We start from the raw sequence: 56,083 nt of genomic DNA, 5'->3' as shown, positions 1-56,083 counted from the left end.
GGAAGAGGCGGGCGATGGCGATCATCCGCAGGTACTCGAAGAGGGTCGCCTGGGTGCGGCCCTTCAGGTGGTTGTTCTCGGGCTGGTAGGTGTACGGGATGAACGCGCGGAAGCCGCCCGTGCGGTCCTGTACGTCCCGGATCATCCGCAGGTGCTCGATCCGCTCGGCGTTGGTCTCGCCGGTGCCCATCAGCATGGTGGAGGTGGACTCGACGCCCAGCCGGTGCGCGGTCTCCATGATCTCCAGCCAGCGCTCACCGCTCTCCTTCAGGGGCGCGATGGCCTTGCGGGGGCGCTCGGGGAGCAGTTCCGCGCCGGCACCGGCGAAGGAGTCCAGGCCGGCCTCGTGGATACGGGTGATGGCCTCTTCGACCGAGACCCCGCTGATCCGGGCCATGTGCTCGACCTCGGACGCGCCCAGGGAGTGGATGACGAGCTGCGGGAAGGCCTCCTTGATGGCCCGGAAGTGCTTCTCGTAGTACTCGACGCCGTAGTCCGGGTGGTGGCCGCCCTGGAACATGATCTGGGTGCCGCCGAGCTCGACGGTCTCGGCGCAGCGGCGCAGGATGTCGTCCAGGTCCCGCGTCCAGCCCTTCTCCTTGTCCTTGGGGGCCGCGTAGAAGGCGCAGAACTTGCACGCCGTGACGCACACGTTCGTGTAGTTGATGTTCCGCTCGATGATGTACGTGGCGATGTGCTCGATGCCCGCGTACTTGCGGCGGCGCACCGCGTCGGCTGCTGCGCCCAGGGCGTGCAGGGGGGCGTCGCGGTAGAGGACGAGCGCCTCTTCCGGGGTGATCCGCCCACCGGCAGCGGCACGGTCGAGGACAGACGTGAGGTCGGCCTTCTCGGTCACCAGGGTGTCCCTTTCGTCAAGGGTTGTGGACGGACTGAGTCAGCCTACGCCAGCCCTTTCGGCCGCCCGCGCTCAGGCCGCGTACGCGCCGATCAGCACTCCGGTGAGCGCGCCGGCGAGGAGGAACGGGCCGAACGGCACGGCCGTCTTCCGGCCCGCCCGCCGGGCCAGGACGAGCGCGCCGCCGTAGAGCGCGCCGAGCAGGAACCCGGCGAACGTGCCGAGCAGCACGGTGGGCCAGCCGTACCAGCCGAGTACGGCGCCCGCGCCCACGGCCAGCTTGACGTCACCGAAGCCCATGCCGCCCGGGTTGACGCGGTACAGCACGTAGTAGCCGGCGCCCAGCGCGAGGGCGCCGTAGAGGGCGGTGCGCCAGTGGCCGGCGTGTTCGGGGAGCAGGGCGGCGAGGCCGAGCAGGGCGAGGGCGGTGGCGGCGAGCGGGAGGGTCAGCGGGTCGGGCAGCCGCTGCACCCGGAAGTCGACGGCGGCGAGCAGCACGCCGACGGGCGCGAGCAGCAGCCACACCGCCAGCTCCGGCCGGGTGCCGGTGGCGGCGGCGAGGGCGGCGCAGACGAGGGCGGTTGCGGTGGCGAGGAGGGGCGCGGAGGGGGCGTACGGCTGGTACGACGTGACGGGCACGCGCCCCTCGGCTCCCCCGCGTTCACCCACGCGCGCGCAGTCCGCGCACCGGGCCCCGCCCAGCCACCCCCGGACGGGATGGTGGCCGCCGGCGCAGCGGTCGCGCCACGGCTCGCCGGACGGTACGGCGAAGCGGTAGGCGGCGCGGGGCAGCAGCGCCCCCGCCGACGCGCCCCACAGCAGGGCGCCGAGCACCAGCACCCCCGTGGTCACCCCGCCCACGCTTCCCCCCTCGGTCGGCCCGCCCCGGGTTCCTACCCCGTTCAGGGCTGGAGCAGTTCCACCTTCACGTCGGCCGGGAAGCCGGTCGTCGGGCCGACCCGGCGGGCGAACTCGGTGACGGCCTCCAGCTGCGGTGCGCCGAAGCTGAAGTCGAGGGTGGTGAAGTACTGCTCCAGGGTGGCCTCGTCGAAATCCTCCCACCGGGCGGCCTGTTCGGCGACCTTGTGCACCTCTTCCAGGGAGAGGTTGCGGGAGGCGAGGAAGGCCTCGTGGACCTTGCGGGTGATGAACGGCTCGCGTTCCAGGTAGTCCCGGCGGGCCGCCCACACCGCGAAGACGAACGGCAGGCCGGTCCACTCCTTCCACAGCGCGCCGAGGTCGTGCACCTGGAGGCCGAAGCGGGGGCCGTCGAGGAGGTTGGCGCGCAGGGCGGCGTCGCCGATGAGGACGGCGGCCTCCGCCTCCTGCATCATCAGGCTGAGGTCGGGCGGGCAGGTGTAGTAGTCGGGCTGGACGCCGTACCGCTCGGCGAGCAGCAGCTGGGCGAGCCGGACCGAGGTGCGCGAGGTCGAGCCGAGGGCGACCCGGGCGCCGTCGAGCCGGTCCAGCGGGACCTGCGAGACGATCACGCAGGACATCACCGGGCCGTCGCAGCCGACGGCGATGTCGGGGAAGGCCACGAGGTCGTCGGCGTTGCGCAGGAACTCGACCAGGGTGACGGGGCCGATGTCGAGGTCGCCGCGCACGAGCCGCTCGCTGAGCTTCTCCGGGGTGTCCTTGGTGAGCTCGAGGTCGAGGAGCGTGCCGGTTCTCGCGAGCCCCCAGTAGAGGGGCAGGCAGTTCAGGAACTGGATGTGGCCGACGCGCGGCCGGGTGCGAGAATTGTCCACATCGCGAGACTAGACCCCGTCGGGTACGGTGCTGGGACCGGCCCCACCCTCAAACGGCCTAGCGGGCGTTCAAACATCTGGGTGACGTGATCTTGATCCCTATTGCTTTCGGCTGCCCGGATGCTAGGCTTGCCGCAAGTTGCAGTTTGGTTTCCCTTGCAGTACAGAGCCTGCGGAGCATGTAACCGCAGGCTCTCGTCGTTTTCAGAAGTATGCAGTTGTGCAGCACCGCATCACACTTGCAGGTTCTGGAGCAGGGCAACCCTTTGTGAGCCCAAGGAGGGCTTATGGCTACCGGAACCGTTAAGTGGTTCAACGCCGAAAAGGGCTTTGGCTTCATTGCCCAGGAGGGCGGCGGCCCCGACGTCTTCGTTCACTACTCCGCGATCAACGCCACGGGTTTCCGTTCCCTCGAAGAGAACCAGCAGGTGAGCTTCGACGTGACCCAGGGTCCGAAGGGCCCGCAGGCGGAGAACGTCACCCCGGTCTGATCGACCTGGGAGAACTGATCGCAGCCTAGCGCAGTACCCAAGGAGCCCCGCGCCATCCGGCGACGGGGCTCCTGCCTTTTCCCGTTCACTTTCCGTTCACGGACACTCAGATGTGCTGCATGACCAGCACGAACTTGGTACCGGCCGAAATCGCCTCGTACGAGTGGGATACGTCACCCCGGTACGACATGTAGTCCCCCGGCCCCAGTTCCACGGCCTCTCCGCGCGGCCCCGCCTTCACCGTGCCCTCGCTCACCACGATGTGTTCCACGGTGCCCGGAATGTGCGGTTCGGAATCCCGCACGGTCCCCGGCTCCAGCCAGACGAAATAGAGATCCCGGCGGGCGCCCGGCGGGCAGGCCGAGAGCAGCGAGGCCAGGTAGCTGGACTGGTCGGAGTGGACCGTGGGCCCCTGTCCCGCCCGGATCACCTGGACCGCCGGCGCGGGCGGCTCGACCAGCGCGCTGAACGGCACGCCGAGCGCCACCGCGAGCGCCCAGATGGTCTCCATGCTCGGGTTCCCGCTCGCTGCCTCCAGCTGGGACAGCGTGGACTTGGCGATCCCGGCGCGTTTGGCCAGCTCGGACAGGGACAGACCGGCACGGCCGCGCTCCCGCTTCAGGGACGCGGCGATCCACTCCAGGGGGAGCCGGGCGGGCACCTCGGACATGTGCGTTCGCTCCATCGGTACGATCGTTCGCCTTGACGGACAAGGCGCTCACTGTCCATCGTAGAGAACATGCGTTCGCCACAACGAACACCGCCCGATCGGGACACGGACCGCTCCCTCCTCCGTGACAGCTCGCTCGTCTGGCTGGCCAGCGGCATCGTCGGCGTCTCGTTCGGCGCCGTCTCCGTCGCCGGCGGGCTGCCGCTGTGGGTGCCGGTGCTGATGTCGCTGGTGGTCTACGCGGGCTCGGCCCAGTTCAGCGCGGTGGGCGTGCTGCTCGCCGGGGGCGGCCCCGTCGCCGCCGTGGCCACCGGGCTGCTGCTCAACACCCGCACGGCGGCCTTCAGCCTGGCCGTCGCCGAGATCATCGGCACGGGCCGCGCGGCCCGCTTCCTCGGCGCCCACCTGGTCACCGACGAGACGGTCGCCTTCGCCCTCGCCCAGTCCGACCCGGTACGGCAGCGCCGGGCGTTCTGGATGTCCGGGCTCGGCCTGTTCGCCGTGTGGAACACCGGCGTCCTGGCCGGCGCGCTCGCGGGCAGCGCCCTCGGCGACACCGCCCGCTACGGCCTGGACGCCGCGTTCCCCGCCGTCCTCGTCGCCCTGGTCCTGCCCGCCCTCCGCGCGGACGCGACGGTACGGCGGTGCGCCCTGCTCGGCGCCGTCCTGGCCCTGGCGGCCACGCCCGCCGTCCCGGCCGGGGTCCCGGTCCTGCTGGCCCTGACGGGTCTTCTCCTGCACCGCCGCCCGACCGACCGGGGAGCCGCCGCATGAACACCACGCTCGCCGTGATCCTCGCACTGGCCGTCGGCACGTACGCCTTCCGGCTGGTCGGCCCGGTCCTGCACGGCCGGGTCACCGTCCCGCCCCGCGTCCAGGAACTGGCCTCGGCGGGCGCGGTGGTCCTCCTGGTCGCCCTGCTGGCCACGGGCGCGCTGACCGAGTCCGGCGGCTTCGCGGGCTGGGCCCGCCCCACCGGGGTGCTGGTGGGCGCCGTCCTGGCCTGGCGCCGGGCACCGTTCGCCGTGGTGGTGCTGGGGGCGGCTACGACGACGGCGGTGTTGCGGATGGTGGGGGTGGGTTAGGGCCTGGCGGCCTTTCGCCATACCGCGAGGTCGCCCGAGACGAAACCGATGTCGGGCAGCGCGGTCGACTTCGTCTGGATCGTGAACAGCGCGATGTCCCCCGAGGGGTGCTTGATGCAGATCTCGGTACCGGCCGCCGACGCGGCCAGCGACAAGTCGTGGTCGGTGGCGTGCTTGAGGAAGAGACGGCACTCGTCGAGGGTGGTGCCGTGTCCGCCGATCATCTGGACGAACACGCTGCCGTCACTTTCGAGTTCGCAGCTGGACGTCTTGCAGCCGAAACGGATGGCCCCCTTGTCGTTCCTCGGCTTGCCGAACGGGTCCTTGATGCTGATCGGGTGCTTCGCGTCCACCATCAGCGGGGCGTACGGCTCGGCCTGCGGCTGTGACAGCGAGGGCGAGGGGGACTGCGCCGCGCCGGGCGCACCATCAGCGGCGGCACCGGAGCCCGACGAGTCCTTGGCGTTCGACGCGGACGAGGGCGCCGACGATCTCGGCGACTGTCCCGCGGCCGACGTCCGGGAGCCCGCCGTGTCCCGCCCGCCGGCCCGGCCCTTCGCGTCCATGACCGACCACGCCAGGAGGGCCACCAGCAGCGCGCCGCCCGCCACACCCGCGACAGAGATCAGCGCGGCGCGCCGGCGGCGGGCCTTCCGCTGCTCCGGCGTCGGCTGCGGCCAGCCGGCCGGCGCGATCAGCAGCTGCCGGGCGTACGCCGGGGTCGGCTCGGGTACGGGCGCCGGAACCACGACCTCCGGTCCGGTGATCTCCCGCCACACGGCCGGTCCCCCGCCCGCGTCGGCGTCCGCGCCCAGCCGCCGCCGGCACCACTCCACGACCTCCGCCGGAGTGGCCCGCTCCGCCGGATCGGCGGCCAGGCACCGGGCGAGCAGCGGACGCAACGGCTCGGGCAGCAGGTCCAGGCCGGGGTCCTCGTGCACGATCCGGTACAGCACGTTGACGGCCGGCCCGTCCCCGTACAGCGGTCTGCCCAGCGCCGCGAACGCGGCCGTCTGCCCGAGCGCGAAGACGTCGGTCGCCGCCGTCACCTCGCCCCCGGACGCCTGCTCCGGAGCCATGAACGAGGGCGTGCCGATCGTGCCGCCCGTCGCCGTGTACGAGGTCCCGTCGGCGGCCAGCGCGATACCGAAGTCGATCACCCGGGGACCGTCGGCGGCCAGCAGCACGTTCGACGGCTTCAGGTCCCGGTGCACGATGCCCTCGGCGTGGATGGCCTGAAGCGCCTCGGCCACCCCCGCCATCAACCACAGCACGGCCGGCACCGGCAACGGCCCGCGCCGGGCCACGGCCTCCGTCAGGGACGGCCCCGGCACGTACAGCGTGGCCAGCCACGGCGGTACGCCGTCGGCGTCGGCGTCGATCAGCTCCGCCGTGTACGCCCCCCGCACCCGCCGGGCCGCCTTGATCTCCCTGCCGAACCGCCGCCGGAAATCCGGGTCGTCCGCCAGCTCCGGCCGTACGACCTTCAGCGCGACGGGCCGTCCGCCCTGCGTGTGGGACAGGTAGACCCGTCCCATGCCGCCCGCGCCCAGCCGTGCGGCGAGCCGGTAGCCCGCCACCACCGGTGGGTCGTCCGCCTGGAGTGGCTGGAACACCTCCGTCGACTGGTTCACCGGCCCGTACCCCCCAGTTGATGCGTTGGCCAACGGCAGCAGCCTAAGCGGAGTGTCAGTGCGGGCCGCTACGGTCCCTGCCCATGACCGACACCCGCGCCTTCTACGACACCATCGCCGAGGACTACGCCGACCACTTCCGCGACCCCCTCGCCGAACGGCCCCTGGAACGGGCCCTCCTCAGCGCGTACGCCGAACAGGTCGGCCCCGACGGCACGGTGGCCGATCTCGGCTGCGGCCCCGGCGACGTCACCGCGCACCTGGCCGGTCTGGGCCTGTCCGTCTTCGGCGTCGACCTCTCGGACGCCATGATCGCCATCGCCCGCCGCCGGTACCCCGCACTGCGGTTCGAACAGGGGTCCATGCGGGAGCTGTCCGTCGCCGACGGTTCGCTGGCCGGGGTGGTCTCCTGGTACTCCAGCATCCACACACCCGTGGACGAACTCCCGGACCTGTTCGCCGAGTTCCACCGCGTACTGGCCCCCGGCGGGCGCCTCCTCCTCGCCTTCCAGGTCGGCGACGAACCGCTCCGCCTCGAACACCCCTTCGGTCACGACGTGACCCTGGACTACGAGCGGCGCCGCCCCGAGCAGATGGCGGAGCTGTTGTCGGGGGCGGGCCTCACCGTCCGCTCCACCACCGTGCGGGGGCCCGAGGTGACGCGCGGCGAATCACCCGTCCCGCAGGCGTTCCTTCTCGCCCAGAAGGAAGGCTGACCAGGCGGACGGGGTGACGGTGAGGTGGGCGGCGAGGGGTTGCTTCGAGTCGCGGATGTGGATGGCGGTGGGGTGGGCGGCCACTTCCAGGCACTGGCCGCCTTCGCCGTCGCTGTAACTGGACTTACGCCAGCTCAACTGGTCTATGGTCATTGCTCTTCCAGCATCTTCTCGATCAAGTCCAAGGACTCGTACGGGTTGAGGGCCTGCGCCCGGATGATCCCATAGCGAGCGGCGAGGACGCGGACCTGTTCTCGATCACTGATCAGCTTGGGGTAGCCCTGGATCTCCATGTATGCAACCTGCTCCTTCCCCTTAGGGATGAGCAAGGTGAACGAACCACCAAGTGATGGGTGATTCTCGCGGCCCGTCGGCATGATCTGAAGCTGCACGTTGCGCATGCGCCCGAGTCGCAGCAGCTGCTGTAGCTGGCCGCGGTGCACCTGCGGCCCCCCGATCGGCCGCTCCAGCACCGCCTGTTCGATGACGAAGCTGAACTCGGGCGGTGGCCACTGCTCGAAGATCTGCTGGCGTGACAGCCGGTCGGCCACCCGCTTCTCGATGGTCTCCTCGTCCAGGGGCGGGTGCCGCTGGGTGAACACCGCGCGCGCATAATCCTCGGTCTGGAGCAGGCCCAGCACGCCCATGGTGCTGTAGTCGTGCAGGGACACTGCCTGCGCCTCCAGCACCGCATAACCCCGGTACCACTCGGGATGCCGTGTCCGCGCCCTGGTCATCGCCTCCTCCACCTCCGGGATGACCGCGATGAACATGCCGTTGGCGCCCAGGATCTCGTCGGCCCGCCGCAGGAACTCCGGCCTCGGCGTACGCACCCCTCGCTCCATCGCGGAGATCTGGTCCGGGCCGTACCCCACCAACTGGCCGAACTCCCGCTGGTTCAGCCCCGCCCGCTCCCGCATCAGCTTCAGCTGCTTGCCCAGTACGGCGAACACCCCAGCCGAGCCGTTCTCCTCCGCCGGCGTCTCCGGCCTCCGCTCGCTCTCCTCCGTCACGCGCCCCTCCGACTGACCCGTACTCCCACTAGACGCACCCGTACGACTACGTACAGTCGCCAGGTCTCCCCTGGTCAGCGTAGGGAGAAGCGACCACGCTCGGTGATGTGAACGTAGAAATCTCCACCCCCACAACCGAACTCGTCCAACGGCTCAGCTCGACTCCCCGGGGCGCCCGACTGGCCCGTCGGCTCACCGGTACCGCGCTCGCCACCTGGGGGTATCCCCACGACGGCGACCTCAGCCACACCGCCCAGCTCGTCGTGGCGGAGCTCGCCGCCAACGCCGTCACCCACGGTCGCGTACCGGGCCGGGACTTCGAACTGCGGCTGGCGCTGCTCCCCGCCAAGGACACCTTGCGTATCGAGGTGAGCGACGCCCGGGGCGACCGCGCCCTCCGCTTCCTCGACGGGGGGTTGGAGGACGAGAACGGCCGGGGTCTCGTCGTCGTACAGGTGCTGGCCACACTGTGGGGCGTGTCCGAGCGGGACGTCGGCAAGACGGTCTGGGTGGAGCTGGCGCTCAGCGCAACGCGGCGACCGTGTCCGCGAAGGCGCGGGCCGGCGGGCTGAGCGCGTCCCAGCGGCGGACGGCCCAGCCGACGGGGAGGGGACGCAGGCCGGGCAGCGGGATCAGGCGCAGCGGGCCGTCGCCGGGGACCGGCAGCCCCGGTACGGCCGGTACGACCGCCCTTCCGATCCCCAGCTCGGCGAGCAGCAGGGCCGTGTCCCAGTCGGCCACGCTCGGCTCGTAGGCGAACCGCACGCCGCGTTCGGCGCACGCCGCTTCCAGGTGGGCGGCGGACGTGGAGTTCGGCGGGAGCCGGATGACCCGGGCGTCGGACAGCTCGGCCGGGTCCAGGTGCGGGCGGCCGGCCAGCGGGTCGTCCGCCCGGACGGCGAGGAGCCACGGCAGCTCCGCGACCGTCCGCTGTTCGATGCCCCGGACCGGTGGGCCGATGGTGATCCACGCGAGGTCCAGCGTGCCGTCGGCGAGGGCGTCGAAGCTGCCCCGGCCCGAACTGACCGTGCGGAAGTCCAGGTTGACCTTGGGGTGGCGGCGGCGGAACGCGACGACCGCGTCGGACATGAAGTGCCGGACGGTCGTCGCGCCGGTGGCCACACGGACGTACCCGCTGTGGCCGTCGACCAGGTCGCGCAGCTCTCGTACGGCGACGTCCAGGGCGTTGATGCCCTCGCCCGCGGCGGCCTCCAGTATCCGGCCGGCCTGCGTCGGTACGACCCCGCGCGGCCGGCGTTCCAGCAGGGCCACGCCGGTCTCCCGCTCCAGTCGCTTGACGTGCTGGCTGACGGCGGACTGGGTGCGGCCGAGGTCACGGGCGACCGAGCTGAGGCTGCCGGCACGGCACACAGCGATGAACACGCGGAGGTCTTCCAGGGTCACAAGACCCAAGCTAACACTGGGGGTTGGTGAGGAAACCCAAGGATTGACTGGGCTCAGCACGGCGCGCGAGGATCGTGAGCGGGCCGCGACCGACCCAGGCGGCAACCCGCTCCCCGCCCCACCGAGTCCGGAGGAGGTGGGACCAGCGAGGAGCGGGTGCCGACCGTAGCCGTTGCTGTGAAGCGACCGTTTGGCCGGGGCCGATCAGCCCCTCAGCGCTCGTACAACCCCGCCACCTCCGCCGCGAAGTCCCGCAGGATCTGCTCGCGCCGCAGCTTCATGGAGGGGGTCAGGTGGCCGGCCGCCTCCGTGAAGTCGACCGGGAGGACGGCGAAGCGGCGGATGGACTCGGGACGGGAGACCATGCGGTTCGCCTCGTCGATCGCCCGCTGGAGGACTTCCCTCAACTCCTCGTCGTCCACCAGGAGTTCCGGAGGTACCGGGTGCTTTCCGATCATCTGGCGCCAGTGGGTGATGCCGTCGCGGTCGAGGGTGATCAGGGCCGCTACGTAGGGGCGGGCGTCGCCCACCAGCATCACCTGGGAGATCAGCGGGTGCTGGCGCAGCCAGTTCTCCAGCGGGGCCGGGGCCACCGACTTGCCGCCCGCCGTGATCAGGAGTTCCTTCTTGCGGCCGGTGATGGTCAGGTAGCCCTCGTCGTCCAGTTCGCCGAGGTCGCCCGTCGGCAGCCAGCCGTCGCGGGTCGCGGGGACCACTCCGCCCGCCTGGGGGTCCCAGTAGCCGCGCAGCACGTGGTCGCCGCCGATGAGGATCTCGCCGTCCGCCGCGATCCTCACCCGCGTCCCGGGCAGCGGCCAGCCGACCGTGCCCAGGCGGGGCTTCAGGGGCGGGGTGACCGTGGCGGCGCCGGTGGTCTCCGTGAGGCCGTAGCCCTCGAAGATCTCGATGCCCGCACCGGCGTAGAACGCGGCGAGGCGCCGGCCGAGCGGGGAGCCGCCGCAGATGGCGTACCGGACGCGGCCTCCCATGGCGGCGCGCAGGCGGCGGTAGACGAGGGGGTCGTAGAAGGCGCGCTGTGTCTTCAGGGCGCGCCCCGGGCCGTTGCCCGCGCCGGTCTGGCGGGCCTCCAGCGCCTCGCCGTAGCGCTCGGCCACGGCCGCCGCGCGGTCGAAGACCGACGCGCGGCCGCCGGCCTCCGCCTTGGCGCGCGCCGAGTTGTACACCTTCTCCAGCATGTAGGGGATGGTCAGCAGGCAGGTCGGCTTGAAGGCGTCCAGGTCCGGGAGGAGGTCCTGCGGGGCCAGGCTCGGGGCGTGGCCGAGGCGGACCCGGGCGCGGACGCAGGCGATGGCCACCATGCGGCCGAAGACGTGGGACATGGGGAGGAAGAGCAGGACCGACGGGTCTTCGCCCTTCGCCTTGAAGACGGGGTGGAGGAGTTCGATCGCGTTGTCGACCTCGGCGAAGAAGTTACCGTGCGAGAGGGCGCAGCCCTTGGGGCGGCCGGTGGTGCCCGAGGTGTAGATCAGGGTGGCGAGCGTGTCGGGGCCGAGCATGCCCCGGCGTACGCCGGTCTCGCCTTCGGGCACGAGTGCGCCCGCCTCGGCGAGACGGGACACGTGGTCCTTCTCCATCACCCACACGTGGCGCAGGTCGGGCAGGTGGGCCAGTTCGGGGCCGATGGCGGCGGCCTGGGCGGCGGTCTCGGTGACCAGGGCGACCGCGCCGGAGTCATGCAGGATCCAGCGGGTCTGGAAGACGGAGGAGGTCGGGTAGACCGGGACCGTGACCAGGCCGGCCGCCCAGGCGGCGAAGTCGAGCAGGGTCCAGTCGTACGTCGTGCGGGACATGACGGCGATGCGGTCGCCGGGCATCAGCCCTTCGGCGATCAGGCCCTTGGCCACGGCCTGCACCTCGGCGGCGAAGCGGGCGGCCGTCACGTCCGTCCAGCGGCCGTCGGAGAGCTTGCGACTGAGGACGACCTGGTCGGGGGCGGTCTCCGCGTTCTCGTACGGGAGGTCGGCGAGGGAGCCGTGGGTGACCGGGGGTGCGAACGGGGGAACGGCCACTTCCCGTACGGCCCCGTCGAGCCGGCGTATCTCGGGTTCGACGAGGACCGGGCGGCCGTCGTAGTCGGTGGCGGAGACCGGGGTGCCGGAGGAGGTGGGCGGGGTCGGGTACGACGTGGACACGGGCGGCTCCTCTGGCGTGCGTGCACCTGCGGTGAGCCTTTCACGGAAAGGGGGTTACCGCTGGTTAGGCAGGTGATCGTACGGCTCCGCTGTGAGGGGGTTGTGCGGGTTCGGGGATGATCCGGGGCCGGGGATGTGCAGCCTCGGGGGTTATGTGACGGGTGCTCACCTTTACCCGCCACGTGCCCGGCTCTGCCTGGTCTCCTTTGCCTGTCCGCCCGGTGTCAGGGGCGTTCCAGGATCGCCGTCACGCCCTGGCCGCCCGCCGCGCAGACCGAGATCAGCCCCTTGCCCGGGCCCTCCCGTTCCGCCAGCTGCCTGGCCAGGGTGGCCACGATGCGGGCGCCCGTCGCCGCGAAGGGGTGGCCCGTGGCCAGGGAGGAGCCCGTGGCGTTCAGGCGCGCGCGGTCCACGGGTGGCAGGCCCCGCTTCTCCCAGGCCGCGAGCGTGGCCAGCACCTGGGAGGCGAAGGCCTCGTGGATCTCCACCAGGTCGAAGTCGGCCAGGTCCAGGCCGGTGCGCTCCAGCAGGCGCGGGACCGCGTACGCCGGTGCCATCAGCAGGCCGTCCTCGCCGTCCCTCACGTCCCCGTGGACGAAGTCGACGGCCGCCGTCTCGTACGCGGTCAGGTACGCGAGCGGTTCCAGGCCGCGGGCCTCGGCCCACTCCTCGCTCGCCAGCAGGACGAGGGCGGCGCCGTCCGTCAGGGGGGTGGAATTGCCGGCCGTCATGGTGGGGTCGGGGTGGTCCGCGCCGAACACCGGCTTCAGGGCGGCCAGTTTCTCGGGAGTGGAGTCCGGGCGCAGGTTCTGGTCCCGCTCCAGACCCCGGAAGGGGATCACCAGGTCCGTGAAGAAGCCCCGCTCGTAGGCGGCGGCGAGGCGCCGGTGGCTGGTGGCCGCCAGTTCGTCCTGGGCGCGGCGGGAGATGCCCCAGGCGCGGGCGGTGACCGCCGCGTGCTCGCCCATCGACAGGCCGGTGCGCGGCTCGGCGTTGCGCGGGATGTCCGGGACCAGGTGCGCGGGGCGGATGCGGGCCAGCGCCTTCAGGCGGGCGGACGCGGACTTCGCCCGGCGGGCTTCCAGGAGGATGCGGCGGAGGCCGTCGTTGACGCCGAGGGGCGCGTCGCTCGCCGTGTCGGCGCCGCCCGCCACCGCCGACTCGGTCTGGCCGAGGGCGATCTTGTTGGCGGCGGCGATGACGGCCTGGAGTCCGGTGCCGCAGGCCTGCTGGATGTCGTAGGCGGGGGTGCGCGGGTCCAGCCGGGAGCCGAGCACGGTCTCGCGGGCCAGGTTGAAGTCCCGGCTGTGCTTGAGGACCGCGCCGGCGACGAACTCGCCGACTGCGCCGGGGCCGTGGAGGTCGTAGCGGTCGGTGAGGCCGTTCAGGGCGGCGGTCAGCATCTCCTGGTTGCTCGCGGTGGCGTAGGGGCCGTCGGAGCGGGCGAACGGGACGCGGGTGCCGCCGAGCACCGCGACCCGGCGTGCGCGGGGTGGTTCCAGGGGGCTCATGCCGATCTGCTCCTCACCTGTGGCGGTGGCTCACCCGGTAGTGGCCCACCTTGCCTTACCTTCGGTAACGTTACTCCAGAGTAAGCACATTCCAGCTCTTCGGAACCGAACCGCGCGGGAGTCGCAGATGGCCGACCGCTACCTCAGCCTCACCGGCACGGCCCCCGGCCGTTTCCTCACCCGGCGCCTGGGCCTGCCCCAGCCGGCCGAGCTGATCCGGTGGTCATCGGGGCGGCCCGCGCTGCCCGGCCCGCTGCTGCACCTGACCGCCGGGAAGTCCGCTCTCGATCTCACGCCCGTCCTGGGCCGTACCGGCCTCGCCCTCGGGGACCGCGAACCCGCCGCCGTCGTCCTGGACGCCACCGGGGTCGGGGACGTCGACACGCTCGCCGAGGTGCACACGGCCCTCCACCCCGTCGTTCGGTCCGTCGCCCCGAGCGGCCGGGTGCTGGTGCTGGGCGCCCCCCTCGACCCCGCCGACCACCACCGGTCGGCCGCCCAGCAGGCCCTGGAGGGCTTCACCCGCTCCCTCGGCAAGGAGATCGGACGGGGCAGGACCGTCAACCTGGTCCGGCTGACGGACGCCGGCGCCGCCGAGTCCACCCTGCGGTTCCTGCTCTCCCCCCGGTCCGCCTACGTCAGCGGCCAGGTGATCGAGGTCGGCGGCGGAGAGGTCGCCGCACCGGCCGACTGGGAACGGCCGCTCGACGGGCGGACCGCGCTGGTCACCGGGGGCGCCCGCGGGATCGGCGAGTCCGTCGCCGGGACGCTGGCACGGGACGGCGCCCGGGTCGTCGTACTCGACGTGCCCGCCGCCGAGGCCGACGCCCGCCGGGTGGCAGAACGGCTCGGCGGCACCGCCCTCGCCCTCGACATCACCGCCGCCGACGCGGGCGAGCGCATCGCCGACGCCCTCCCCGACGGGCTGGACGTCCTCGTCCACAACGCGGGCATCACCCGGGACCGAAGGCTGGCCAACATGCCGGCGGACCGGTGGCAGGCGGTCCTGGAGGTCAACCTGGGCAGCGTGCTGCGCACCACCGACGCGCTGCTCGCCCGGGGCGCCCTGCGCACCGGCGGGCGGATCGTGGCCACCGCCTCCATCGCCGGGCTCGCGGGCAACGCGGGCCAGACCAACTACGCAGCGAGCAAGGCGGGGATCATCGGTCTCGTACGGTCCCTCGCGCCCCGCGCGCTCGCCGAGCACGGGGTGACCGTCAACGCGGTGGCGCCCGGGTTCATCGAGACGCGGATGACCGCCGCGATCCCGCTGTTCATCCGGGAGGCGGGCCGCCGCATGAACTCCCTCGCGCAGGGCGGTCAGCCCGTCGACGTCGCCGAGACCACCGCCTGGCTCGCCCACCCGGCGTCCGGCGCGGTCAACGGCCAGGTCGTCCGCGTCTGCGGCCAGAGCCTGCTGGGGGCGTGATGACCGCCGTCACCCTGACCGCGCCCCCCGCGCTGGCCCCGCTGCTGGCCCGGGGCGCCCTGCGCTCGCCCTTCAAGCGCCCCGCCCCCGACGCGGCCTTCCCGCGCACCCGCCTGGTGCTGCCCGGCGTCCGCGTGGACCTGACCAGGCTGGCCGCGTACGAGCGGGTCTGCGGCTTCCCGACCGGCGAGCCCGAGCTGCCGGTCACCTACCCGCACGTCCTGGGCTTCCCGCTGGCCATGCGGCTGATGAGCGGACGGGACTTCCCGCTGCCGCTGCTGGGGCTGGTGCACACGTCGATCGAGATCACGCGCGGTGCCCCGCTGGCGGCCGACGGGGAGTACGAACTCGGCGTGTGGATCGCCGGGTTGACGGCGCACCGGCGGGGGACGGAGGCGACGGTGGTGACGGAGCTGCGCTCGGGCGGGAGCGTGGTGTGGGAGTCCCGCAGCACGTATCTGGCCCGGCACCGCACCGACCCGGTCACCACACCCGCGCCACGAGAACACGCGGACGCCGTGCTGCCCGCCGTCGCCGAGTGGAGCCTCGCCGGGGACGTGGGGCGGCGGTACGGTGCCGCGTCCGGCGACCGCAACCCCATCCACCTGTACCCCCTCACCGCCCGCCTCTTCGGCTTCCCCCGCGCCATCGCCCACGGCATGTGGACCCTGGCCCGCTGCCTGGCGGCCCATGGCACGGACGGCTCCGCCGTGGTGCGGGCGCGGTTCCGGGCGCCGGTGCTGTTGCCGGGGACGGTGGTGTACGGGGCCGACGGGAGCGGGCGGTTCGAGTTGCGGGGTGCCGAGGGCGGGCGGGTGCATGTGGAGGGGGACGTGCGGGGGAAGTGAGGACCGTCACCGGGTGCGGGCCGGCGGGGGTCGCTCGCGCCCACGCCCCGGAGCCGCATGTCGAATGCAGCCCCGCGCCCCTAGGCCGGATCGGCCGGCGGTGTCCAGACCTGACCCCGCATCAGGTTGCCCAGGCCCGCCCACGCGAAGTTCATCAGGGTGGCCGCTGCCTGGCGGGCCGTCGTCCCCGGGGTGGCGTTGGCCCAGGCGGCCAAGGACTCGGCGGCGCCGACCAGGGCCTCGGCCAGGCCCGCCACCTCGTGTTCCGGGAGGTCGGGGTCGCGGTGGGCCTCGCGGGCCGCGACCGCGACCAGCCGGGTCACGAACGCGACGATCTCCGCGCGCATCGCGGCGACCTCGGCCGCGAAGGGTTCCCCGTGCATACGGGCCTGGAGGTGCAGCACCGACCAGCCGTCGGGGTGCTCGGCGGTGTGCGCGAAGAACGCCCGCAGGCCGTCCCAGAGTTGCCGGTCGGCGGGCAGCCCCGGCCGGACACCCGCGCGCACGGCCTCCGTGAGCGCGGCCGCCTCGCGGCGGATGCACGCGGTGAAGAGGTCTTCCTTCGAGTTCAGGTACAGATAGACCAACGGCTTGGACACGCCCGCGAGTTCGGCGATCTCGTCCATCGACGCGGCCATGTACCCGCGCTGCCCGAAGATCCGTACGGCAGCGTCGAGCATCTGCTGCTCGCGCACCGCCCTCGGCATCCGTTTGGTCTTGACGGCACCCATGAGGGCAAGCCTAGTTGGGCCGGCGGCGGGACTAGCTGGACGCGGTGGCCCCGCCCTGCGCCCGCGAGGTGTCGTCGGCGACGTCCTCCTGGCTGCGGTTGGCGTCCAGGTTGGCCTTCATCCGGTCGACCCTGCGCACGATCTGCACAGAGGCCCGGTCCCGCTCCTTGCGCAGCACCACCCAGCTGATCGGCGCCGAGAGGACCAGGGCGAGCAGCAGGACCCACAGTCCGTTGGACTCGCCGAAGCCGCGCGGGAAGATGCCCGAGTAGACGGCTCCCCAGACGATCAAGAGGCAGCCCGCGAAGATACCGAGGCGCATCAGCGTGTAGCGGAGCATCTCAATCCACTCGTCCGATTCCAAAAGGGGTCATCGTCCAGTGAAGCACGAGCGGTGGACGATCACGCAGGGGGGTCGGCGTCAGCGGAGCGGCAGCAGCATGATGATGTCGTCGCGGTCGTCGCCGGGCGCGACCCGGATGGCGTCCGGGACGCGGCCGACCTCCTTGTAACCGCAGGAGCCGTAGAACCGCTCCAGGCCCAGCCCGCCCCGGCAGGTCAGCCGGACCGCCTCGATGTCCTCCATCCCGCGGGCCGCGTCCGCGGCGGCGGCCAGCAGGTCGCGGCCGTAGCCCCGGCCCTGGTGGCGGGGGTGGACCATCACCGTGTACAGCCACAGCCAGTGGGTCATCAGCCGGTGGGTGTTGCGGGTGAGGAAGGCGGCCGCGGCGACCTCGCCGGCCTCGTCGTGGCCGACGAGCAGCCGGGTGCGGCCCTCGGCCATCTGCACGAAGTGCCGCACCAGCTCCGGGCGTATCTCCTCGCGGGTCACCGGCGGTACGAAGCCGACGGCCCCGCCCGCGTCGGTGACGTCCGTCCACAGGTCGAGGATGCCGTCGCGCAGGGCGGGGGTGATGGCGGGGTCCAGGGTGAAAGTAAGAGGCACGTCGGCAGTTTACTTATTACCCAAGGACGCGTGCAGCCACTTTCAGGTCGGCCACCAGGCCCTGGTACGCCTGCTCGCGGTCGTCTGCGCGCAGCACGGCCGACGGATGCACGGTCGGCACCAGCCGCTCCGGCCGGCCGTGGATCTCCTCCTCCAGTACGGTCCCGCGCACCTGGCTCACCCGGAACGACGACCCCAGCAGCGCCTTCCCGGCCGTCGCGCCCAGGATCACGATCAGCTCCGGCTCCACCAGCGCCAGCTCCGCCGCGAGCCAGGGGCCGCAGGCCGTCATCTCGCGCAGGCTCGGCGCCTTGTGGATACGACGCTTGCGGGGTTCCGCCCGGGTGAACTTGAAGTGCTTGACCGCGTTGGTGACGTAGGCCTCGGATGGGTCGATGCCGGCCTCCGCCAGGGCCCGGTCGAGCAGCTTGCCGGCGGGCCCGACGAAGGGCCTGCCCTGCCGGTCCTCCTGATCGCCGGGCTGCTCCCCCACGAGCATCACGCGGGCGTCGGTGTCCCCGGCACCGAAGACCGTCTGGGTGGCGGCGCGGTGCAGGGGGCAGCCGCGACAGCCGGCCGCCGCGCTGCGCATGGCGGTGAGATCGGCGCCCTCCGGAACGAAGGGTGCCGCGGTGTAGGCGTCCTCAGGGGCCTTCGTCGCCGGCATGCCGGGCGAGTACCCCTCGTTCCGGCGGGGAATCGAGGGGTCGTTCAGGCCGTCGCCCGGCTGCGGTGCGTGGGGGTTCTCGCGCAGAGCCCCGCGCCCCTGGTCGGCTCATCCGGCCCTCGCCGGGAGGTCACACCCGCATCGGCTGGGGCGACTCCCGGCGCGCCGGGTCGGGGCCGTCGTACTCGCGGATGATCTCGTACCGGGTGTTGCGCTCCACCGGGCGGAAGCCCGCGTCACGGATCAGTTCCAGCAGGTCCTCACGGGTCAGCTTGTTCGGCGTGCCGAAGTTGTCCGCGTCGTGGGTGATCTTGTACTCCACCACCGACCCGTCCATGTCGTCGGCGCCGTGCTGGAGGGCGAGCTGGGCCGTCTGCACGCCGTGCATGACCCAGAAGACCTTGACGTGCGGGACGTTGTCGAACAGCAGCCGCGACACCGCGAAGGTCTTCAGCGCCTCGGCGCCGGTCGCCATCTGGGTGCGCGCCTGGAGGGTGTTGCGTACCTTGCCGTCCTTCATGTCCACGAAGTCGTGCTGGTAGCGCAGCGGGATGAAGACCTGGAAGCCGCCGGTCTCGTCCTGGAGCTCGCGCAGGCGAAGGACGTGGTCGACGCGGTGCCGGGGCTCCTCGATGTGGCCGTACAGCATGGTGCACGGGGTCTTCAGACCCTTCTCGTGCGCCAGGCGGTGGATGCGGGACCAGTCCTCCCAGTGGGTGCGGTGGTCCACGATGTGCTGCCGGACCTCCCAGTCGAAGATCTCGGCGCCACCGCCCGTCAGCGACTCCAGGCCCGCGTCGATCAGCTCGTCCAGGATCTCGGAGGCCGACAGACCGCTGATGGTCTCGAAGTGGTGGATCTCGGTCGCCGTGAAGGCCTTCAGGGAGACGTTCGGCAGGGCCTTCTTCAGCTCGCGCAGGGAACGCGGGTAGTACCGCCACGGCAGGTTCGGGTGCAGGCCGTTGACGATGTGCAGCTCGGTGAGGTTCTCCGACTCCATCGCCTTGGCGAGCTTGACGGCCTCCTCGATGCGCATCGTGTACGCGTCCTTCTCGCCCGGCTTGCGCTGGAACGAGCAGTAGGCGCAGGAGGCCGTGCACACGTTGGTCATGTTCAGGTGCCGGTTGACGTTGAAGTGGACGACGTCACCGTTCTTGCGGGTCCGCACCTCGTGGGCGAGCCCGCCGAGCCAGGCCAGGTCGTCCGACTCGTAGAGCGCGATGCCGTCCTCGCGGGTCAGCCGCTCACCGGAGCGGACCTTCTCCTCCAGCTCGCGCTTGAGCCCGACGTCCATACCCACACCTTTCCACGACAACTCGACCCACCGTATCCCTAGACCTCTTCCGGCAGTTCCCCGACCCGGTTCTCCCACTTGGTGGAGAGCACGATCGTGGTACGGGTGCGGGAGACGCCCTTCGTCCCGCTGAGCCGGCGGATCGTCTTCTCCAGGCCGTCCACGTCCGTCGAGCGGACCTTGAGCATGAAGGAGTCGTCACCGGCGATGAACCAGCAGTCCTCGATCTCCGGCAGGTCCCGCAGCCGCTGGGCGACGTCCTCGTGGTCGGCGGCGTCGGAGAGCGAGATGCCGATCAGGGCGGTGACGCCGAGGCCGAGGGAGGCCGCGTCCACCGTGGCGCGGTAGCCGGTGATGACACCGGCCGCCTCCAGCCGGTTGATGCGGTCGGTGACGCTGGGGCCCGACAGGCCGACCAGGCGCCCCAGCTCCGCGTAGGAGGCCCGGCCGTTCTCCCTCAGGGCCTGGATGAGCTGCCTGTCCACCGCGTCCATGCGATCGAAGCCTTCCGGTGAAAGTCCGTGGAGTGATGAGGGGTACTGCTGCTTGCCTTACGTGCCGGGTGTGCCGCCGCCCAGCTCGCCCTTCCAGCGCCGGTACAGGCCGTGCGCGACACCAGCCGCGTCCAGCACGCGGCCGGCGACGAAGTCCACCAGGTCCTGGATGTGGGTGGCGCCCGCGTAGAAGGCGGGCGAGGCCGGGACGACCGTGGCGCCGGCGTCGTCCAGCGCGACGAGGTGGCGCAGCGTCTGCCCGTTCAAGGGGGTCTCCCGTACGGCGACGACCAGCGTCCGGCGCTCTTTCAGTGTGACGCTCGCCGCGCGCTGGAGCAGATCCTTGGACAGGCCGAGCGCCACACCCGCCACCGAGGCGGTGGAGGCGGGCACGACGATCATGCCCTTCGCCGGGTACGACCCCGAGGACGGGCCGGCGGCGAGGTCGCCGGCGCTCCAGTACCGCACCCCGCTGATGTCCACGTCGAAGGTGCCGGGCTTGCCGTCGGCGCCACGGGCCAGCCATTCCCGCAGGTCGTCCTGCCAGTGCGCGTCCCGGAAGGAGATGCCCGTCTCGTCCAGCAGCGTCAGCCGCGAGGCCCGGCTGACCACGAGGTCCACCGCTTCCCCGGCCTCCAGCAGCGCCCGCAGCACGGCAGCCGCGTACGGCGTCCCGGAAGCTCCGGACACCCCCACGATCCAAGGCACACGCTGCGTTTCTCCTGCGTTCACACCTTGAGCGTACCGGCGCGCCCGACCGCCCTCAGGCCGGGTGGTGCCGGGGCGCTCACACGGTCAGACCGCGTACCAGGAGATCGAGCAGCGCGCACACGAACAGGGCGATGCCGATGAAGCCGTTGACCGAGAAGAACGCCCTGTTCAGGCGGGAGAGGTCGTGGGGCCGGACGATGGAGTGCTCGTAGAGGAAGGCGCCCGCGACGATCAGCAGGCCCAGCCAGAAGAACGCTCCGGCGTGGGTGGCCAGGCCGTACCAGACGAACAGGGCCGTGGTGATGGTGTGGCAGACCCGCGCGCCCCAGATCGCGGCCGGGATGCCGAAGCGGGCCGGGACCGACATGACGCCGATCTCGCGGTCGGTCTCGACGTCCTGGCAGGCGTAGATCAGGTCGAAGCCGCCGATCCAGATGCCGACGGCGAGGCCGAGGATCACCGCCGTCCAGGACCACTCCCCGCTGATGGCCAGCCAGCCGCCGATCGGGCCCATGGACTGGGCGAGACCCAGGATGGCCTGCGGGAAGTTGGTGAAGCGTTTCCCGTAGGGGTAGACCACCATCGGGATCACCGCGACCGGGGCCAGGGCCAGGCAGAGCGGGTTGAGCAGGGCCGCCGCGCCCAGGAAGACCACCAGGGCGATCAGGGCGCCCGTCCAGGCGTGCCGGACCGACATCGCGCCGGTGACGAGCTCGCGGTGGGCGGTGCGCGGGTTCCGGGCGTCGATCTCGCGGTCGATGATCCGGTTGACCGCCATCGCGAAGGTGCGCAGGCCGACCATGCAGACCGTGACCAGGAGCAGACGGCCCCAGTGGATGTTCCGGTCCCACTCGTACATCGCCGTGAGGGAGGCGATGTAGGCGAAGGGGAGCGCGAAGACCGAGTGCTCGATCATCACCAGGCGCAGGAACGCCTTGGTGCGGCCGGGCTGGGGGATGGCGGCAGAGGCCGACGTCACAGTCCGTACTCCTTCCAGCGGCGGTCCACCAGGGCCGCCGTATCCGGGTCCGACACGACCATGTCGGGCCAGCCGCCGTCGCGGGTGTAGCCCTCCTCGGGCCACTTCCTCGTCGCGTCGATGCCCGCCTTGCCGCCCCAGAACTGCTGGTAGGAGGCGTGGTCCAGGTGGTCGACGGGCCCCTCCACGACCGTGAGGTCGCGGGCGTAGTCGGTGTTGCCGAGGGCCCGCCAGGCGACCTCGTGCAGGTCGTGCACGTCGCAGTCGGCGTCCACGACCACGATCAGCTTGGTCAGGGACATCATGTGCGCCCCCCAGATCGCGTGCATCACCTTCTGCGCGTGCTTCGGGTACTTCTTGTCGATCGAGACGATCGCGCAGTTGTGGAAGCCGCCGGCCTCGGGCAGGTGGTAGTCCACGATGTCCGGGACGATGATCTTGAGCAGGGGCAGGAAGAAGCGTTCCGTGGCGCGGCCGAGCGGGCCGTCCTCCGTCGGGGGGCGGCCGACGACGATCGACTGGAGCAGGGGGCGCCTGCGCATCGTCACGCAGTCGATCCTCAGGGCCGGGAAGGGTTCCTGCGGGGTGTAGAAGCCGGTGTGGTCGCCGAAGGGGCCCTCGGGCAGCATCTCGCCGGGCTCCAGCCAGCCCTCCAGGACCACCTCGGCGTTGGCCGGGACCTGGAGCGGGACCGTCTTGCAGTCGACCATCTCGATCCGCTTGCCCGCGAGGAAGCCGGCGAAGAGGTACTCGTCGATGTCGCCGGGGAGCGGGGCGGTGGAGGCGTACGTCACGGCGGGCGGGCACCCGAAGGCGATGGCCACCGGGAGCCGCTCGCCCCTGCGCGCGGCCACCTGGTAGTGGTTCCGGCTGTCCTTGTGGATCTGCCAGTGCATGCCGATGGTGCGCTTGTCGTGCCGCTGGAGGCGGTACAGGCCCAGGTTCCGGATGCCGGTCTCGGGGTCCTTGGTGTGGGTCAGGCCCAGGTTGAAGAAGGAGCCGCCGTCCTTCGGCCAGGTGAACAGCGCCGGGAGCCGCTCCAGGTCGACGTCGTCGCCCTGGAGGACGACCTCCTGCACCGGCGCGTTGTCGGGCTTCACCTTCTTCGGCGGGACGTGGGCCATCGCGCCCAGCTTGCCGAAGGCCTCGCGGACGCCGACGAAGCCGTGCGGCAGCTCGGGCCGCAGCAGGCCGCCGATCTTCTCGGAGATCTCGCCGTACGACTTCAGGCCCAGCGCCTTCAGCAGCCGGCGGTCGGTGCCGTACACGTTCATGGCGAGGGGCATGTCCGAGCCGCGCACGTTCTCGAAGAGCAGCGCCGGACCGCCGGACTTCTGCACCCGGTCGACGATCTCCCCGACTTCCAGATACGGGTCGACCTCGGCCTTGATGCGCTTGAGGTCACCCTCGCGCTCCAGCGCCCGGAGCAGGGAGCGAAGATCGTCGTAAGCCATGTGCCCAAGTATCGCCGACGTACCGCTTTGTCCCTGCGGCCACCCCCATGAAGGCGGGTCCGCGCAGCGCCGAGGAGTGCCAACATGGCTGGTGTGATTCCCACCATCGATCTGCGGATCTGGACCGAGGGGGACGCGATGCGGCGGGCCGTGCTCGCCCGCACCGTCGACCAGGCCCTGCAGTCCGCCGGCTTCCTGCTGGTCACCGGGCACGGCGTGGACCCCGCGCTGCGGGCCGGGATCCGGTCGGCCGCCCGGCAGTTCTTCCTGCTGCCCGCCGAGGTCAAGCAGCGCTACGCGGCGAAGGTCGGCGGACGCGGCTGGCTCGGGCCGGGCGCCGAGGCCAACGGGTACGCGGAGGGCACCGAGACCCCGCCGGACCTGAAGGAGTCGCTGACCTTCGCCACCGCCGAGCCGTTCGAGGACCCGGTCGTCAACGCGGAGTGGTACAAGCCCAACGTGTGGCCGGCGGAGGTGCCCGCGCTGCGCTCGCTGTGCGAGGAGTACCTGGGCCGGATGGTCGCGCTGGAGAAGGAGCTGCTGGCCCTGCTGGCGTGCGCGCTGGGGCTCGGCGCCGACTTCTTCACCCGGCACATGGACCATCCGACGTACGGCTTCAACATCAACTGGTACCCGGGGACGGAGGTCGTCGGCGCGCCGCGGCCCGGGCAGTTCCGGATCGGACCGCACACCGACTTCGGGACCGTCACCATCCTCGACCGGCAGGCCGGCAAGGGCGGCCTCCAGGTGTACACCGACGCGGACGGCTGGCAGGACGCGCCGTACGACCCGGCCGCGTTCACGGTCAACATCGGTGATCTGCTGGCCCGTTGGACCGGTGACCGGTGGCGGTCCGGGCGGCACCGGGTGCTGCCGCCGCCCCTCGACGCGCCCACCGAGGAGCTCATCTCGCTCGTCTACTTCGGCGAGTGCACCCCGGGCACGCTGGTGGAATCCCTTCCGGCGCCGGTGGGCCGGGTGGTGTACCCGCCCGTCGACTCGCACGTGTACCTCCGCGAGAAGCTGGACTCGATCACCGTCGAGTGAACCCCCGACCGGTCACCCACGGTTATTCACTTCCGCGTTCGGCCCGCCACCCGTTCCGTTGAAATGAACCGGCCGGGCATGTCCCGCCCGCGTCCCGCGGCATTGGCTTCCAGGGGGCCCGTAACCAGGGGCCCCTTCTGCGATGGGAGACGCGTGCGAATCACTGACATCCAGCGCTGCGAAGTCCGGCCGGGACGGCTCGTCGAGTGGACGTTGAGCCCGGCGACCGTCGCGGCGGCGACGGCGCTCCCGGAGGACTCCCGGCCGCCCGCCTACATCCAGGAGTCGCACATCAGGACGGCCAAGTCCGTCCGGGAGGACGGGCTCTTCGTGCCGACCTGGCTCGGCACCGCGTTCGACCTGCCCGGCCCGGTCGACCTCGACGTGCTGGAGCGGGCGCTGCGCGCCTGGACCGTACGGCACGAGACGCTGCGCAGCGGCTTCCGCTGGGCCGGCGACGAACTGCGCCGGTTCACGCTCGACGCGGCCGACGTATCCCTGCGCCGGGCGGAGGTGGGCGACTTCCCCGACGCCGGCGACCTCGTCCGCCACCTCCAGGAGCGCTTCGACACGGTCGCGGACGCGCTGCGCTGGCCCAACCTGATCTACACGGCGGTCGTCCGGGACGACGGCGCGAGCGTCTACATGGCCTTCGACCACAGCAACGTCGACGCCTACTCCCTGCACCGGCTGGCCGCCGAGATCCACGAGCTGTACGCGGCGGGCCTGACCGGCGTCGAACCGGACTCCGCCACGCCCGCCGCGAGTTACGTCGACTTCTGCGAGATCGAGCGCGCGGACGCGGACGGCATCGACGGCCGGCACGTGTTCGTGGACCGCTGGCGGGAGTTCATCCACCGCTGCGACGGCACGCTGCCGGGCTTCCCGGTGGACCTGGGCCTGACCCCGGGCGACCCGCTGCCCACGCAGCGGATGCTGTGCGAGCCGCTGGCGGACGCGGACGCGGCGGCGGCGTTCGAGGCGTACTGCAGGCCGTACGGCGGCAGCCTGGTCGGGCTGCTGGCCGCGACCGGGCTGATCGTGCACGAACTCGGCGGGCAGCCGGTGTACCGCACGGTGGTGCCCTTCCACACCCGGGTGAAGTCGCGGTGGACGGACTCGGTGGGCTGGTACGTGGGCGGCGCCCCGATCGAGGTGCCCGTGGGCCGCACCCGTGGCTTCCCGGAGGCCCTGCGGGCGGTCCGTGCCGAACTCCAGGCGAACCGGCCGCTGGCCCGGATGCCGCTGGCCCGGGTACTGCGCCTGCTGGGCGCGGACTTCCGGCCGACCTCCCCGGACCTGTACTCGATCGTGTCGTACGTCGACGCCCGCGCCATCCCGGGCGCCGAACGGTGGGCGGAGCTGAAGGCGTACGGGCTGATGCGGGTGTCGTACGGCGACCAGGTGTGCGTGTGGGTGAACCGGCTGCCCGACGGGCTGTGGCTGGCGAGCCGGTACCCGGACACCGACGTCGCGGCGAAGAACATGCGGCTGTACGTCGAGCGGCTGCGGGACCGGATCGCCTCGGTGGCCCACGACAGCCTGCCCGCGGTCTCCTAGGCGCTCAGCTCCGCCGCGGCTCCAGCGCCTCGATCAGGCGTTCGAAACGGCTCCGCCAGCGCTGTTCCGTCTCCTCCTCGCCCTGGAACTCATGGGTGAAGCGGAGAACGCTGCCGTCCTCCCCGTCCCGCTCCAGATGGAACCGGAGCCGGCCGCCGCCCCCGACCGTGTACTCCGCCATCCGGTCCACGTCCCACGCGGTGACCTGCCCGTCGCCCAGGTCGCGCAGGGTGACCGCGCCGCCGAGCCGGGGTTCGAGCACGTCGGCGGCGGTGAACCAGGACGCCAGCCCCTCGGGCGTGGCCAGCGCGGCCCAGACCTCCTCCATGCGCCGCGGGAGCCGCACCACGAAGTGCAGGATGTGCGTGTTCCCGTGCGTCTGGCTGGTGCCCTGTGCGATGGAACCGCTCATGACACCAGCCTGCCCCCGGGCCGGGGGATGCGCACGTGGTCACGGCAGCTCCCCCGCACGGTCCACGACCGCCCGGCGCAACACCGCCGTGTCGCTGGTGACCTGCCCCTGCACGATCGCGTCCCGCAGCAGATACATCCAGACCTCGTGCCGGTGCAGAGAGCCGCGAGCGAACGGTGCCGGCGGGCACGCCGAGCGCGCCTCGGCGCGGCCGACGTCACCGGTGTAGCGCCGTTGAACTTGCACTTGCGGACGCAGCTGCGGGCAGTCGTGCCGCTGGGTGGCACGGGTGGGCGCAACGGCACCCACCAGCGCGGATGTGTGTCCACGTCCTGATGGCCCTCCCGGACGACGAAGGCCGGTTCCCGTGACCCGTGTCACAGGAACCGGCCTCGCTCCGGCGGCGGTTACACGCCCGCGTAGGAGTGCTTGCCGCTGACGAAGATGTTGACGCCGTAGTAGTTGAACAGCCAGCAGCCGAAGGCGATCAGGGCCAGGTAGGCGGCCTTGCGGCCCTTCCAGCCGGCCGTGGCCCGGGCGTGCAGGTAACAGGCGTAGGCGATCCAGGTGATGAAGGACCAGGTCTCCTTCGGGTCCCAGTTCCAGTACCGGCCCCAGGCGTCGCCCGCCCAGATCGCGCCCGCGATGATCGTGAACGTCCAGAGGGGGAACACCGCCGCGTTGACGCGGTAGGCGAACTTGTCCAGGGACGCGGAGGCGGGCAGCCGCTCCAGCACCGAGGAGGCGAACTTCCCGGGCTTGCCGCCGAGCTGGAGCTTGTTCTCGTACGAGTCCTTGAACAGGTACAGGATCGTGGCGACCGCGCCGACGTAGAACACGGCACCGCAGAAGATGGCGGTGGAGACGTGGATGTACAGCCAGTACGAGTGCAGGGCCGGCACGAGCTGGTCGCTGGCCGTGTACAGCACGGTGACCGCGAGGCCCAGGTCCAGCAGGACCGTCGTGACGAGGAACAGCCCGAGCCAGCGCACGTTCTTCTTCAGGGCCAGCAGCCCCAGGTACACGCCGACGGCGACCGTGGAGAAGGTGATGTTGAACTCGTACATGTTGCCCCACGGCGCCCGCTCCACGGAGGCCGCGCGGGCGACGACGCCGCCCAGCTCCACCAGGAACGCGAGCACGGTGAGGGAGATGGCGATCCGGCCGTAGAGGTCGCCCTGCTCGTCGCCGCCGTGCGCGCCGGGCCCGTCCGGCACGTCCCGCGTGCCGGACGCCGAGCGGACGACGACCTTCGGCCGTTCCAGCACGGCGGTGCCGCCGGCCCGGTTCACGGTGACGGCGGGCCCGTCCGCCCTCCGCTCGCTGTCGGCGGTGAGCGCGGCGGCCGTACGGGCGACCTTGCTGCGGCTGCCGAACAGCCACTCGGCGATATAGGCGAAGAAGGCCAGGGTGTAGACCGCCATCGACGAGTAGATCAGCGTGTTGCTGATGCTCGCGAGGTGTTCGTTGGTCGCGGCGGCGAGATCGGTTGCGGCGGCGAGAGTCACTTCTCAGCCCCTTCGGCAGGTACGACTTGGGGGTCGGGGGTTGCTGCGGAGTCGTCGGGGTCGGGTGCCCCCGGCGCCTGGTCGTAGAGGATTCCGGCGAGGTCGCCCAGTTCCTCGGGCACCTTCGCGGACTCGCTGCGGCCGAGCCCGGCCATCTCGACCACCGTGACGCCGTCGGCACCGCGCACCGCGCGCACCCAGACCCGGCGGCGCTGGATGAACAGGGACGCGGCCAGGCCGAAGATCGCGGCGAGGGCACCGGTGAGCGCCCAGCCGCCGCCCGGCTCCTGGACGACCTCGAAGCCGGCCCACTCCTTGATGTCCTTCTCGAAGGTGATGGAGCCGGCGCCGCCCGGCAGCGTCATGGTGTCGCCCGGCTTCAGCAGCTTCTTCAACAGCTGGCCCTTGGCGTCCTTGAACGCCGTCATGTGCTTCTTGTCCAGCTGGTACACGCTCTGCGGGATGCCCGAGTTCACGCCCAGGTCACCGTGGTAGGCGTTCACCGCGAGCACCGGGTTCAGCAGGGCCGGGAACTGCGAGAGCATCGTCCCGCTCCGCGTGTCGAGCGTCGGCGCGAAGAACGCCTGGAAGCCGAGCTGCTCCTTCTTGCCCTGGGGGTCGCGATAGCCGTCCATCACCTTCACCACGCCGTTGGAGCTGACGTTGCCGTCGAGCGGCAGCAGCGGTACGGCGTCGTGGTAGACGACCTCGCCCTTGCCGTCGCGGACCGTGATGACGGGCGCGTAACCGTGACTGACCAGGTAGACCTTGGCGTCGTCGATCTTCAGCGGCTCGTTGACCTTGACGGTCGTCGACCGCTCCTTGCCGTAGGCGCCCTTGCTGTAGGTGATCTTCGCCTCGTAGGTGCGCGGGGTGCCCCGGTTGGGGCCGCTGACCTCGTAGGTGCCCTTGAAGTCCTTCAGGTCGAAGCTGAACGGCACCAGGTCGTCGTTGCGGAACAGACTGCCGGACTTGAAGTCGTCGTACATCGGCAGCGCGTTGGAGAAGCCGTCGCCCTCCACCATCAGCTTGGTGCCGTCGGACTTGTAGAGCTGGCCCGAGGCGAAGGCGACCAGCAGCACGATCAGGGCGATGTGGAAGACCAGGTTGCCCAGCTCGCGCACATAGCCCTTCTCGGCGGCCACGGCGTCACCGGCGACGTGGGCGCGGAAGCGGCGCTTCCTCAGCAGCGCGAGCGCGGCCTCACGGACCCGCTCGGGGTCCTCGGTGGTGCGCCAGGTGGTGTGGGCGGGCAGCCGGTTCAGCCGCCTGGGCGCGCCCGGCGGGCGGCCGCGCAACTGGCCGACGAACTGCCAGGTGCGCGGGACGATGCAGCCGATGAGGGAGACGAACAGCAGGATGTAGATCGCGGAGAACCACACCGAGCTGTAGACGTGGAACAGGCCGAGCTTGTCGTAGACGGGCGCCAGCGTCCTGTGGGCGGCGCGGAAGTCCTCGACCTTGCTCGCGTCGGCGCCGGTCTGCGGGATGAGCGAGCCGGGGATCGCGCCGAGCGAGAGCAGCAGGAGCAGCAGCAGCGCGACCCGCATGGAGGTCAGCTGCCGCCAGAACCAGCGCGCCCAGCCGATGACACCGAGGCCGGGCAGGCTCGTGTGCTCCTCCTGCGGCGCGGTGGACAGCTGGGAGCCGGCCGCTCCCAGCTCCTCCCGGTCCTGGCTCGTGTCGGTGTCGGTCTTGCTCATCGGTCAGATCCCCACATTGAAGCCGCCGGACCAGGTCTGCATCTGCTGCACCAGACTGTTCCAGGCACCGGTCAGCAGCAGCACACCGGTCACGATCATCATCGAGCCGCCGATGCGCGTCACCCACACATAGTGGCGCTTGACCCAGGCGAAGGCGCCGAGGGCCTTGCGGAAGCCGATCGCGGTGAGCACGAACGGCACGCCGAGGCCGAGGCAGTAGACGACCATCAGCAGCGAGCCGCGGGCCGCGCTCGACTCCTGGAAGGAGAGGAAGTTCACCGAGGAGAGCGTCGGGCCCATGCAGGGCGTCCAGCCGACGCCGAAGAGGGCGCCGAGCAGGGGCGCGCCCAGCAGGCCGCCGGTCGGCCGCTTGTGGAAGCGGAACTCGCGCATCGTGAACCAGGGCAGGAGCCCCATGAAGAAGACGCCCATGGCGATCATGAGCACGCCGAGCACCTTGGACAGCGTGCCCTGGTAGTCGATCAGGTTGGCGCCGAAGTAGCCGAAGAGCGCACCGCCGGAGACGAACACGGCGCTGAAGCCGAGCACGAACAGGGAGGCACCGGCCACCATCCGCCCCCGTCTGGCCTCGGCCAGGTCGGTGCCCGCGACGCCGGTCACATAAGAGAGGTAACCGGGGACCAGCGGCAGCACACAGGGCGAGAAGAAGGAGACGAGCCCGGCGAGCAGGGCGATCGGCAGGGCGACCAGCAGGGCGCCGTGCAGGACCGTCTCGTTCCGGCCCGTCTCCGCGGCCAGCGTCAGCAGCGCGCTCACGTCACTTCTCCGCGAGGACCGGCTTGAGCATCTTCAGCAGGCCCGTGTCGTCGAGCGCCTCCAGGGCCCGCGCGGCGACCTTGCCGTGCCGGTCGATGACGAGCGTGGAGGGGATGAGCTGCGGGTTGAGGGTGCCCTTCTCGAAGCGGAGCATCAGCTTGCCCGTGGGGTCGTACAGGCTCGGGTACTCGACGCCGTGCTCCTTCTCGAAGTTCACGGCCGGGGTGGTGCTGGTGTCCCGGGTGTTGATGCCGACGAACTGGACGCCCTTGTCCTGGTACTCCTTGGAGACCTTGGCGAAGTACTGCGCCTCCTCGCGGCACGGCCCGCACCACGAGCCCCAGACGTTGACGACGACGACCTTGCCCTTGTAGTCGGCGACGTCCAGGGTCTTGCCGTCGATGGTCCTGCCCGACAGGTCCGGGGCCGTGGCGCGCTTGCCGGCGGGGACGGTGTCGATGCCGTTGTTGCCGGTGACGAAGTGGGTGTCGCCACCGCCTCCGGAGGTGCCGCCCTTGCCGCACGCGGACAGGGACAAGGCCGCGGCGGCGGCCACGGCGCTGAGCAGGACGGCGCGGCTACGGGTACTCATGTGAAAAGTTTCGCATGCCTGTTCCGGGGATCTTGCGCACCCCCCTGCCGGGCGGAAAACCCCATTTCAGGGCGTATTTACACGGGACATTTCGGGTACCTGACCCCGATCGGGCGCCGGCTCAGGCGGCGTCGGAGGAGGCGGACCCGCCGCCCCGCAGGAACTCCTTCCAGCCGCCCGTCGGCCGCTGCCCGACCTCCAGCGTGCGCAGCTTGGCGAGCACCTCGGGCTTCTGCACGTCCATCCAGTCCACGAACTGCCGGAAGGAGACCAGCCGTACGTCGGCGCCCTTCTCCTTCTCGCGCGCGATGTGCTTGAAGGCCTCCTCGACGGAGTCCATGTAGATGCCGCCGTTCCACTGCTCGAAGTGGTTGCCGACGAAGAACGGCGCCCGGTTCGTCTCGTACGCCCGCTGGAACCCCTGGATGTACGCCTGCGCGGACTGCTTGCGCCAGCCGGGGTAGTTGTAGGCGGGCGCCTTGGTGGAGTTCAGGGACTGGTTGGCGAGCATGTTGTAGTCCATGGACAGGACCTCGAAGGAACGGCCGGGGAAAGGTATCTGCTGCAACGGCAGGTCCCAGATCCCCAGCTTCTTCCCCGGCCAGACCTGACGGCCGCCCGGCGAGGAGGCGTCGTAGCGCCAGCCCAGCTTCCGGGCGGTGGGCAGCAGGTTGTCCTGGCCGAGCAGACAGGGCGTACGACCGCCGACCAGCTCCTTGTCGTAGTCGAACGGCAGCGACGGCAGATCGGTCCAGCCGGTGTTGGTCCGCCACTCCTTCACGAACGCCTTGGCCTGCCGGATCTCGCTCTCCCACTGCTGCGGGGTCCAGTTGCCGACCGTGCCGGTGCCGGCGCAGAAGTGCCCGTTGAAGTGGGTGCCGATCTCGTGCCCCTCCAGCCAGGCCCGGCGCACGTTCGTCAGCGTGGCCTTGATGTGGTCGTCGGCGAGGTAGCCGATGTCGGAGGCGCCGCGCGGGTTGTTCGGCGGCTCGTACAGCCGCTTCTTCGACTCGGGCAGCAGGTACAGCCCCGAGAGGAAGAAGGTCATGGACGCGCCGTGTTCCTTGGCCAGGTCCAGGAAGCGCGGGAAGAGCCCGTTGCCGACCTCGCCGGCGCCGTCCCAGGAGAAGATCACGAACTGGGGCGGGGTCTGGCCCGGCTCCAGCGGTTCGGGCTTGGCCGGCTGGTGCGGCTGCCTGCCGGTGAAGGAGGTGGAGCCGTCACCGATGGGCCGCGCCGGATGCGCGGTGCTCCCCTTCCCGTCCCCGTGCCCCCGCCCGGGCTTGCCCTGGCCGGAACCGTTCGGGTGGCCGCCGCCGTCCGAGGACGTGAGGCTCCCGCAGCCGGCGAGCGAGGCGGCCGCCGCCGCGCCCGCGCCGAGGCCGAGCATTCCCCGCCGGGAGAAGGTCCGGGAGAAGGTGGGCATGGAGATCCCCGATTCGTCGCTGCCTGCTGGACACCCAGTCAGAGGGCAGGACGATCGGGGAGGTTCCGCGGGTTCTTGTGATTTTCGTAACGACAACCGTGAAAGTGCGCTAAGCGACACCAAACGGACCGTCAGTGACGGCTGACACCGGTCAGGCGCCGAAGGCCTTCCCCTGGGCGGTGCCCTTCCCCTTCTGGGGCTTGGCACCGGCGCGCAGATGGACCGGGACCAGATCGATGGCGGGCTCGCTGTAGCCCACGGACACGATCTTGTCACCCAGGTATGTGAAAGTCGTCAGGGAGGCGAGCGTGCACTGCCGCTTGCGCGGGTCGTGCCACAGCCGCCGCCGCTCGACGTACGAGCGCACGATCCAGATCGGCAGCTGATGGCTGACCAGCACCGCCTCGTGCCCGCGCGCCCGGTCCTTGGCCGCGTTCAACGCGCCCATCATCCGCACGACCTGGTCCACGTACGGCTCGCCCCAGGACGGCCGGAACGGGTTGACGAGGTGCTTCCAGTTGTCCGGATTGCGCAGCGCGCCGTCACCGACGCCGAACGTCTTGCCCTGGAAGACGTTCTCGGCCTCGATCAGCCGCTCGTCGGTGTTGAGATCCAGCCCGTGCGCCTTGGCGATCGGCGTGGCGGTCTCCTGCGCCCGCTCCAGCGGGGAGGCGCAGACGTAGGTGACGTCCCGCGGGGCGAGGTGCTCGGCGACCCGCTCGGCCATCTGCCGGCCCAGCTCGGACAGGTGGTAGCCGGGCAGCCGCCCGTACAGGACCCCGTCCGGGTTCGCGACCTCGCCGTGCCGCATCAGGTGGACGACGGTGACGTCCTTGGTGCTGTCGCTCATTCTGCCGTGGCCTCCGCAGCCGCCCGGGCCGCCGCCGGAAGGGCGTCGGCGATCTTCTGAAGGGCCCGCTCGTCGTGGGCCGTGGACACGAACCAGGACTCGAAGGACGACGGCGGCAGATAGACGCCGTTCGCCAGCATCGAGTGGAAGAACGCGGTGAAACGGTACGACTGCTGCCGCTTGGCGTCCTCGTAGTCGCGCACCTGCCGGTCCGTGAAGAACACGGAGAACATGTTGGACGCGGTCTGCACCCGGTGCGCGACGCCCTCCTTCGACAGCGCCTCGCTGACGAGCGTCCGGATCTGCTCGGAGACGGCGTCGACCTTGTCGTAGGCGGCGTCGTCGAGCAGCCGCAGCTGGGCGAGACCGGCGGCGGTGGCGACGGGGTTGCCGGAGAGGGTGCCGGCCTGGTACACGGGCCCGGCGGGGGCGAGGTGGGCCATCACGTCGGCGCGCCCGCCGAACGCGGCGACCGGGAAACCACCGCCCATGACCTTGCCGAAGGTCATCAGGTCGGGCGCGACGCCCTCGACGCCGTACCACCCGGCGCGGCTGGTGCGGAAGCCGGTCATCACCTCGTCGGAGATGAACAGGGCGCCGTTGCGCCGGCAGGAGTCCTTGAGGGCCTGGTTGAAGCCGGGGTCCGGCGGCACGACGCCCATGTTGCCCGGCGACGCCTCGGTGATCACACAGGCGATCTCACCGGGGTGCCGGTGGAAGGCCTCCTGCACGGCCTCCAGGTCGTTGTACGGCAGCACGATCGTGTCGCCGGCCTGGGCACCCGTGACACCGGGCGTGTCGGGCAGCGCGAAGGTGGCGACCCCGCTGCCGGCCGCGGCGAGCAGCGAGTCGACGTGCCCGTGGTAGCACCCGGCGAACTTGATCACCTTGGACCGCCGGGTGAACCCGCGGGCCAGCCGGATGGCGGACATGGTCGCCTCGGTCCCGCTGCTGACCAGCCGCACCTGCTCGACGGGCTCCACCCGGGCGACGATCTCCTCGGCGAGCGCGACCTCGCCCTCGCCGGGCGTGCCGAAGGACGTACCGCGCGCCACGGCCTCCTGGACTGCGGCGATGACCTCGGGGTGCGCGTGCCCGAGGATCATGGGCCCCCAGGAGCACACGAGGTCGACGTACTCGCGCCCGTCGGCGTCGGTCAGGTAGGCCCCCTTGCCCGACACCATGAACCGGGGCGTGCCGCCGACGGCGCGGAAGGCGCGCACCGGGGAGTTGACGCCGCCCGGGGTGACGACGGAGGCACGGTCGAAGAGCGCCTGTGAGACCGGCGCTTCGTAGGGATAGGGCATTTCGCTCATGGCACTCATGACGTGCGACTACTCCGGCTTCTCGGACTCCGGTTGCGGGGTGACCTCCTCAGGGTAGGCCGAAGGCCGCGCCGAGCCCCGGCCGGACCGCGGTCGACGCCGGGATCGGACGCGGTCCACGGGGCCGGTCCGGCGTGGCGGGCCGGGATTCGGACGCGGCGGGTCCCAAGATCACAGCGGTGCCATCCCTCATCTGCGAGACTGAGACCTGATACACAAAGCCCATACGCACGTACTCATCAGGGGCCGGACGATCAGGGCCGGGAATCCCCCCGCGTGGACAGTTGTTCCACCGCACGTTTCGGCGGGCGGCCGTGGGGGAGGTCACTGACACGATGATCGGGTTGCGCGGCGGGGGCCACGCGTCCTAGAAAAGCAGTCGGGTGGAGATATGCATCGCGGTGGCGGACTGGGCGAGGGGACTGATGACCTGGGTCCTCGACGTGCCCGGCGGGGAAGGCACCGGCGCGACGCGGAGGAAACGACCGAGACACGTCAGACCGACGCACGACAGACACAGGGTGTACCGAGTGAGCCCGAGCGGTACGACCGGCAGATCGACCGGGATCTCGACCGCCGGCTCGACCAGCGGGCCGACCGCCTCCGGGCGGGGAGCAGGAATGGTGGTCGGGTGGGGGTGACGTACAAATACTTCGGCGCGCCGGACGGCGCGACCGCGGCCCGCGTCCCCATCTCGATGCGTCCCGAAGAACTCGGCGGCGACGAGCTGGGCATGAACGGCATGTTCACCAAGATCAAGCCGGAGACGATGGCCGCGATGGTGCTGACCGGCATCGAGGGCGTCCCCCTGCACAAGGTCCCACCCCTGGAACTGGTCGTCCTGCACCCCGACTACGCGGTCGTCAAACTCCCCATGACGGTCGTCGACCCCCTCCGCGGCATCGGCGAGGAAGCGGTCGGCGCGGCGGCCTTCATCTGGTCGACGGTCCCCGACCGGGGTGGGCCGCGGGACGCGTTCAACGTGTACCAGTTGCTGCACGAGTGGCAGGACTTCTCGCATCGGCTGCATGAGGCGGGGCATCAGCCGTACTGCCTGGTGTGGCCCTGACCTGGGGTTTCTCGGGTAGTGGGCGGGGTTTTCGGACCCCGCCCTCGTCATGTGCCAGGAGGGGACTTCAGGCGGCCAGGGCACATTGGGGGCACATTGGTTTCGCCGGGGGCACCGATGTGCCCTGGGCTCCCCCTGCCGACTCCTCCGTGAAGGCGTCGTCGATCGCCTTGCGGGTCCGCGTCTCGCTGGACGGCAGCAGATGCGTGTACGTCCGCAGCGTGAAGCCCGGGTCCGAGTGGCCGAGGTACTCGGAGAGCGCCTTGATGCTCTCCCCCGCATCCAGGAGCACGGAGGCGTAGGCGTGCCGGAGGGCGTGCATCCCGTCCTCCCGGGCCGCCTGGAGGTACCTCGCGCCGCGCTCACGGGGAGGGATCACGCCGGCGGCGGCCAGGGCGCGCTTCCAGTCGCCCATGTTGAAGACGCTGCGGTTGTACGCCCGCCGCTTCTGGTCGACGAAGAAGAGACGGAAGGTCTTCGGCTCGCCGTCCGGCTTGGCCCAGGGCAGGGTGACCTCGACCGGCGGGAACTCCTTCATGTGCGCCTTGAGGGCAGCGGCAAGCTGGGCCGGTAGAGGAACGGACCGGATCTTGTTCCCCTTGGGCAGCGCGAAGACGGCCTTCGTGCCGACGAGCCGCACCTGGCGGTTGACGTGGATCCAACCGGTCTTGAAGTCGATGTCCTCGACGGCGAAGCCGAAGACCTCGCCCTGGCGCAGGCCGCAGCCGAAGGCCAGCTTGCCGCCAGCGTGAAAGCGCTTGGGCAGGCCGGCGATGACTGCGCGAACGCGCTCCAGCGGCCAAGGGATGATCTTCTTCTTGGTCGCGGTCGGCAGCTTGACCGACTTCGCCTTGCAGGGGTTCTTCGGCAGCAGCCCGTCCCCCACGGCCGCGCCGAGGATGCTGGAGAGGATGTCGAAGACGCCCTCGATCGTCGACACCTCCAGGCCGGCGTCCTGAAGAGTGGGGATCCAGCCCTGGATGGCCGAGGGCTGGTTCAGGGAACGCAGCTCGCGTCGCGCGAGGTGCTCGACGATGTGGTTGCGGACCGTCGCCTGATAGCGGAGGGCTGTCGTCGGACCGACGGAGTTCGCGTCCAGCCACTCCTGCGCGTAGGCGCCGAGCGTCTGCTTCGTCTCGGCTGGCACCGCGTAGGAGCCGCGCCGGATCTCGACGTCGACCCCAGCGGCCCGGTTGTCCGCCTCGGCCTTGTGTCGAAGTTCTCCTTGCGCTGCCGGCCGTCCAGATCGCGGTAACGGACCTGCCAACGCTTGCCGACGCCGTGATCACGCACGAGGTGGATGCCTGGGTGACCAGCCGGTCCGCGTACGACCTCGCGTCCTGAAGCCGCCGGTCCAAGCCCCTGCTCCGTCGCCCTTGAACGATCGAACCGGTGGGCCGGGCCTTGCCCGTCCGGCCCACCAGGGAGGAATGCCTGTGGACGAACCTACGTCTTCCGCCACCGCCCCCGCTCCCCAGACCTCAGCCACCGACGAGGAGCCGGCGCGACCCGATGAAGGGGCCCCCTGCTACTGGACGAGTTGCGGGCAGCCATCGCGCGGTACGTGATCCCGCCGAGCGGCGAGGCGCTGACCGCTGTGACGCTGTGGGTGGCCGCCAACCACATCCAGCCCGCGCTCCAGCACGCGCTGACGCAGCCGCTTCCGGTTGCGGCCGACGTACGGTTGTAGTACCGAGGGCATCACGCACTCCGGCCCCACGCCGGGTCGTCCTCGGCGAGAGACGAGTGAATCCGGGCCGCCCCCGTGGTCGGCGCGGAGACGGGTCGGCACCATGTCCGCCGCGGTCGAAGCAACTCAGCGCAAGCTCATCACGGCAGGAACCGCGCCGAGCGCCCGCGCAGGTCCGCGACCCCGCCGAGGAGAGACGTGATGGCCGTTTCCCGGCTGGACATCCATCGGCGGAACCGAGGAGAGCGAACGCTCGTCACGCTGGCCGGCGACATCGGGCCGGCCACGACGCCGCTGCTGCGGGCCGCAGTGGAGCAGTGTCTGCTGGACGGCGTCACCGAGATCGACATCGACCTGACCACGGTCGGCTCCTGCGACGCCCGGGGCTTGGACGTCCTCCTGTCGGCAGCACGGCGCGCCGGCCGGGTCCACGCCCGCCTGCGGCTGCACCATCCGTGCGCTCAGATCGCCCGGCTCCTCGACGCCACCGGATCGACTTCGCTGCTCCTTACGGCCCCCGTGAGTCCCGTGCCGCCCACCGCATCCAGCGACCACATGAGCACCGCGACACGGGCGCCCGAGGACCCCGCTCGTCGGCCGGACCAGCCGGTCCTCAGGGACGGTATCCGCCTTCGCCGGCTGACCCGCCGGCAGACAGAAGACATGCGTGAGGACATCGCCGACCTGGCTGCGCAGTCCGTCGCGGGCACCGTCGGAGAGGCATACCACGACCGCGGAGACTTCCTGCACCGCTTGGCGGTCACCGCCCACCACCCCGGCTTCGCCCTGCTGGTCGCCGAGACGACGGTGCTGGTCGGTTGCGCCTTCGGTTTTCCGGTGGGCTCCGACGGCTCCGACGGCCGACAGGGCGGCGGAACGCTCCAGGAGATCATCCAGCCGCTCACCTCCTGCGCGCGGTTCGTCGTCCTGACCCAGGTCGTGGCCCATCCGCACGCACAGCACCGCGACATCGCCCACCGCCTGCAACAGCGTCTCCTCACAGACCTGCACTCCTCCCTCGCGGTCACCCTGCTTCATCCTGCCGACCGGGGAGCACGAGCCGCCTTCTCGTCCTGGGGCTGGCAGAACATGGGTGAGGTCGTCGGCCTGCCCGGCCCCGTCGCCCCCTGCGTGCTGACCTTGTCCGCCGGAGAACAGCCCTTGGCACGCCGATGATGTGGCAGTGCGATGGCCGCCCGCCACGCCGCCTGCCAGCCGGGAGTAATCTGAGACATACCGAGAACTTCCGGGCGCACGATGACGGCGGCGCCGTTCCCGGCGAGCGACAGACACGGGCAGCCGGAAACCGCACGCCCGGAACGGAATCGCACGATGAACATCATCACAGAGCCCGCCGAGGGTGCGGTGCCAGGTGACGGACACTCCTACCGGATGCCCATGCCCCGGCTGCGCCTCATGCCAAGTGTCAGCCATGGCCCGCTGGACGGCGCATGGTGGCCGCGCTGCGACGCACTGGAACTGGAACTTCCCGCGCTGGTCGGCTCCTTGGATCCGGGCATCGGCACCGTCACCCGCGTGACCGTGGAAACGGCCGCCTGGCCCGATGCCCCGCAGGAGGTGATGGCGCCCGGCCACGTGATCGAGGTGGTGCTGACCGATTCCGCCGCCGAGGCGCATGCCATAACCGTGGACTGCGGCACCGTGGGGAGCTGGGAACTGCTGGTGATCCCCCCGGACGAGCCGACCCGAGTGGCCACCCGGTTGCTGACCGCTGCTGCCGACCCCGCGAACCCACTGTCGGCTCCGCGCCTGCTGGCACTCGCCGAGAGCGGCCCCGACGGACAGACCGCATGGGAGTCGGAGGGAGGGGCCGGACCCAGGTGAGCAGCCCGGCCGACTCCGCCCGACCGGCGGGCCGGGCATCCACGACCGCATGATGGAGCCATGGCACCGACACATCCTTTGTCATCCGGGCCCGCCCCCGCCCGAAACGTGACCGCGGAAGGTGACGGGATGACGGCAGGGCGGCGCCCGGACCGGTCCGAAAGCTTCGGGGAAGCGCTCCTCGGAAAGATCCTCGACAGCGCGCACGAACTCCCGCCCCATCTCATCGGCCCCCTGGTCGCCGACGTGGTGGACCGGCTCGGTGGCCGCCGTCCGCAGGTGCTGTTGCAGGACTACGGCCAGTTGGTGCTCGTACCGCTGCCCGGGGAGGGCCTCAGCGGCGGGGAACCGCACGTGATCGACGGCTCCGAGGCGGGCCGCTGCTTTCTCGACGCGGTCTCCGTGGAGGTGCCCGAGCAGGACGGCGTCCGGGTCCATCTGCCCCTGCTGGACGGCGGTGACCAGGTGGGGGTCATGGCGGTGACGCTGGACAGCGTCGATGACGACGACCGCCGCCTGCTGCTCAGAATCTCCGGCCTGGTGGCCGACCTTCTGGTGACCAAGCACGGCTACTCGGACCTGTTCTTCGACGTCCGACGCGATGAGGGGATGAGCGTCGCCGCGGAGATCCAGTGGTCGCTGCTGCCACCTCTGGCCATGATCATGCCCCGGGTCGCCGTGGCCGGGATCCTGGAACCCGCCTACGACGTGGGCGGCGACAGCTTCGACTACGCGCTGAACGGCGATGTCCTCCACGTGGTCATGATCGACGCGATGGGGCACGGGCTGGACGCGGCCACGATGGCCACCGTGGCCATCGGCGCCTACCGCCACGCCCGCCGCTCCGGCATCGGACTGGCGGAGATCTACGAGTTCATGGACCGCGCCGTGGCCGAGCAGTTCGGTCCCGAGCACTTCGTCACCGCGCAGATGCTGCAGCTGGACACGACGACGGGACGGGTGCAGTGGGTCAACGCCGGGCACCCGCCGCCGATCCTCGTCCGCGACCATCGCGTCGCACAGCGTCTGGTCGCCCCGACGACCCTTCCCGTCGGCCTGGGCGGTTCGCAGCCGCGGGTGAGCGAGCTGGGGCTGGTGCCCGGGGACCGAGTCCTCTGCTTCACCGACGGAGTGGTCGAGGAACACAAGACCGGCGGGGAGGAGTTCGGGGAGGACCAGCTGATCGACTGTGTGAACCAGCTGGAGAGGACCGGCCGCGGCATCCGGGCGGTGACGCGCCGCCTGTCCCACACGCTCAAGCAGGCGCGCGGCGGACAGACCAGCGACGACGCGACGCTGCTCATGGTGGAGTGGCGCGGCTGACCTCTCGTCCCCGCCGTCCGTCACCGTTGCACGGCGGCAGGTACCGCACATCCGTGCGCCGCCGCCGGTGAACGCGGAGTAGAGTGCTCGTGGTCCACAGCGTGGCCAGGCGGCCGCCGACGCACTCGGTGCCCGTTTCGTCCGGATCGATGTGACGGACGACGCGTCGGTGGCTGCGGCCGCCGCCGACGTCGAGGCGCGCGAGGGCGGCATCGACGTCCTGATCAACAACGCCGGCGTCCTCGGAACACACCACCCCGCCGACCAGATCACGGCCGCTGACGCCAGCGAGGTGTTCGAGGTCAATGTCGTGGGGATCGTCCGGGTGACGCACGCGTTCCTGCCTCTGCTGCGCAAGTCCGCGAACCCGGTCATCGTCAATGTGTCCAGCGGCATGGGGTCGTTTGCGGCCACCCATGACACCGGGCGCGTCGAGGGCCGGGCCATCGCGCCGCTCTACACGGCGTCGAAGGCTGCTGTGACCATGCTGACCACGCAATACGCGAAGTCCTTGCCGGACGTGAAAGTGAACGCGGCCGACCCGGGCTACACCGCGACCGACTTCAACGGGCACAGTGGCCCGCAGACAGTGACCGAGGGCACCGACGCGATCGTCGAACTCGCCACCATCGGGGCGGACGGACCGACCGGAACCTTCCGCGACCGTCACGGTGAGATGCCCTGGTGACCCACCTCTGAATCCGGGACGCGCCCGGCGCGGACGAGGGTGCCGGAGTGGCGAACTCATGCCGACGTCCTTCATCTCGGCGTCAGTGCCTCACCAGCCACGGTGCCGAAGGACTCACCCTTCGCCGTCCGGCCCTCGGGCGTGACTACCGCTCCGCATAGCGCAGGAACTGCCAGCCCAGTACGGCAAGGGACAGTGTCTGTGCGAGGGAGACGGCCACAAGCGCAGGACGGACGGCGGGAGAACACCAGAAACTGGTCACGCAGATCATGGGCAAGGCCACGTAGGTGAGCAGATCCATGACGTTCTGCAGTCGCTTGCGCGTGGTGCGGCTCGCATCGTCGCGGTGGTAGGTCTCCCAGCCGAACACTGCGCCGTGAGCGCCGCTGAGCTCGGCCAGCCGCGGCCCCAGCTGGTCGCGGATGTAGCAGCCGACCGCCGAGATCTTCTCGTCATTGACCAGGTAGGTCCAGCCCAGGACCAGGCAGACCACAGGAACGGCGAGCAGGAGTTGTGCCTGCCCGCTCTGGACGGCGGTCGCCAGAATTGCGGTAACCGCGGCGAGCGTGAAGTAGAGCAGGTTGTCCCGGAATCCTATCCGTGTCTTCTGCTCCTCCTTTATGCGGTCGTACTCGGCTAGCAGCAGTCTGCCCTCGGTGACATCCTCTGCGGCCACGGGCACTCCTCACCTCGGGTCCCGGCTGGGCTGACGAGCGGGCGGGCAGGGTGATCCGGCGCTCCGGCCCCTGCCCGCACCGAAGGCCCCGAAGACTCAGTCGGCAGCACGGAAGGACGGCAGGCTGCCGGGGTTGTTTCGGTCGATCCAACCCTTTCCGTCCGCCGCGATTCCTTCCAGGAGGCGGAAGGTGTGAATGAAACCAGCCGCACTCAGGTTGATTTCGGAGATTTCCTGGGCGTTCTCGTCCGGCGCGATGTGATGGGTGTCGGCGTCTGCGACACGGATGTTCCTGGCCGGCCCGTTGGTGAGGACGAGCTCCAGGTCGTAGCCGACTTGACTGCGTTCCGTGACCTGCACGGAGGACAACGCGTCGAACCGGTAGTTGCTTCGGTGTCTGTTCCCCCGCTCTGCGTCGGTGAAATCGAAGTCCGCACTGATTTCGCGAACTCCACCCTGGGTGACCAGGAAAACACGGAAGCTGTAGCGCGAGTACCGCCAGGGACCGCCCTTCGCACGCCCTCGCTTGCAGGGGTGTGCAGGTGTCACCAGGATGGTGTGGGTGATCAGGTCGCGCCAGGTGAGCTGGTAGTGGCGGAGTGCTTCGTCGACGAACAGCGTCTTGTCGCAGGTGAGCCAGGTCTCCATTTCCAGCTCGCTGGGCCGCGTGGCGTCCAGGAACGACTTCCAGTTCTGGTACGCGGCTTGCCGCGCGGCCAGCCGCTCCTGGTACTCCTGGGTTTCCTCGGCCAGCCGGCGCTCCTCACCCCGGGCCTCCAGCCACGAGGACGCGGCCGCGCGCCCGGACCAGACCACGCCCACCACGGCCAGGACGGCCAGCACCATGTGCGACGCACCGGCAGCCGAGGCCACCGTGCCGAGCAGGGCCAGCGTCGTGAAGCCGAGAACGATGAGGGCGACGACACACAGCGCCTTCGCCGACGCCGACGTCTGGTTCTGGTGGCGGCGCTCGAACAGAGTGCCTTTGCTGTACCGGTCCCGGGCGTCCTCGGCGAGATGGCGAATCAGCCAGTTGACCCGGTCCACGCTGATTCGGCTCTCGCGGTAGAGAACAGCGATCTCGGCTACGAGGCTGTCGCGGATCTGGACGGTGAGACCGAGCCATTCGTGCGGGGCCAGTCCGTGTGGCACACGCTCACTGAAGTAGTGGTCGAACGAATGGCGGACGCGGTTGGTGAATCCGTCCCCGGGAGAGGCGGGATCGCGCGTGTGCGGTACCTGGAACATACGGTTCCTGGCCTTCAGTTGGTGTTCCTGGTACCACCATCGGCTACCGAAGTGCGTCGCGGTCGCGCCCGCACCGAGCGCCACCAGTAACTCGATGGCTGCCGCGGCCGGATCCGCGACCAGGGACAAGACGCAGAGAAACGCGGTGACGACGACGAACAGGCCGACTCGGAACGGGATGGCCGCCTGGGCGGCGGCAGCGGTGCTCGGGCGGGGCGGCAGGGCCCGCGGCCCGATGGGGTCGGGTTCGAAATAGGCCCAGACCCGTTGGATCCGGCCGTTGCCGAAGCGAGCCGCCTCGGCCCGCTCGCGGTTCTCGGCCCACAGGCTGTCCTTCAGCCCTCCGGTGAGCACGAGGTCGAAGTGGTGGAGGATCTCGTCCCGTCGGTGAGGTGGCAGCGCTCGCAACCGCTCCACTACACGTCCTGCTTCGCCGTCCACCGTGTTGAGCGTCGCCAGCAGTTCGAAAGCGACGCGCAGAGCGTCTTTCCACTCTCCCTCGGCGTAGTCCCCTACGCGCCCGGAGGCTTCGTGCAGCCACCGGAGTTCTTCGGTGCTGAGGTCGTGGTAGGCGCGTCCACTGAGCATGGCGAGCACCCCGTGGAAACGGACCTCCGCGCTGTCGTGTCCGTGGGCGATCGCGTCACTGATCATGTCGCGAGCACGGCTGGGAATGCCGTCCTGGAGGAACCGCACACCGACCTCGTACTTCTCCTGAGGCGATGCATCAGGATGGACGAAGTAGACGTTGGAGTTGTGTACGGTTTCGGCCTGGATTCCGACGGTGGAGTCGTATGCGGCCGAGTTGTGCGTGACGTGGCTGCCGTCGATCATGACAGGTCACCTGCCGCAACAACCAAGGGCGCCAGCATGGCCGCCAGCTCGGGACAGTCCGCGATCAGACCACGTAACCTCTTGAGCGCCATGGTGGCCCTCTTGGACCGCTCGGCGGTGTTCTCCCTTGCCGCCCGGCACGCGAAGCCCAGCTCGGCCAGTGCCTCGCGGTAGGTGTCCTCGTCGAGGGCGCCCTCGGCGTGGTGACGCTTCAGGTGACCACGGAAGGCATCCAGTTCCGCGACCAGGTCCGCCGGCCTGGTCACCTTCGCGTCCGCGTTCACGTAGACGGTGCTGCCCCTGACGGAGCCGGCCATGATGCCGACGGTGCTGTTGTGGGCGGTGTTGCTGACGTGTTCTTCTAGTCTGTCGGCTGTAGGCGCCCTGTCTGCCTCGGACACTGCGATCTGCTCCCGCTCCCCCACCAGTTCCACGGCGAGCCGTGTTGCGAAAGCCGCCGCGTTCGCCGCGGCTCGTGGTTGCCAGTTGCGGTCGTTCGCGCTGCTTTTCGTGCCGTCCGCTCGGTCGCTGATTCCCCGGATGATGGCCACCGGTGCCCCGTTGAGATGACCGGCCTGCGCCACACCGGCGGCCTCCATCTCGATGGCGAGCGCGTCGTTGTAGTGCTGCCGGATCCACCGCGCCTCGGCCGAGATCTTCGAGTTCTGCACGACCTCGCCGGCGGCGATCGCGCCGAAGCGCACCTGCGGCGCGCGCCCATGACCGGACGTGTCGTCGGCCCAGTCGTTCGCGCGAGCCAGATGCGAGCCGAGTTGGCTGACACCGTGCGCCGTCTCCCACACCCTGGGACGGGCCTTGGTCCCGTCGTCCTCGCTGGTCGCGCCGTGGTAGGCGTACACGTGTGTCGCCATCACCACGTCACCCAGCCTGGCAGTGTCCCACAGCGCACCGGCGACGCCGACGAACAACACGGCCACCGGCGAGAACTCCTGAATCGCACGCTCGGCGATCACCGCGGCGGAATGGTTGCCTTTGTTCGTCAGCCCGAGCGCGATACGGCATGAAGTGCCCTGCACGGTTCCCACCTCGAACAGCGTCCCGCGCTTATGACGGTGCACCTGCGGACCGGCCAGTTTCCGACGTACGGCCTGGTACTCGACGTTGAGGGCGGTGAGAATCACCACCAGGTCCTTCGCCATCTATTCCCCTCCTTCTCTCGTGCTCTCTTCCGTTGCGGGCGGCACAGGTCGCATCAATGGCGGGAACAACACCGTCTTCGGTCCGGGCCGGTACAGCCGAGCGGGCCGTCCTCCCGTACTCCTGCGTCCCGATCCGGCGGGAACGATGAATCCCTCGACGGCCTGGACTTTCCGGTAGAAATTCCGGGTGTCGAGTTCGGTGCCCCAAACCGCCTCGTACACCTGCTGCAACTCGGCTATGGTGAAGAGTTCTCCGCAGAACGCTGTGGCCAGCGCCGTGGATTCGAGCTTGGTGCGCGCGCGTTCGATTCCGTCCGTAACGATCCGGCGGTGGTCGAAGGCCAGTCGCGCCTCACCGGACAGGACGGATTCCGCGGGGACCCACGCGGCATCCGCCGCATCGGTTCCCGCCACCGGTTCGGGAAGTCCGGGTGCGATCGCCAAGTGGGCCACCGAAACGACTCGTCCGCGAGGGTCGCGGCCCACGTCCCCATAGATGCCCAGCTGTTCGAGATGCACCGACCCCGCAGTCAGAGCGGTTTCCTCACTCAACTCACGATGAGCGGCGTCCAGGATCCCCTCGCCGGCGTGATTGAGGAATCCCCCAGGCAGAGCCCGCATGCCCCGAAAGGGATCTTCGCCTCGCTCCACGAGCAGGACACACAACCGCCCCTCACGCAGCGTGAGGATCACGAGGTCGACCGTCAACAGCACAGGCGGTGGTGACCACATGTCATCTTGCATGTCTCCTACGGTACTTGGGTTCCTGTCAGTCTGACAAGAACGGCGCTACGGAGCCTGCGGATGCCGTATGGCGGGAGAGGCGCCGAGCGGTCGGCCCATCCCACGCTCCCCAGCCGGGCGTGGCCCTTCAGGCGGCGCGGAAGGGGCACGTGCGCAAGGCGGGAGAGGTCACACGTCCCGTCGCGGGCTGATCAGGAGCAGGGCGACGTCGTCGCTGCGCGGCGCGGTGTGCTGGGCACGGGTGATGAGGGTGCCGGCCAGGGCGTCCATGGGCTGGTCCCCCGCGTGGGCGAGCCGGTCGGCGAGGGCCGTGATCGCCTCCTCGATGTCGGTGCCGGGGGCCTCGACGAGCCCGTCGGTGTACAGGGCGAGCACGGCACCGGGAAGCAGCGGGACGTTCGCCGTCGGGTAGTCGGCGGCGGGGTCGATGCCGAGCAGGAGCCCGGGAGGCAGCTCGACGATCTCGGGGTGGCCGTCCGGATGGCGCAGGATCGGCGGGGGATGCCCGGCGGTGGCCAGGCAGGCGCTGTGGCGGGCGAGGTCGAGGTCGGCGTAGAGGCAGCTGGTGAACAGGCCGGCGTCGAGATCGGTGAGCAGGCGGTTGGTGCGGGCGAGGACCTCGCCGGGGGGTGCGCCGGCGGAGGCGTGGACGGCGGTGCGGACCTGCCCCATGAGGGTGGCGGCCTGGACGTTGTGCCCCTGGACGTCTCCGATGGCCGCGGCGGCGGCCGCCCCGTCGAGGCGGATGAGGTCGTAGAAGTCCCCGCCGACGTCCATGCCGTAGCTGGCGGGAAGGTAGCGGGCGGCCACGTCCAGGCCGGGGACGCGGGGCAGGGTGCGGGGCAGCAGACCGGCCTGGAGGTCGTGGGCGAGCTGCTGCGTGGCGTCGTAGAGACGGGCGCGGTCCAGCGCCTGGGCGATCAGCCCGGCGGTCGAGGTGAGGACGGAGCGCTCCTCGGCGGGGAAGGCGCGCGGCCGGTCGTAGGCGAGGACCAGTGAGCCGACGGGCCGTCCGGAGGTGATCAGCGGCAGGAACGCCCAGGCTGCCATGTCGTCCTGGAGGACGGCGGGAGGATAGGCCGTTCTGAGGTCGTCGAAGGTGCCGAAGAAGCTCGGGATCCCTGTCGTCAGGACGTGCACCGCCGGGGTGTCGGAGGTGAGGGGCGCCGCGTCGAAGCGGTCCATGAGCGCGGCGGAGTAGCCGTGGTAGCCGATGATCCGCAGTCTGCCCTCCGCGGCGGCCATGAGAGCGAGGGCCTGGGCGCCGAAGGCGGGCAGGATCTGGTCGGCGACCCTTTCGACGACGTCCTGGACGCCGACCGCCTCGGTGAGCGTGGCGGCCAGGTGCATCAGGTGGTACAGGGCCGTGGCCCGGCCGGGGTCCGCCGGGGGTGCGGGGTGCAGCAGGTGCGGGGGGAGTACGGCGGCGTCGGCCGAGGACGTGGGCACGATGCGCACGCTGATGCCGGACGCGTCCGGGTACAGGTGGAACGACAGCCACTGGTCGGGGGGCCGCCGGGCGGTGAAGGACGTCGGCCGGCGGCTCAGCACGGCGGCCCGGTAGCGGTCTTCGGCGACCGGGTTGTCCAGCCACGCGAGCGCCTCCCAGGGCCGGGCGCCCAGCAGGTCGGGAATGCCGGCACCGAGCAGCTCCGCCGCGGCGGTGGTGAGGAAGGTGATCCGGCCGTCCGGGTCGAGCGCGCAGCAGCCGCTGGGAAGGCGCTCGGCGAAGTCGGCCGCGGCCTGGGCTTCGGCCGGTCCGGCGGCACGGTTCCGCGCCGGGGACAGGATCCGCGGTTCGGGCCCGGCCAGGACGCAGCCGCTGTCGACGGCCTGCCGCAGGATCGGGCCCAGGCGCCGGCAGGCGTCGGCGATCACCGCACGCTCCTGTGTGCCCAGGGTGGGAGGGTGCGCGCTGGACCAGTGCAGCACCAGACCGCCCCACGTCCGTGCGCCGGTGCTGATCGGCGCGGCGACCAGGGCGAACGGATGCGGCAGGACGAGCGCCAGCTGCGGATAGCGGCGCGCCAGCTCCTGTTGGCTGCCGATCCACACCAGGACGCCCTGCCGTACGGCGTCGCTCACCGGGCTCGCGGCCGGCAGCGGAACGCGTGCCCAGGGCGAGGCGATCCGCCGGGAGATCCCGCTCAGCACCGCGAGCTGGAGCACCTGCCCGTCCGGGGACAGGACGTAGACCGCCCCGGCGTAGGCACCGGTCTTGCGTGCGCAGTGGTCCAGGACGGAGTCCACGGCGTCCGGTCCGGAGCCGGGGGAACGAGGTCCAGCGGCCGTGTCGGACACGCTTCACCCCCCTGTGCGGGGGCACCGGCGGCGAGAGGGCGGCTCCGGCGGCGCGGCTCCGCGCCGGCCGGACCAGACGGCACTCATATACGGACCATACGTCCAGCGGGCGGTCACGGCAGCGCGCTGTCCCCACGGTGGCGCGGCCTGTCCGGCCGGGCGGCGGGCATCGAGGCCGGCGTCACCGCACCGCGCTGACGACAGGGGCCAACAGCTCCAGGGCCTCCTCCCAGCGGAAGCGGTCCGCCGCGCCGTCGGCCTTCGGTCGGTGGGGTACGGAGGAGCCGATCAGGACGCCCATCGAGCGCAGGCGGTCCAGGCTCTGCCGGTAGGCGGGGTGAGCGGCCTGGGCGGAGTTCAGGTAGGGCAGGGCTGCGGTCGGGATGCCCATGCCGTACGCCTCGCACAGGATGCCGAGGGCCAGGGTGTCGGAGATGCCGGCGGCCCATTTGTTGATCGTGTTGAAGGTGGCCGGGGCGACGGCGATCGCGTCCGGGGGCGGCAGCGGGCGCGGGTCTCCCGGTGCGCGCCAGGCGGAGCGGATCGGGTAGCCGGTCCGGGCCTCGACCGCCTCCGCGTCGATGAAACCGAGGCCCTGGGGCGTGGCGACGACACCGACGTCCCAGTTCGCCTCCTGGGCGGCGGTGATGAGTCTGCCGACGCCAGGCGCGACGCCGCTCGCGCAGACGACGACGTACAGGAAGGGCTTCTTGTCCGGGGCGGTCGGCTCGGTCACGCGGGCACTCCCATTCGGCGGCTGATGCGGCGAAGTTCCGGCAGGCTACGTCGGCGGTGCCGGGAAGGGGAGCCGGGTGCGCGTTCACATCCGCGGGCGCTTGCCCGCGCACGCCGGCGGCGAGCGCGGGCCGGCGGTCGATCAACCGCGGGCGGGCCCAGCTCCCGCCGCGGCGACCGCACCGGGCACCGCCCACGCCTCCGGCCCACCGCGGCGACCGCACCCGGCACCGCCCACGCCTCCGGCCCACCGCGGCGACTGCACCCGGCACCGCCCACGCCTCCGGCCCACCGCGGCGAACGCTCCCACGCCACCCGTGCCACCGGCGCCACCGAGCACGGCGACCGCGCCAGTGCCACCCGCGCCACTTCCACCGGCGCCACTGCCACCGGCGCCCCCGAGCGCGACCGCACCCGCGCCGCCCCTGCCACCCGCGCCACCCCAGCCACCCCTGCCACCGGCGCCATCGCCCACCCGCCTCCAGCGCCACACCGGCCTACGCCCCCACACCGGCCGGCCACTCAGCCGCGTGGCCACCGCACGGCCGGCCGACGGGCGTCAGCAGTACGGCGGCTGGTTGGTGAGCGAGGCCGCCACTCGCATCCACACCCCGAACTGCCGGTACAGCGCGGGCAGTTCTCCGGTCGCCCGGACCGTTCTGGGGTCATCGGCGGTCACGCCGGGGATGCCGAGCAGGGTTGCGGCGACCGAGGCGGACTGCCAGCGGACGGTCAGGGTGGCCTCGGTGGTGGAGGGTGCGGGGCGGGGCGGGTCCTGGGACAGCGCCCGGGCGACCGCCTCCTCGATGGCCTCCCGTGCCTCCGCCCCCGGCCGCAGCTCGGCCGCGAAACGGTCACGTGCGTACTTCACCGGGACCGTGACGACCGACGCGTCCCACTCCGTCATCTCCGCGCACGCCGCGTCGTCACCCGTGAGGGCCACCACGGGCACGCCGAGGGCCGCGGCCGTGGCGTGGGCCAGGCCGATCTCGCCGACCGGGCGGCCGTCCAGCCACATGTCCTCGATCTCGTGGCCCATGAAGCTGTGGCTGAGCACGCCCGGCGCACCGGCACGGGAGTGGTAGCCGACGCACAGCGCGGCGTCGTACTCCCCGGTCAGCCCCTCCAGCATGCCGAACTGCTTGGGCCTGCCGCGCACCAGGCGGACCGCCGGGTGCAGTGCCTCGGGGAGCAGGTTGCGCATCGGCCCGTGGGCGTCGTTGACCAGGATGTCGGCCGCGCCGGCCGTCAGCGCGCCCCGGACGGCGGCGTTCACGTCCTCGGCCATCATGGCGCGGCCCCGCTCGTAGTCCCGGCCGCCGGGCTGGACGTCGTCGGCGTCGACGACTCCGGTGACGCCTTCCATGTCCACGCTGATGTAGATCCGCACGGCGTCGACCCTAACCGACCCTACGTATTGTAGGTTCCCAAGCGCCGACGGCCACCGGGCTGTTCACACGTCTGTTCAACGGGGGACCCATGCAGGACACCACGGAAGCGGAGCCCGGCACGGAGGTCTGCGCCCGCAGTCTCGCGCCGACGCTGACCGTGCTGATCGTCAGCCTGGTGATCGCCGCCGTCGGCGTGTACGAGCTGTGCGGCTTCGGGCTGCACAGCCTGGACCGGCGCCCGCACCTGTTCAGCGACGGCCTCGCGACCGGCGGGGTGATCGTGGCCGCGGTGGCCGCCGGCGCGGCGGTGGGCAACCTGGCCTGGCTGCTGACGGCGGCCCGGCGCGGAGGCGGCGACTGAGCGCCGCCGGGGGACGGGAGGCTGTGCGCCGGCTGTGCGGATTCCCGTCCCCTCGTTACCCTACAAGCTGTAGGGTCTGCGGTGCCCCGTCCCCGTCCCCAAGGGTGACCAGTCGCCATGCCCGCACCACAGACGACGTCCGAACAGCGGACGACCACCGCACGACAGCCGTCCCCCGTCCCGCCGCGGGTCCCCGCTCCCCGCCGCCCCGTCCGCGTCCTCTCCCCCCGCCTCCTCCGCATCGGCGGCGACCACCGGCTGCGCACCCGCGCCGCCACGGCCACCGTCTGGTACCTGCGCCTGCTGGCCGTGCTGAACCTCGCGGCGGTCGTGTCCCTCCCCTTCCGCGAAGAGGTGCACGAACACAACGCGGGCGAGTACTTCACCCCGTACCTGGCCACCGCCGGCCTGGTCTCGGCGGCCCTCGCCCTGTTCCTCGCGGTGGTGATGCGCCGTCGCAAACGAGCCGCCTGGCTCTTCAACCTCCTCCTCGCCGGCCCCCTCTTCGGCCTCTACGCCGTCGCCCTCACCCGCGCCCCCTACGGCGAGCACGCCTTCAACTGGGTCTCCACCGCCCTCACCGGCCTGTTCGTCGCCGCCCTGCTGCTCGGGCGCCGCGAGTTCGACGCCATCGGCGACCGCTCCAACCCGCGCCTCGCCCTCGCCACCGGCATCGGCGGCACCCTCGTCGGCGGCGGCCTCGGCACGCTCCTGGTCCACGCGACGAACCAGGTCACCGGCGCCGGCCTCAAGGACGAGATCGCCTACACCCTGCTGCGAGGCATCAGCGTCGGCCCGCTCGCCGACCACGTCACCGCCGTACAGGCCCCCCGCTGGGTGGACGTCATCGTCAACATCCTGATGGCCGTGGCGTTCCTCGCGGTCCTCTACGCGTGCTTCCGTGCCCCGCGCGGCGCCTGCCTGCTCGCGGAGGAGGACGAACACAGGCTGCGCGACCTGCTGGAGCGTCACGGCGAGCGCGACTCCCTCGGCTACTTCGCCCTGCGCCGCGACAAGGCCGTCATCTTCTCCCCCAGCGGCAAGGCGGCCATCGCCTACCGTGTCGTCGGCGGGGTCAGCCTCGCCTCCGGCGACCCGCTCGGCGACCCCGAGGCCTGGCCCGGCGCCATCGACGCCTGGCTCGCCGAAGCCCGCCGGCACGCCTGGACCCCGGCCGTGATGGGCGCGAGCGAGGAGGCGGGCACCGTCTACGCCCGGCACGGCCTGGACGCGCTGGAACTCGGCGACGAGGCGATCGTGGACCTCGCCGACTTCACCCTCGAAGGCCGGGCCATGCGCGTGGTCCGCCAGGCCCACAACCGGGTCCGCCGGGCCGGATACACGGTCCGCGTGCGCCGCCACGAGGACATCCCGGCCGAGGAGATGGCCGTCCTCGTGGACCGCGCCGACCACTGGCGCGACGGCGCCACCGAGCGCGGCTTCTCCATGGCCCTCGGCCGCCTCGGCGACCCCGCCGACGGCCGCTGCGTGATGCTGGAGTGCCGGGACGCGGACGGCGAACCCCGCGCCCTGCTCAGCTTCGTGCCCTGGGGCGAACGGGGCCTCTCCCTGGACCTGATGCGCCGCGACCGCGCCTGCGAGAACGGCCTGATGGAGTACATGGTCGTCGAACTCCTCCTCCAGGCGAAGGAGCTGGGGATCGACCGGGTCTCCCTCAACTTCGCGATGTTCCGCTCGGTCTTCGAACGCGGCGCCCGCCTCGGCGCGGGCCCGGTGCTGCGCCTGTGGCGCTCGACCCTCACCTTCTTCTCCCGCTGGTGGCAGATCGAGTCCCTCTACCGGGCCAACGCCAAGTGCCGGCCGGTGTGGGAACCCCGCTTCCTGCTCTTCGCCAAGAGCAGCGACATTCCGAGGATCGGCCTGGCGAGCGCCCGCGCCGAGGGCTTCCTCACCCTGCCGGGCCGCTCATAGCCTCCTGGGCCACAGGGCGGGCGGCCGCACGGAGTCGGCGGCGTCACCGGGAAAGTAGGAGTCCGTGCCGTCGCCCGTCCATCCGGGGTCGTAGGCGCAGGGCGCGGTGGTGCCGCCGATGAAGTACTGCCGGTCCGGGTCCCAGCTGAAGGACATCCGCTCGTCCTCGTGGTCCCGCCGCACGAACAGCGACCAGTCCTTGCCCTTCCCGCCCTCGCGGTACGACGAGACCTTCCAGCCGTCGTCCTTGAGCCGCTGGTGCAGCCGGCGCAAGCCGGGGACGGCCTGGCCGGCGGGCACGTGGTCCACCGCCCAGGAGTGGGACATCCGGTAGGCGCCGTCGACGGTCTTGTCCTCCAGGCCCAGCAGCCCTCCGTCGTAGCAGTAGCCGGCGTCCACCGTGTTCTCCGTGCTGACGCCGATGCGCTCGACCCCCGGCGGCACCGTCCGCGTGAACCCGAGGACGTCGTACGCCTCCTGGGAGTGCTCGAAGACACGGTCCGCCATCTTCTCGGGCGCGACCCGGGGAAGGTCCGTCCCGTCCTCCGCGTTCCAGGTGAGCTGGATGAACAGAGCGACCACGGCGACGAACAGCAGCCCCGCGCAGCCGAGACAGCCGAGGCCGAGGGAACGGGCCGCGGACCCGGCGGGGGCGGGGCCGCCGGACGCGGTCCCGGCGTCGGGGGTGGCGGTCGGCGCGGTGGGTGCGGTGGGTGCGGTGGCCGCGGTCTCCTCGGGCATACGGCGACGCTACGGCGGCGGGCCCGGCGGGCGGATGGGCGTACCTACCCGCCCCGGGATAGGTACCCGTACTCACCGGGCCACGCCCAGGCCCCGCCCGCGCCCGTCAGGTACCGCGCCGCCCGCGCCCGTCAGGTACCGCCGCCGCCCGGGACGATCCCGCCGCCCACCGTGAAGCCGATGACCGCTCCCCCGCCCTCCCGGCGGAAGGCGAACGGTGCTCCGCCGTGGGACATGGCGACCTCGCGGACGATGGACAGGCCGAGGCCGGAGCCGGGCAGGGAGCGGGCGTCGGCGGCACGGTAGAAGCGGTCGAAGATCCGGACGAGGTCGCCCTCGGCGATCCCCGGCCCCCGGTCCCGCACCTCCACCCGGACCGTCCCCGGCCGCGCCGGCCCCGTGATGCCGATCTCGATCGGCGCCTTGCCGTCCCGGTCGAACTTGGCCGCGTTCTCGACCAGGTTGGAGATGGCCCGCTGGAGCATCCCTGGCCGCCCGTCGGTCGTCGTGTCACCGCTCGCGTGCAGCACGATCTCCCGCCCGGTACGGCGCCGGGCCAGCCCCATGACGTCCTCGGCGAGGTCGGCGAGGTCCACCCGCTGCGGCGGCTCGCTGTCGGACTGCCCGGCGGCGAGGTCGACCAGCTCGTTGACCAGGTCGGTCAGCTCCCGGGCCTCCTGGGAGAGGTCGGCGACCAGGTCGTCCCGGGTGGCGGGCGGGAGTTCGTCGATCCGCCGCAGCAGCGAGATGTTCGTACGCAGCGAGGTCAGGGGCGTGCGGAGTTCATGACCGGCGTCCTGCACCAGCCTGCGCTGGTCCTCCTCCGACTGCGCGAGCCGCCCCAGCATCCGGTCGAAGGCACGGCCGAGACGCCCCACCTCGTCGAGCCCGGCCACCGGCACCTGGATGCCCAGCTGCCGGGTGCGGGCGACGTCCTCGGCGGCCGACGTCAGGATCACCAGGCGCCGGGTGATCCGCCGGGCCAGCCACCAGCCGAACAGGCCGGCCGCCACCACGACCGCCGCCATCAGGATCAGCGTCCGCTGCTGGAGCGCCCGCAGCAGATCCTCGGTGTCACTGAACTCCTGCGCGACCTGGACGGCCCCCCGCCCGTCGCCGAGCGAGACGGTGGCGATGCGGAACAGGTCCTCGTCCACCCGCACGTCCTTGTGCTCGACCACCTTCCCGGCCGTCCGCGCGAGGGCCATGGACCGGTCCCGGGAGGTGACCGGCAGCACCGGGCTGCCATGGTCCATGATCTGCCCCTGCGCGCCGAGCACCTGGACGTCGGTGCGTGCGGGACGGACCAGATCGTGCCCAGGACGGGAGGAGGAGAAGTCCTCCGGACCCATCGTGTGCTGCCGCACCTCGTCCTGGACGTCCTGCACGACCTGCGTGAACACCGACTGCTGGTCCACCCGGACGAGCCGCGCGGCGGAGTTGTACGACATGATGCCGACGAGGATCGTCACCGCGGCGGTGACGGCCGCGAAGGAGACCGCGAAGGTGGTGCGCAGGGAGACCAGCTTCGGCCGGGGCCGGTCCGGCAGCCACCGGCGGCCCACCTAGTCCTCCCGCAGCACGTAACCCACGCCCCGCACGGTGTGGATCAGCTGCGGGGCACCGGGCTCGTCCAGCTTGCGGCGCAGATAGCCGACGTAGACGGCGAGGTTCTTGGAGCCGGGACCGAAGTCGTAGCCCCAGATGCGGTCGTAGATCGTGGAGTGGTCCAGCACGATGCCGGCGTTGCGCACCAGCAGTTCCAGCAGCTCGAACTCGGTACGGGTCAGTTCCAGCTCGCGCCCGCCGCGCCAGGCCCGGCGGGCCTGGAGGTCCATGCGGAGCCCGGCGGCCTCCACCTGCCGGTCGGAGGAGACCGGTGCCTCGGAGGAGACCTGTGCCTCACGGACCGGGCCCTCCGGACCGCCGCCGGGGACGGGCACCGGGCTGGTACGGCGCAGCAGCGCGCGCAGCCGGGCGAAGACCTCCTCGACGTCGAACGGCTTGACCACGTAGTCGTCGGCGCCAGCGTCCAGACCCGCGATGCGGTCGGCGGTCTCCACGAGGGCGGTGAGCATGAGGATGGGCGTGCGGTTCCCCTCGGCGCGCAGCACCCGGCACACCTGGAGCCCGTCGATGCCCGGCATCATCACGTCGAGGACCAGCACGTCCGGCGGGTTGCGGTGCGCCTGCGCCAGCGCTTCCACGCCGTCGGCGACCGCCGTCACGTGGTACCCCTCCAGCGTCAGGGCACGCTCCAGGGCATGACGGATGGCACGGTCGTCTTCAGCGAGCAGCACAGTCTGGGGCACATCCCCAGTCTGCCAAGGCCTCCGGCGGTTCGACCGGGCCCGCTGGACCTGCGATCACCCTTTTTACCCGCCTCTCACCGTCACAGAGGCAACCGACAGAACCCCCGGATCCCTGGGCCGGCGGACCGGGCAAGGCCCGATGGAAACGGCGACCCCCTCGGCGGACCGAGCCGACACGACCGAGACGGCGCCCTCTCAGCCGGCCGAGCCGAGACCCACCCCGACCGGCAACCACTCAGCCGACCGAGCCGGCACCCACCCGGGACGGCAACCTCTCAGTCGGCCGAGTCGGGTGGGTGGGCCAGGTCAGCGCTGGAGTGCCGCGAGCTGTTCGGCGAAGGGCACAACGGCCTCCTCCCCCCGCCGCGGAGCCAACGGCATCAGCGCGGCCAACTCCGCCGCCGCCCGGTCGATCCGTTCGGCGAGTCCTTCGGCGCCCCAGTCCTCGGAGGCGGCGTAGACCCCGGTGGGGACGACGACGGCCCGCAGGTAGGCGAACAGCGGCCGCAGCGCGTGTTCCAGCACCAGCGAGTGCCGCCCGGTCCCGCCGGTGGCACCGATCAGCACCGGCTTGCCCGCCAACGCGTCCTTGTCCAGCACGTCGAAGAAGGACTTGAACAGCCCGCTGTAGGAGGCGCTGAACACCGGGGTGACCACAATCAGCCCGTCCGCCCGCGTCACCGCGTCCTGCGCGGCGGCCAGCGCCTTCCCGGCGAACCCGTTGGTGAAGTTGTGCGCGATCTCCACGGCGAGGTCACGCAGCTCGACCACCTCGACGTCCACCGGCGTCGTACGGTTCACCGCGGCGGCGAGCCGGTCGGCGAGCAGCCGGGTGGAGGAGGGAACGCTCAGCCCCGCCGACACCACGACCACCTTCATACGCTCGGTCATACGCTGCTCTCCTCCTTCTTCTCCTGCGTGTTCTGTCCGTTCTTCTGCTGGGTGTTCTTCGCGGCGAGCAGTGACTGGTGCGTCGGTGCCTCGGGCACGTCGGCG

55 protein-coding genes and 2 pseudogenes (1 of these 57 cut by a window edge) are annotated in these 56,083 nt (G+C 71.3%); 17 read left to right on the top strand and 40 right to left on the bottom strand.

All coding sequences use genetic code 11. The annotated features are described in order from the left end of the window. The 3 genes from mqnC to C3492_RS17650 all read right to left on the bottom strand — a co-directional run. Positions 1–856 carry the 5' portion of a cyclic dehypoxanthinyl futalosine synthase gene (gene mqnC / locus C3492_RS17660; RefSeq protein WP_103812719.1) on the bottom strand. The gene continues 344 nt to the left of window position 1, outside the view, so 856 of the gene's 1,200 nt are visible here — the first part of the coding sequence; the start codon lies at positions 854–856; its stop codon lies beyond the left edge, outside the window. 72 nt (positions 857–928) lie between these two features. Beyond that, positions 929–1,708, bottom strand: coding sequence for an A24 family peptidase (locus C3492_RS17655; protein WP_103812718.1), 780 nt, complete (start codon positions 1,706–1,708; stop codon positions 929–931). Between the two features lie 50 nt (positions 1,709–1,758). Further along, positions 1,759–2,607 carry a menaquinone biosynthetic enzyme MqnA/MqnD family protein gene (locus C3492_RS17650; protein WP_103812717.1) on the bottom strand — a complete coding sequence of 283 codons (849 nt, stop codon included), beginning with the start codon at positions 2,605–2,607 and terminating at the stop codon, positions 1,759–1,761. 287 nt (positions 2,608–2,894) lie between these two features. Here C3492_RS17650 and C3492_RS17645 point away from each other — a divergent pair, with 287 nt between their 5' ends. Next, on the top strand, positions 2,895–3,098 hold the full coding sequence (locus C3492_RS17645) for a cold-shock protein (RefSeq protein ID WP_004984723.1): 204 nt from the start codon (positions 2,895–2,897) through the stop codon (positions 3,096–3,098). 106 nt (positions 3,099–3,204) lie between these two features. Here C3492_RS17645 and C3492_RS17640 read toward each other — a convergent pair whose 3' ends face one another. Continuing rightward, positions 3,205–3,768: a helix-turn-helix domain-containing protein gene (locus tag C3492_RS17640; protein WP_103812716.1), complete on the bottom strand. Its 564-nt coding sequence runs from the start codon at positions 3,766–3,768 to the stop codon at positions 3,205–3,207. Between the two features lie 69 nt (positions 3,769–3,837). On the opposite strand from C3492_RS17640, the gene C3492_RS17635 reads away from it, so the two are divergent. Both C3492_RS17635 and C3492_RS17630 read left to right on the top strand, forming a co-directional pair. Continuing rightward, positions 3,838–4,542, top strand: a complete 705-nt coding sequence (locus C3492_RS17635) for an AzlC family ABC transporter permease (protein WP_103812715.1) — start codon at positions 3,838–3,840, stop codon at positions 4,540–4,542. Further along, positions 4,539–4,853 (top strand): AzlD domain-containing protein, encoded by a 315-nt coding sequence (locus tag C3492_RS17630; RefSeq protein ID WP_103812714.1) that lies wholly within the window; start codon positions 4,539–4,541, stop codon positions 4,851–4,853. The genes C3492_RS17635 and C3492_RS17630 overlap by 4 nt, the downstream gene beginning before the upstream one ends. Here C3492_RS17630 and C3492_RS17625 read toward each other — a convergent pair. After that, on the bottom strand, positions 4,850–6,487 hold the full coding sequence (locus tag C3492_RS17625; RefSeq protein ID WP_181140424.1) for a serine/threonine-protein kinase: 1,638 nt from the start codon (positions 6,485–6,487) through the stop codon (positions 4,850–4,852). The genes C3492_RS17630 and C3492_RS17625 overlap by 4 nt on opposite strands. An 83-nt stretch (positions 6,488–6,570) precedes the next feature. Here C3492_RS17625 and C3492_RS17620 point away from each other — a divergent pair, with 83 nt between their 5' ends. Further along, positions 6,571–7,203, top strand: coding sequence for a class I SAM-dependent methyltransferase (locus C3492_RS17620; protein WP_103812713.1), 633 nt, complete (start codon positions 6,571–6,573; stop codon positions 7,201–7,203). Here C3492_RS17620 and C3492_RS17615 read toward each other — a convergent pair. After that, the gene (locus C3492_RS17615) at positions 7,159–7,356 is read right to left on the bottom strand and encodes a DUF397 domain-containing protein (RefSeq protein WP_103812712.1); all 198 of its coding nucleotides are present in this window, start codon (positions 7,354–7,356) and stop codon (positions 7,159–7,161) included. The two genes, C3492_RS17620 and C3492_RS17615, sit on opposite strands and share 45 nt — an antisense overlap. After that, a complete protein-coding gene (locus tag C3492_RS17610) occupies positions 7,353–8,216 on the bottom strand; it encodes a helix-turn-helix transcriptional regulator (protein ID WP_258055749.1) in 864 nt (287 codons plus the stop codon). The genes C3492_RS17615 and C3492_RS17610 overlap by 4 nt, the downstream gene beginning before the upstream one ends. A 107-nt stretch (positions 8,217–8,323) precedes the next feature. Between C3492_RS17610 and C3492_RS17605 the strand changes: the two genes are divergently transcribed. Next, positions 8,324–8,788, top strand: a complete 465-nt coding sequence (locus C3492_RS17605) for an ATP-binding protein (protein WP_103812711.1) — start codon at positions 8,324–8,326, stop codon at positions 8,786–8,788. On the opposite strand, the gene C3492_RS17600 is transcribed toward C3492_RS17605, so the two are convergent. From C3492_RS17600 to C3492_RS17590, 3 genes are all read right to left on the bottom strand, one after another. Next, on the bottom strand, positions 8,739–9,620 hold the full coding sequence (locus C3492_RS17600; protein WP_181140423.1) for a LysR family transcriptional regulator: 882 nt from the start codon (positions 9,618–9,620) through the stop codon (positions 8,739–8,741). The two genes, C3492_RS17605 and C3492_RS17600, sit on opposite strands and share 50 nt — an antisense overlap. Before the next feature lie 212 nt (positions 9,621–9,832). After that, the gene (locus tag C3492_RS17595; protein WP_103812709.1) at positions 9,833–11,773 is read right to left on the bottom strand and encodes a long-chain fatty acid--CoA ligase; all 1,941 of its coding nucleotides are present in this window, start codon (positions 11,771–11,773) and stop codon (positions 9,833–9,835) included. A 224-nt stretch (positions 11,774–11,997) separates the two neighbouring features. Continuing rightward, complete coding sequence (locus C3492_RS17590) at positions 11,998–13,284, bottom strand: acetyl-CoA C-acetyltransferase (protein WP_103812708.1); 1,287 nt, start codon at positions 13,282–13,284, stop codon at positions 11,998–12,000. Between the two features lie 127 nt (positions 13,285–13,411). Between C3492_RS17590 and C3492_RS17585 the strand changes: the two genes are divergently transcribed. Together C3492_RS17585 and C3492_RS17580 are read left to right on the top strand one after the other, a co-directional pair. Beyond that, a complete protein-coding gene (locus C3492_RS17585; protein WP_103812707.1) occupies positions 13,412–14,713 on the top strand; it encodes a 3-oxoacyl-ACP reductase in 1,302 nt (433 codons plus the stop codon). Further along, positions 14,713–15,561: a MaoC/PaaZ C-terminal domain-containing protein gene (locus C3492_RS17580; protein WP_103812859.1), complete on the top strand. Its 849-nt coding sequence runs from the start codon at positions 14,713–14,715 to the stop codon at positions 15,559–15,561. The genes C3492_RS17585 and C3492_RS17580 overlap by 1 nt, the downstream gene beginning before the upstream one ends. An 80-nt stretch (positions 15,562–15,641) precedes the next feature. Here C3492_RS17580 and C3492_RS17575 read toward each other — a convergent pair whose 3' ends face one another. From C3492_RS17575 to C3492_RS17535, 9 genes are all read right to left on the bottom strand, one after another. Beyond that, on the bottom strand, positions 15,642–16,292 hold the full coding sequence (locus C3492_RS17575; protein WP_181140422.1) for a TetR/AcrR family transcriptional regulator: 651 nt from the start codon (positions 16,290–16,292) through the stop codon (positions 15,642–15,644). Positions 16,293–16,323: 31 nt separating this feature from the next. Beyond that, positions 16,324–16,632, bottom strand: a complete 309-nt coding sequence (locus C3492_RS17570) for a DUF4229 domain-containing protein (protein ID WP_103812705.1) — start codon at positions 16,630–16,632, stop codon at positions 16,324–16,326. An 81-nt stretch (positions 16,633–16,713) separates the two neighbouring features. After that, entirely contained in the window at positions 16,714–17,238 is a 525-nt protein-coding gene (locus C3492_RS17565) for a GNAT family N-acetyltransferase (RefSeq protein ID WP_103812704.1), read from the bottom strand. Between the two features lie 16 nt (positions 17,239–17,254). Beyond that, entirely contained in the window at positions 17,255–17,905 is a 651-nt protein-coding gene (locus tag C3492_RS17560; protein WP_103812703.1) for a UdgX family uracil-DNA binding protein, read from the bottom strand. A gap of 130 nt (positions 17,906–18,035) precedes the next feature. Then, the gene (gene mqnE / locus C3492_RS17555) at positions 18,036–19,199 is read right to left on the bottom strand and encodes an aminofutalosine synthase MqnE (RefSeq protein ID WP_030640943.1); all 1,164 of its coding nucleotides are present in this window, start codon (positions 19,197–19,199) and stop codon (positions 18,036–18,038) included. A 38-nt stretch (positions 19,200–19,237) separates the two neighbouring features. Then, positions 19,238–19,693: an Lrp/AsnC family transcriptional regulator gene (locus tag C3492_RS17550; protein ID WP_103812702.1), complete on the bottom strand. Its 456-nt coding sequence runs from the start codon at positions 19,691–19,693 to the stop codon at positions 19,238–19,240. Between the two features lie 57 nt (positions 19,694–19,750). Beyond that, complete coding sequence (locus C3492_RS17545; protein ID WP_103812701.1) at positions 19,751–20,401, bottom strand: UbiX family flavin prenyltransferase; 651 nt, start codon at positions 20,399–20,401, stop codon at positions 19,751–19,753. Between the two features lie 79 nt (positions 20,402–20,480). After that, on the bottom strand, positions 20,481–21,383 hold the full coding sequence (gene mqnP / locus C3492_RS17540; RefSeq protein WP_103812700.1) for a menaquinone biosynthesis prenyltransferase MqnP: 903 nt from the start codon (positions 21,381–21,383) through the stop codon (positions 20,481–20,483). Further along, positions 21,380–22,837, bottom strand: coding sequence for a menaquinone biosynthesis decarboxylase (locus tag C3492_RS17535; RefSeq protein ID WP_103812699.1), 1,458 nt, complete (start codon positions 22,835–22,837; stop codon positions 21,380–21,382). The genes mqnP and C3492_RS17535 overlap by 4 nt, the downstream gene beginning before the upstream one ends. Positions 22,838–22,921: 84 nt before the next feature. Here C3492_RS17535 and C3492_RS17530 point away from each other — a divergent pair, with 84 nt between their 5' ends. After that, on the top strand, positions 22,922–23,884 hold the full coding sequence (locus tag C3492_RS17530; protein ID WP_181140421.1) for an isopenicillin N synthase family oxygenase: 963 nt from the start codon (positions 22,922–22,924) through the stop codon (positions 23,882–23,884). A 153-nt stretch (positions 23,885–24,037) separates the two neighbouring features. Next, entirely contained in the window at positions 24,038–25,444 is a 1,407-nt protein-coding gene (locus C3492_RS17525) for a condensation domain-containing protein (RefSeq protein ID WP_103812698.1), read from the top strand. Positions 25,445–25,448: 4 nt separating this feature from the next. Here the strand turns inward: C3492_RS17525 and C3492_RS17520 are convergent, their stop codons facing one another. The 9 genes from C3492_RS17520 to hemL all read right to left on the bottom strand — a co-directional run bounded on the left by C3492_RS17520 (position 25,449) and on the right by hemL (position 34,028). Beyond that, on the bottom strand, positions 25,449–25,856 hold the full coding sequence (locus C3492_RS17520) for an SRPBCC domain-containing protein (RefSeq protein WP_103812697.1): 408 nt from the start codon (positions 25,854–25,856) through the stop codon (positions 25,449–25,451). Positions 25,857–25,895: 39 nt separating this feature from the next. Continuing rightward, entirely contained in the window at positions 25,896–26,102 is a 207-nt protein-coding gene (locus tag C3492_RS44190; protein ID WP_146075696.1) for a hypothetical protein, read from the bottom strand. A 161-nt stretch (positions 26,103–26,263) separates the two neighbouring features. Next, positions 26,264–27,364 carry a c-type cytochrome biogenesis protein CcsB gene (gene ccsB / locus C3492_RS17515; RefSeq protein ID WP_103812696.1) on the bottom strand — a complete coding sequence of 367 codons (1,101 nt, stop codon included), beginning with the start codon at positions 27,362–27,364 and terminating at the stop codon, positions 26,264–26,266. Beyond that, positions 27,361–29,067 carry a cytochrome c biogenesis protein ResB gene (locus C3492_RS17510; protein ID WP_103812695.1) on the bottom strand — a complete coding sequence of 569 codons (1,707 nt, stop codon included), beginning with the start codon at positions 29,065–29,067 and terminating at the stop codon, positions 27,361–27,363. Before C3492_RS17510 ends, ccsB begins: the two co-directional genes overlap by 4 nt. 3 nt (positions 29,068–29,070) lie before the next feature. Further along, complete coding sequence (locus C3492_RS17505) at positions 29,071–29,844, bottom strand: cytochrome c biogenesis CcdA family protein (protein WP_103812694.1); 774 nt, start codon at positions 29,842–29,844, stop codon at positions 29,071–29,073. 1 nt (position 29,845) lies between these two features. Next, on the bottom strand, positions 29,846–30,436 hold the full coding sequence (locus C3492_RS17500) for a TlpA disulfide reductase family protein (RefSeq protein ID WP_181140420.1): 591 nt from the start codon (positions 30,434–30,436) through the stop codon (positions 29,846–29,848). Between the two features lie 121 nt (positions 30,437–30,557). Beyond that, complete coding sequence (locus C3492_RS17495) at positions 30,558–31,862, bottom strand: hypothetical protein (RefSeq protein ID WP_103812693.1); 1,305 nt, start codon at positions 31,860–31,862, stop codon at positions 30,558–30,560. Between the two features lie 151 nt (positions 31,863–32,013). Continuing rightward, positions 32,014–32,712: a histidine phosphatase family protein gene (locus C3492_RS17490; RefSeq protein WP_103812692.1), complete on the bottom strand. Its 699-nt coding sequence runs from the start codon at positions 32,710–32,712 to the stop codon at positions 32,014–32,016. After that, the gene (gene hemL, locus C3492_RS17485) at positions 32,709–34,028 is read right to left on the bottom strand and encodes a glutamate-1-semialdehyde 2,1-aminomutase (protein ID WP_103812691.1); all 1,320 of its coding nucleotides are present in this window, start codon (positions 34,026–34,028) and stop codon (positions 32,709–32,711) included. Before hemL ends, C3492_RS17490 begins: the two co-directional genes overlap by 4 nt. A gap of 640 nt (positions 34,029–34,668) precedes the next feature. Here hemL and C3492_RS17475 point away from each other — a divergent pair. Then, positions 34,669–35,106 (top strand): hypothetical protein, encoded by a 438-nt coding sequence (locus tag C3492_RS17475; RefSeq protein ID WP_003974483.1) that lies wholly within the window; start codon positions 34,669–34,671, stop codon positions 35,104–35,106. 67 nt (positions 35,107–35,173) lie between these two features. Here the strand turns inward: C3492_RS17475 and C3492_RS17470 are convergent. Then, positions 35,174–36,393, bottom strand: a pseudogene (locus C3492_RS17470) (tyrosine-type recombinase/integrase); the annotation flags it as partial. A 253-nt stretch (positions 36,394–36,646) separates the two neighbouring features. Here C3492_RS17470 and C3492_RS46915 point away from each other — a divergent pair. The 5 genes and pseudogenes from C3492_RS46915 to C3492_RS17450 form a co-directional block, all read left to right on the top strand. Further along, on the top strand, positions 36,647–36,796 hold the full coding sequence (locus C3492_RS46915; RefSeq protein ID WP_374938353.1) for a hypothetical protein: 150 nt from the start codon (positions 36,647–36,649) through the stop codon (positions 36,794–36,796). A gap of 201 nt (positions 36,797–36,997) precedes the next feature. Beyond that, positions 36,998–37,972 (top strand): STAS domain-containing protein, encoded by a 975-nt coding sequence (locus C3492_RS17465; protein WP_103812689.1) that lies wholly within the window; start codon positions 36,998–37,000, stop codon positions 37,970–37,972. 156 nt (positions 37,973–38,128) lie between these two features. After that, a complete protein-coding gene (locus C3492_RS17460; RefSeq protein ID WP_258055748.1) occupies positions 38,129–38,641 on the top strand; it encodes a DUF5994 family protein in 513 nt (170 codons plus the stop codon). Between the two features lie 129 nt (positions 38,642–38,770). Then, positions 38,771–39,964, top strand: coding sequence for a PP2C family protein-serine/threonine phosphatase (locus C3492_RS17455; protein WP_103812688.1), 1,194 nt, complete (start codon positions 38,771–38,773; stop codon positions 39,962–39,964). A gap of 85 nt (positions 39,965–40,049) precedes the next feature. Beyond that, positions 40,050–40,652, top strand: a pseudogene (locus C3492_RS17450) (SDR family NAD(P)-dependent oxidoreductase); the annotation flags it as partial. A 145-nt stretch (positions 40,653–40,797) separates the two neighbouring features. On the opposite strand, the gene C3492_RS17445 reads toward C3492_RS17450, so the two are convergent. The 7 genes from C3492_RS17445 to C3492_RS17415 all read right to left on the bottom strand — a co-directional run bounded on the left by C3492_RS17445 (position 40,798) and on the right by C3492_RS17415 (position 49,740). After that, a complete protein-coding gene (locus tag C3492_RS17445) occupies positions 40,798–41,328 on the bottom strand; it encodes a hypothetical protein (protein ID WP_103812687.1) in 531 nt (176 codons plus the stop codon). Between the two features lie 96 nt (positions 41,329–41,424). Next, complete coding sequence (locus tag C3492_RS17440; protein ID WP_258055747.1) at positions 41,425–43,410, bottom strand: hypothetical protein; 1,986 nt, start codon at positions 43,408–43,410, stop codon at positions 41,425–41,427. Then, positions 43,407–44,570, bottom strand: coding sequence for a 5'-methylthioadenosine/S-adenosylhomocysteine nucleosidase (locus C3492_RS17435; protein ID WP_103812686.1), 1,164 nt, complete (start codon positions 44,568–44,570; stop codon positions 43,407–43,409). Before C3492_RS17435 ends, C3492_RS17440 begins: the two co-directional genes overlap by 4 nt. Then, positions 44,571–45,314 (bottom strand): NUDIX domain-containing protein, encoded by a 744-nt coding sequence (locus C3492_RS17430; protein ID WP_103812685.1) that lies wholly within the window; start codon positions 45,312–45,314, stop codon positions 44,571–44,573. It lies immediately after the preceding gene. Between the two features lie 168 nt (positions 45,315–45,482). Next, positions 45,483–47,615: a SpoIIE family protein phosphatase gene (locus tag C3492_RS17425; protein WP_103812684.1), complete on the bottom strand. Its 2,133-nt coding sequence runs from the start codon at positions 47,613–47,615 to the stop codon at positions 45,483–45,485. Between the two features lie 181 nt (positions 47,616–47,796). Beyond that, complete coding sequence (locus tag C3492_RS17420; protein WP_103812683.1) at positions 47,797–48,351, bottom strand: flavoprotein; 555 nt, start codon at positions 48,349–48,351, stop codon at positions 47,797–47,799. A 558-nt stretch (positions 48,352–48,909) separates the two neighbouring features. Next, entirely contained in the window at positions 48,910–49,740 is an 831-nt protein-coding gene (locus tag C3492_RS17415; RefSeq protein ID WP_103812682.1) for a M55 family metallopeptidase, read from the bottom strand. Positions 49,741–49,829: 89 nt separating this feature from the next. Here C3492_RS17415 and C3492_RS17410 point away from each other — a divergent pair, with 89 nt between their 5' ends. After that, positions 49,830–50,102, top strand: coding sequence for a hypothetical protein (locus C3492_RS17410; protein ID WP_103812681.1), 273 nt, complete (start codon positions 49,830–49,832; stop codon positions 50,100–50,102). Positions 50,103–50,219: 117 nt separating this feature from the next. Further along, entirely contained in the window at positions 50,220–52,034 is a 1,815-nt protein-coding gene (locus tag C3492_RS17405) for a phosphatidylglycerol lysyltransferase domain-containing protein (RefSeq protein WP_103812680.1), read from the top strand. Here C3492_RS17405 and C3492_RS17400 read toward each other — a convergent pair. From C3492_RS17400 to C3492_RS17385, 4 genes are all read right to left on the bottom strand, one after another. After that, a complete protein-coding gene (locus C3492_RS17400) occupies positions 52,029–52,775 on the bottom strand; it encodes a hypothetical protein (protein WP_258055746.1) in 747 nt (248 codons plus the stop codon). The genes C3492_RS17405 and C3492_RS17400 overlap by 6 nt on opposite strands. Positions 52,776–52,906: 131 nt before the next feature. Further along, entirely contained in the window at positions 52,907–54,340 is a 1,434-nt protein-coding gene (locus C3492_RS17395) for a HAMP domain-containing sensor histidine kinase (protein WP_103812679.1), read from the bottom strand. Continuing rightward, positions 54,341–55,087: a response regulator transcription factor gene (locus C3492_RS17390; protein WP_103812678.1), complete on the bottom strand. Its 747-nt coding sequence runs from the start codon at positions 55,085–55,087 to the stop codon at positions 54,341–54,343. A gap of 306 nt (positions 55,088–55,393) precedes the next feature. Further along, positions 55,394–55,966: an FMN reductase gene (locus tag C3492_RS17385; RefSeq protein WP_181140436.1), complete on the bottom strand. Its 573-nt coding sequence runs from the start codon at positions 55,964–55,966 to the stop codon at positions 55,394–55,396. Positions 55,967–56,083 lie beyond the last annotated feature (117 nt).

The sequence above is a fragment of the Streptomyces sp. Ru62 genome (assembly GCF_002920615.1).
Lineage (GTDB): Bacteria > Actinomycetota > Actinomycetes > Streptomycetales > Streptomycetaceae > Streptomyces.
This window is presented reverse-complemented; position numbering and strand designations above follow the sequence as displayed.

Excerpts from the sequence above, each read along its gene's own strand:
- C3492_RS17575 (WP_181140422.1), bottom strand. The coding sequence starts at position 16,292 with ATGGGTGCCGTCAAGACCAAACGGATGCCGAGGGCGGTGCGCGAGCAG.
- C3492_RS17500 (WP_181140420.1), bottom strand. The coding sequence starts at position 30,436 with ATGAGTACCCGTAGCCGCGCCGTCCTGCTCAGCGCCGTGGCCGCCGCC.
- C3492_RS17440 (WP_258055747.1), bottom strand. The coding sequence starts at position 43,410 with ATGATCGACGGCAGCCACGTCACGCACAACTCGGCCGCATACGACTCC.
- C3492_RS17520 (WP_103812697.1), bottom strand. The coding sequence starts at position 25,856 with ATGAGCGGTTCCATCGCACAGGGCACCAGCCAGACGCACGGGAACACG.
- C3492_RS17510 (WP_103812695.1), bottom strand. The coding sequence starts at position 29,067 with ATGAGCAAGACCGACACCGACACGAGCCAGGACCGGGAGGAGCTGGGA.
- C3492_RS17495 (WP_103812693.1), bottom strand. The coding sequence starts at position 31,862 with ATGCCCACCTTCTCCCGGACCTTCTCCCGGCGGGGAATGCTCGGCCTC.
- C3492_RS17385 (WP_181140436.1), bottom strand. The coding sequence starts at position 55,966 with ATGAAGGTGGTCGTGGTGTCGGCGGGGCTGAGCGTTCCCTCCTCCACC.
- C3492_RS17400 (WP_258055746.1), bottom strand. The coding sequence starts at position 52,775 with ATGCCCGAGGAGACCGCGGCCACCGCACCCACCGCACCCACCGCGCCG.
- C3492_RS17635 (WP_103812715.1), top strand. The coding sequence starts at position 3,838 with ATGCGTTCGCCACAACGAACACCGCCCGATCGGGACACGGACCGCTCC.
- C3492_RS17530 (WP_181140421.1), top strand. The coding sequence starts at position 22,922 with ATGGCTGGTGTGATTCCCACCATCGATCTGCGGATCTGGACCGAGGGG.
- C3492_RS17430 (WP_103812685.1), bottom strand. The coding sequence starts at position 45,314 with ATGCAAGATGACATGTGGTCACCACCGCCTGTGCTGTTGACGGTCGAC.
- C3492_RS17645 (WP_004984723.1), top strand. The coding sequence starts at position 2,895 with ATGGCTACCGGAACCGTTAAGTGGTTCAACGCCGAAAAGGGCTTTGGC.
- C3492_RS17455 (WP_103812688.1), top strand. The coding sequence starts at position 38,771 with ATGACGGCAGGGCGGCGCCCGGACCGGTCCGAAAGCTTCGGGGAAGCG.
- C3492_RS17580 (WP_103812859.1), top strand. The coding sequence starts at position 14,713 with ATGACCGCCGTCACCCTGACCGCGCCCCCCGCGCTGGCCCCGCTGCTG.
- C3492_RS17640 (WP_103812716.1), bottom strand. The coding sequence starts at position 3,768 with ATGTCCGAGGTGCCCGCCCGGCTCCCCCTGGAGTGGATCGCCGCGTCC.
- C3492_RS17590 (WP_103812708.1), bottom strand. The coding sequence starts at position 13,284 with ATGAGCCCCCTGGAACCACCCCGCGCACGCCGGGTCGCGGTGCTCGGC.
- C3492_RS17615 (WP_103812712.1), bottom strand. The coding sequence starts at position 7,356 with ATGACCATAGACCAGTTGAGCTGGCGTAAGTCCAGTTACAGCGACGGC.
- C3492_RS17465 (WP_103812689.1), top strand. The coding sequence starts at position 36,998 with ATGGCCGTTTCCCGGCTGGACATCCATCGGCGGAACCGAGGAGAGCGA.
- C3492_RS17620 (WP_103812713.1), top strand. The coding sequence starts at position 6,571 with ATGACCGACACCCGCGCCTTCTACGACACCATCGCCGAGGACTACGCC.
- C3492_RS17460 (WP_258055748.1), top strand. The coding sequence starts at position 38,129 with ATGAACATCATCACAGAGCCCGCCGAGGGTGCGGTGCCAGGTGACGGA.
- C3492_RS17535 (WP_103812699.1), bottom strand. The coding sequence starts at position 22,837 with ATGGCTTACGACGATCTTCGCTCCCTGCTCCGGGCGCTGGAGCGCGAG.
- hemL (WP_103812691.1), bottom strand. The coding sequence starts at position 34,028 with ATGAGCGAAATGCCCTATCCCTACGAAGCGCCGGTCTCACAGGCGCTC.
- C3492_RS17585 (WP_103812707.1), top strand. The coding sequence starts at position 13,412 with ATGGCCGACCGCTACCTCAGCCTCACCGGCACGGCCCCCGGCCGTTTC.
- C3492_RS17570 (WP_103812705.1), bottom strand. The coding sequence starts at position 16,632 with ATGCTCCGCTACACGCTGATGCGCCTCGGTATCTTCGCGGGCTGCCTC.
- C3492_RS17490 (WP_103812692.1), bottom strand. The coding sequence starts at position 32,712 with ATGAGCGACAGCACCAAGGACGTCACCGTCGTCCACCTGATGCGGCAC.
- C3492_RS17435 (WP_103812686.1), bottom strand. The coding sequence starts at position 44,570 with ATGGCGAAGGACCTGGTGGTGATTCTCACCGCCCTCAACGTCGAGTAC.
- C3492_RS17405 (WP_103812680.1), top strand. The coding sequence starts at position 50,220 with ATGCCCGCACCACAGACGACGTCCGAACAGCGGACGACCACCGCACGA.
- C3492_RS17560 (WP_103812703.1), bottom strand. The coding sequence starts at position 17,905 with ATGCCGGCGACGAAGGCCCCTGAGGACGCCTACACCGCGGCACCCTTC.
- mqnE (WP_030640943.1), bottom strand. The coding sequence starts at position 19,199 with ATGGACGTCGGGCTCAAGCGCGAGCTGGAGGAGAAGGTCCGCTCCGGT.
- C3492_RS17630 (WP_103812714.1), top strand. The coding sequence starts at position 4,539 with ATGAACACCACGCTCGCCGTGATCCTCGCACTGGCCGTCGGCACGTAC.
- C3492_RS17410 (WP_103812681.1), top strand. The coding sequence starts at position 49,830 with ATGCAGGACACCACGGAAGCGGAGCCCGGCACGGAGGTCTGCGCCCGC.
- C3492_RS17550 (WP_103812702.1), bottom strand. The coding sequence starts at position 19,693 with ATGGACGCGGTGGACAGGCAGCTCATCCAGGCCCTGAGGGAGAACGGC.